This window comes from Parabacteroides sp. APC149_11_2_Y6 (genome assembly GCF_054506995.1).
In genome coordinates, this window is record NZ_CP173709.1 from 2,479,873 (window position 1) to 2,537,543 (window position 57,671).

Genomic DNA, 57,671 nt, shown 5'->3' on the forward strand with positions numbered 1-57,671 from the left:
GCAGAAATTCACTTCTCTCTAAAAATAAGTAAATTCACAAACTTTTCTATTCCATCGTTGTTCTTTTTTAAAAAGGCTACTTATATTTGCATCATGAAAAAAGTCTTGTCCATATTATTTTTACTTGTACTATTTTGTGTAGGTGAAAAAGTTACATCTAATATGGATAGACATGATATCTCTAATAATCAAGAAGTTTTAGCCATTGCAAATCAGTTTCCCGGCAAACAAAAGGATATCAAGACTTTTGAACTGAACAAAAGTTCCAATTCGTCTTTATTCATATCTGCCCGTACTGTACAAAGTATGGAAATAGGAGGACGGATGTTTAAAACAACAACCCGTCAATTTGAAATATTTCTCCTGAAAGAACAAAATATCCTTCATAAAATTTCTGAAACGTTATCTATTACTTACACCTTAAAATGTTCTTCTCTTCGCATACGTGCCGGACATTGGGTCTACGTATTGCGAAAAATTATTATTTGATCGGTATATATTGTCGGTTGTTTAGTAGCTGATAGTAATTGAATCCCCTCTGCACTAGAGGGGAACTGGAAAAAGTATGTCCTTATACATGCGCAAACTGGTTATACTTTATTTCCCTTTCATGGAGAGGGGAGCAGTTGTCTACGGCTCTAAACCATACTTATTATCTATTATTTTTCAACAATTTATACTATTATCAAATAATATCAATTTAAAAGAACATGAAAACAAATAATTCTGTAAAAAAGACTTCCAATGGCATATCTGCCGGTATCGTAATTTTAGCATGCTTCGTAATTGCCGTTTGCTTTTTTGAATTCGTACTAGGCAACCCATCCAACTTTATGGATAACAATCCTGCCAATCATCCCCTACCCGGTAATTACTTCGGTACGATATATAAAGGAGGATATATCGTTCCTGTTGTTATCACATTACTGCTTACAGTTGTTACTTTAAGTATCGAACGTTCCATTGCCATCAGCAGATCTAAAGGGAAAAAGAGCCTGCTCAATTTCGTACAAACTATTAAGAAAAACCTTGAAGACGGTAATCTGGAAGCTGCACATAAAACATGCAACGAACAGAAAGGTTCAGTAGCCAGTGTTGTTAATGCAGCCTTAATCCGCTACGCCGACGTTGAAAACAACCCTAACCAAACAAAAGAACAAAAGATGGTGATTATCCAAAAAGAAATCGAAGAAAGTACCGCACTCGAGCTCCCGTCAATGGAACAGAACTTACCTGTTATCGCTACAATCTCCACCCTCGGAACATTATTCGGATTGTTGGGAACCGTATTAGGTATGATCCGTTCATTTGCAGCATTAGCCAATGCGGGAGCACCTGACTCCGTTGCCCTTTCTACAGGTATCTCGGAAGCCCTTGTTAACACGGCCTTGGGTATCGCAACCGGTGCTTTGGCTATTATCTCATACAACTATTTCACAGGAAAAATAGACAATATTACCTATGCTATCGATGAAATAGGTTTCTCTATTGTACAGACTTTTGCAGCTAAACATTAAGAAATATGCCTAAACTGTCAGTAAAACGAAAAAGTACATTCATCGACATGACGGCGATGAGTGACGTGACTGTACTGTTGCTCACTTTCTTCATGCTGACGTCTACCTTTATACAGAAAGAACCGGTAGTTGTTTCGACACCTGCCTCTGTTTCCGAAATCAAAATACCGGAAACCAACATTCTGTCTATTCTGGTAGACCCGGACGGGAAAGTATTCATGAGCCTGGATAAACAGGAAGACAAGGCAAAAGTCTTACAAATGCTGGGAAAAGATTACAACATCAACTTCACAGATAAAGAAATATACGACTTCAGCCTGCAACCTTCCTTCGGTGTTCCTATCCAGAATATGCAGGAGTTTCTGAATCTTTCTTCCGGCGAACAAGACCGTTTGCTGAAAGATTACGGTATCCCGACCGATAGCATCGACAACCAGTTTAAGCTCTGGGTGCAACATGCACGCGAAATTAACAGGGATCTTGTAATAGCCATCAAAGCAGACCAGAATACTCCCTACCCGAAGATTAAGAACATTATGAATTCATTGCAGGACCTTCGTGAGAACCGGTATAATTTAATTACCACCCTCAAGAACATGCCTGACAACACTTAAAGCAAAAAGTCATGGCAGAAGTTAATACAGATAAAGGTAAAAAAGACGGAAAGAAAGGCAAACAGAAAAAGATGACCGTCCGCGTAGACTTTACGCCTATGGTGGACATGAATATGTTGCTGATTACTTTCTTCATGCTTTGTACCTCCTTGAGCAAACCACAGACCATGGAGATCAGCATGCCGTCGAAAGACCATATCACAGAAGCCGAGCAAACCAAAGTGAAAGCCTCCAAAGCTATCACTCTCATTCTCGGTGAAGATAATAAAGTGTACTATTATTTCGGTGAACCGGATTACGAACATGTCGAGTCTTTAAAAGAGACAGACTTCTCTCCTACCGGATTACGTGATGTTTTACTCGAACGTAATTTTGATGTTGTCCAGCAAGTTAAAGAGCTTAAATTGAAAAAGCTGAACAATGAAATTTCCGAAGATGAGTTCAAAAAGCAGTCTACTGAAATAAAAGGCTCAAAAGAGGCTCCCGTTGTCCTGATAAAAGCAACAGACGATGCATCATACAGAAATCTTGTGGATGCACTGGATGAGATGCAGATATGTAATATCGGCAAATATGCAATCGTAGACATCACGGACGGCGACCAATTCCTGGTCGACAATTTGAAAAGTGGCGGAGAATTGTCCAAGCAAATTGCCGAACCCGGTAGCCAGCCCAAAAAGAAATGATCAGTATCACTATAAAAAAGAACGGTTATGATTAAAAATATAAATCTGAATTCACCGGAGTGGTGCGATCTGATCTTTGTCGGTAAAAACAAAGAATACGGAGCCTATGTATTACGTAAAAATTCCAGCAAAAGGCATATACGCGCTTTGCTGATCGTAATAGCCGGTGCAAGTCTTATTATGGTACTACCTTATATTATTAATTCGGTAGTACCAAAAACAGAAAAGGAACAAGTATTGGAAGTTACAACACTTTCAAACCTGAAAATGGAAGTCCCGGAAGAGAACGTTGTCCGCAATATAGAGGCACCTCCTCCACCTGTCCTGAAAAGTACCATCAAGTTCACTCCGCCTGTTATTAAAGCAGACAAAGAAGTGAATGATAACGACGAAATCAAAACACAAGAAGAACTGACTACTTCGAAAATGTCCATTTCCGTTGCCGATGTAAAAGGTTCAGACAGTGACGATGCCGTAGATATTGCCGACCTGAAAGATAATAAAGAGGTTATACAGGAAGAAACAAAACCCTATACCGCAGTTGAACAGATGCCGGAATACCCCGGTGGAAATGTTGCTCTACTGAAATTCATCAGTGCTAACCTGAAATATCCGGTTATTGCTGCCGAAAACGGTATACAAGGAACTGTTGCCATCCGGTTCGTAGTAAGTGCGACCGGTGAAGTGACAGACGTAGAAATCCTGCGCTCATTAGATCCTTCATGCGACAGGGAGGCTGTACGTGTGATAAAATCTTTACCGAAATGGATGCCGGGGAAACAAAATGGCAGGGCGGTACCGGTATACTTTACTGTACCCGTCCGTTTCAGATTAGAATAAGATAGAAATGAAAGGTATAAATATAAAGCTTGTCTGGGGTATATCCATGATTGTGGTATACCTCGGCATGTCCTTCCTTCTGATTTTCACAAATTTATTTGAAGGGAACATGTCATTTACAACCAGAGTAATATGTGGAGTGTTATTTTTCTGTTATACCTTATTCAGAGGATACAGATTAATAAAATACGGTAAATAAAAACAAACACATGAGACAGTTTACTTTTATATATCTGTTTGCAGTTGTATTTCTGACATCATGCAGCCAGAAAAAAACAGCCGGGGCAGAGGATACTCCAACCAGTGGAGTTATCGCCATTGCATCCGACGACTGCCTGGCTCCTATCATACAGGAGGAGATCAGTGTATTCGAAAGTATCTATAAAGAAGCTGGAATTGTACCTTATTTTAGCGGAGAAACAGAAACAATCAGCCGTTTACTACATGACAGTACGCGGCTGGCTGTTACTACCCGTCGACTAAATAAGGAAGAAGTAGCGTTCATGAATGCCAAGAAATTGTATCCGAAAGCAATTCAAATAGCGACCGACGCAATCGCTTTAATTGTAAATAAACAAAATACAGACTCATTGATTGGTATTCCGGTCATAAAGGATATACTGACAGGAAAAATAAAAAACTGGAATGAAATTTCCGAAAAGAACAAATCCGGCAAAATAGAAGTAGTATTTGACAACCCCAACTCAAGTACCATACGTTATGCCATTGACTCCATTTGCGGAGGCGAACAACTAAACGGGAACCTTCAAGCTGCACAGAATAATTATGCAGTATTGGATTATGTGGCAAAGCGGCCGGGAGCATTAGGCATCATCGGTGCAAATTGGGTAAGTAATCCGATAGATTCGACCGGCCTTAGTTTCAATGATAGCATAAGGGTTATGGCTGTAAGCAAGTACCGCAATGCTACCATTAAAAACAGCTTTAAGCCTTACCAGGCTTATATGGCATTAAAAGACTACCCGATGACAAGGCCTGTATATATCATTCTGTCTGATCCAAGAACAGGGCTTGCTTCGGGATTTACCTCTTTTGTATCAAGTGACCGAGGACAACGGATCATCCTGAAGTCAGGTATATTGCCCGCAACACAAGTAATCCGTCTTGTAAATGTAAGAGATCAATTATAAATCATTTAAACTAAAAGTCATGATCAGAAATTTATTAATTATCATAGCCTGTTTATTTGCATTGCCGGCGTTTGCTGATAATAAAACAGCTATCGCTTTCTATAAAACAGGCGAATCAGACATCGCCAAACAATTATTTAAAAAGCAGCTGAATAGTTCCGCTACGGAAAAGGCAGAAGCTCTCTATTATTTAGGAGAAATTGCTTTTAACGCCGGTAATACATCAAAAGCTCTCGACTATTACAAACAAGGATGGGAGACTTCTCCCCAATATGCATATAACCAGGTCGGACAAGGTAAAATATTACTGAAAACCGATACGAAAGCTGCTGAAAAAGCTTTCGGTACAGCTACCAAAATAAATAAAAAGGATGCTGCCGTCTATGTTGCCATTGCAGCTGCTTATGCCGCCAATAATATGCCCGATGACACAAAGGAATCTTTAGAAGACGCAAGGAAGTTCAATACAAACGAACCTGCAATTTATTTATTTGAAGGCGACCAACTGCTCGCTCAGGATAAACCCGGAGATGCTGCCGGTAAATATGAACTGGCACTTCACTTCAATCCGGACTGTTTGGAAGCATATATCAAATATGCAGATGTCTATAAAGGAGTAAGCCCTGCCCTATCCATTGAAATGCTTCAAAAAGCATTAACAAGAGATCCGAATTATCTACCGGCCTATCGTAGCCTGGGTGATATTTATTCTTTACAAGGAATGTATGCCAAAGCGATCGATGCATACAAAAAATATATGAACGGAGGACTGTACACCACAGATAATTTAATTCACTACGCTTCCGCGCTTTTCTTCAATGGCCAATATGCCGAAGCATCCCAAATTATAGAACAAGGTAAAGCCAAAGAACCCAATAATTTTTTATTGAAGCGTCTTAGCTTTTACAACCAATATGAAACAAAAGATTATCAGCATGGCGTAAAAGAAGCCATAGAATTTTTCAATACGCCTGATGCAAAAATCATCTGGCAGGATTATCTATATTACGGCAGATTGTTAGGAGAGACAGAACAATACGACCAAGCACTGGAAGCCTTACAAAAAGCATTGGATTTATGCGAGCCGAATTCCCATCCAGAAATTTATAAAGACATAGCAGACGTGTCTACCGATAAAGGCGATTATGACAATGCAATCAAAGCATATTCCAAATATATGGAAATCACCGGGACATCAGTAGAGACTTCCGATTTCTACCAATTAGGTAAATATTATTATACGGCTGCTACAAAAGACAGCATTGTCGATACCGGATACCTCGATAAAGCCGACAGCCTTTTCAATATTGTAAAAGAACGTGTACCCAACAGCCATTTAGGAACATTATGGCAAGCACGCACCCAAGCATTAATGGACCCGGAAACCGAACAGGGACTTGCTAAACCTTATTACGAAGCATGTATCCGGATTCTTGAAAAAACTCCGGGAAAATATACAAAAGACCTAAGTGAATGTTATCGCTATTTAGGGTACTATTATTATCTGAAAGAAGATATGGATAACTCCAAATTGTACTGGAACAAAATCCTTGAAATAGACCCGGCCAACCAAACTGCACTGGAGGCTTTGAAAAATATCAAGTAAGTTTTTCATAACTTTTCTTCCAATTAAAATGTTTAAAAGGAAAAAGCATATATGGAAACAAACTTATCAGAAGCATTACAATGGCGATATGCCGTTAAGAAATTTGATTCAAACAAAGCAGTAGACCAGAAACTGGTCGATAAAATAATAGAAGCAGCATGGTTGGCACCAACATCGTCGGGATTACAGCCCTTTCAGGTAATCGATATAACAAATCAAGCCCTGAAAGATAAAATAGTCTCCATTGCTTATAATCAGCACCAGGTTGCAGATTGTTCGCATTTATTGGTGTTTGCAGCATGGGATAACTATACTTCAGAACGAATCGACCATATTTATCATTATATTACTTCGGAAAGGGGACAAGAGGAAGACCGCTATAAACCTTATACGGACAGGTTAAAAGAAGTATATCTGAACCGGGATGCCGAATTAAACTTTGAACATGCTGCAAGACAAGCGTACATCGCATTTGCCTTTTCAATGGCTATGGCTGCCGAGCTTAAAGTGGATTGTACCCCGATGGAAGGATTCGACAATGAAGCTCTGGATAAACTTTTAAAGCTAAAAGAACAGGGATTACGTAGTGTTACCATGTTACCTTTAGGCTATCGGGATGCTACAAACGACTGGTTAGCGAATCTGAAAAAGGTACGTCATCCTATATCTGAATTTTTGATTGAGATTAAATAAGAAAACTGTAAATAAAAATAAAAGGGCAGCCTTCATAATGAAAGCTGCCCTTTCTTCTCCAAAACCTCTTATTATTTCTTTAGCAAGAAATTATCAATCTGTTCTACAAACTGTTCCTTTGATAGTGCTCCCTGTGCAATCTGAGGTTTTCCATCTTTCGGAACAAACAATATAGTCGGGATACTTTGTATGCCAAAGGCTGCTGCCAACTCTTTCTCATTATCTACATTTATTTTGTAAATAACAATATCATCCTTATATTGACCGGCAAGTTCTTTCAATATAGGAGCAACTTTCTTACAAGGCCCGCACCAATCTGCATAAAAGTCAATAATACAAGGCTTATTTCCTTCATATATCCATTGTGTCGGATTCTTTTCATAGTTGAAAACCTTAGTAAGAAAATCTGCTTTATTCAAAACAACTACTTCCCCTGCAGCTACAGTTGCTTCTTCAGTTTCATTTTTATCAGGTTTGGCAGACATCGAGCAGCTGAATAAAAATAGCACAGCTACCAACATAAATAAATTTTTTAAACTTCTCATATAATTCTTCTTACTGTTTAATTATTAGCATTTACAAAGGTAACAATAAAAAGCCACCAAACGTTCCATATCAGCTGTTAAAAGAAAAATATTACATCAAAAAGAAAAAATATGGGCGTACATATTTGCACAATTAAAAATATTATCTACCTTTGCACTCGCAATTGAGCAATAAACTTGATTGGACAAAACGTATTGGAGAGATGGCAGAGTGGTCGATTGCGGCGGTCTTGAAAACCGTTGAACCGAGAGGTTCCTGGGGTTCGAATCCCTATCTCTCCGCAAATAAACATTAGAAATCAATGTTTTAATGAAAAAATACCCGATTTTACAGCTTAGAATGTAAAGTCGGGTATTTTTATTTCATTTAAGTATCTAATCATAATAAAAAAGTAGGCTAACTTTGGGCTCATACCGAAAATCTGAGGGATTAAAATAATAAATCGTATCTTAGCCTGAGTAAAAAAAGAAAAGCAATGAGTTACGATGAATTTCTTCGTTTTATCTTTCCAGATGGAATGTTCGATTATTTTGAGTTGTCAGATTTCCAAGAAAAGCCAGATCAGGTAGAAATATACTTTGAAGAGAAGAATATACATCCCACGGAATATACAACAGACAAATTAGAGAGCAAGGGTTTTTATGAACAAGTCAGGATGCACGATTATCCGATGCGTAGTCGTACTTGTTTATTGTTTATCAAGAAACGTCGCTGGTTCAATCACCGTACAGGTAAATATGTAAGCCGCAATTGGAAATTAGTGGCAGAAGGAACGCAAATAACGACAGAGTTTGCGTCTTTTTTAAAAGCATTGGATCGACTCTCGAGCTCTAAGCATTAGTCTTTTGGCGGATCATTACGGGATGGATGCTAAACAGTTGGAGTCGCAATACAAAAATCATCTGAGTCATTTTAAGAATTGGGAACAGCGTTCCCATGCCCAAGAGTGGATTCTCTTCGAGAAAAACATAGGGCCCTATGTCGGGCTGGACGAAACAGCTCTTTCTTCAGGAGAGTTGTATACAATCCTGATAAACAAAGATGCGAAAGGTAAAAAAGGTACCATCATCGCCATGGTTAAAGGTACATCCGCAGAAAAGGTTTCTCAAGTATTGCTCAAACTTTCCCGTCGCAGGCGTTTTCAGGTTCGTGAAATCACCTTGGACATGGCTCCCAATATGGCTCAGATAACCCGTGTTTGTTTTCCTGCCGCCAAACAGGTTATCGACCGTTTTCATGTTCAGAAGCTCGCTTTTGAAGCTGTACAGGAAATGCGTATAAAGGCACGATGGGAGGCATTGGATAAAGAAATGGTCGAGCTTACCTATGCAAAACATCCGGTCAGCCCTTTGTCCCTGAAACATTTGAGAATGGGGACAGCCGCAAACAACTGTTGGCAAGAAGCCGGTACCTTTTATTCAAGAAAGATGAACTTTGGTCTGAGAGCCAAAGAAAAAGGGCCAGGATTCTTTTCCGGGAATATCCCGATATTAAGAAAGCCTATTACTTAAGCATGAGGCTGGGCTTGATATATCACCAGGTAAAATCGGCAGATATTGCCTTGACACGCCTGGCACATTGGTATGACGAGGTAGACAGATCCGGTTTTCTTTCTTTTGGAACTGTAGCCAGGACTATACAAGCACATTACTTAAATATTGTTGCCTTTTTTAGAAGACGACCAACCAATGCTGCAAGTGAATCCTTCAATGCTAAAATAAAAGCTTTCAGGGCACAACTCAGAGGGGTGAGGGATGTCACTTTTTTCTTATTCAGGCTTGCTAATATTTATGCTTAAAATTTAATCCCCTCAGGATTTCAGTATGAGCCTAACTTTGTAACACTTTCTTAGGCTTTGTATCTAAAGGAGAAAAAGATAGAAGTTATGAGAATGATGTTCTTTAAATTAGGGTTGCTGTGGATATTGTTATTTCCTCTATTAGTTTCAATTAATGCACAGTCCTTTTCTGTGCGACGTATTGGTAATGGGGAACAAGCCGTTGTTCTGATTCCGGGATTTGCCTGTTCTGGCCAGGTATGGAACCAGACCGTTGATACCCTGCAAAGTGATTATTGTTGTTATGTTTTAACTATGCCTGGATTTTCCGGTGTTCCTCCCGAAGAAAATCCTTCCTTTAAGAATTGGGCAAAGAATATTATTGATTTTATTCATAAAGAAAACATTGAGAAACCTATACTGATAGGTCATAGTATGGGTGGTGGTTTAGCACTTTATATAGCATCGACTAATACAGATTTAGTGAAAAGCATTGTAGTTGTAGATGCACTTCCCTGTCTGGCAGCTATCTATAACCCCAATTTTCAAACTAAAAAGGTAACGGCTGACGAGTTTGCGGAAGCTGAAACCCGATTGCTTGAAATGGGCGATGAGCTGTTTAATAGGCAAGCCTATATTAGCGCAACATCCCTTACGACCGATTCGCTTCGATACGATGACCTTGTCAAATGGAGTCTATTGTCTGACAGGAAGACTTATGCAAAAATGTATTGTGACTATTCTAATGTGGATTTAAGGTCTGCCATTACGCACATTTCTGTCCCAACATTAGTCTTATTGGAACATCCTTTTAAGAGAATAGCTCCTATGGTAGAGCTGCAGTTTGGTAATTTGCCGACTTTGAGAATTGAATATGCGGAAAAAGGTTTACATTTCATCATGTTCGACGATTGGGAATGGTATATACACCAGTTAATTGACTTTTTAGATAAACAATCGTGAATTTCGAGCAGCTATATAAAATATATTGGGATAAAATCTTTAGACTATGTCTGGGCTATTTTAACGACTATGCTTTGGCTCAAGACTTGACACAAGATGTTTTTGTCCGTATTTGGCAATACCTTCCAACTTTTAAAGGCGAATCTTCTGTGGGAACATGGATTTTCCGTATTGCAACAAACATTTGTTTACGCCAAAGTGAGCGTCAAAAAAGCATTTCTCAAACTACTATCCCTTTTGGGACATTGGAAGAAGAATCCGTTGATAACTTCGTACAGATTCAAGCTTTATATAAAACCATAGCTGAGCTTCCTGAGATTGACCGTTTGATAATTTCGCTTTATCTTGAAGAAATGAAGCAATCAGAAATTTCACAAATTATTGGTATTTCAGAAACGAATGTACGTGTACGGATACATCGAATCAAATCAACGTTAGCAAAAAAAATAAAGAAAAATGAAGAATGACATAGATATAAAGTCCTTATGGGATGGTCAACAAATACCTGCTGCCAATTTATCTTCTATCCAGAAAAAAGTTAAATGCTTCAAGCTACGCAGGATAGGAGAAGCATTGACAATAGTTATCCTTATGATGTTGGTTATTGCCTTGGGACTGATTATTTGGATATGTTGGACTCCACAATTGGTTACTACCCAAATAGGCATTATTCTATTGACCATCGGCTTTGCACTGCCAATCCTATCATATAGCAGGCTGCTATATCTTTACTGTGGATTAAAAGATGATTGTCCCAGTACAGATTATATCAATAACCTTTTTGCTATAAAAAGACAAGAAAAAAGACAGCAACATATCGTTTTGACCCTGTACTTTTTACTCTTATCACTTGGATTCAGTCTTTATATTTATGAATATACCTTCTATTGCTCGTTTAATCTCGGAGTGATTTCATATGCGATTTTATTAGCATGGATTGCTTTGAACTGGTTTATATTCCGACCATATATGATAAAAAAGCGTAATCGTCAGTTAGCAGATTTTATGAAATATATTGAAAGGCAGAAAGAACTATTATAATAAATATAATGTCGAATAAGGTCTTTGCTATTACAAGATAATGTACAAATAACAAAGTACAACCAAATATAAGAAGCGGACAGTGTCATAAAATAATCTTTCTATAATCCCCATCCTTTTTCTTGTTGAATCCATTGCTCAACAGCGCCTTTACAGAGAAAATGTTTTCTTCGGAAGGGTCTGCCGAGATTTCACGTCCGCCCAATGCAACGACTTTTTCTTCTAATAGCCGGATAATGATTTTACCGACACCCTTATTCAGATACTCTGCTTCGCCAATTAGGTAGCCTATTTCAAAGGTGTGGTTCTTCTCCGCTATATTGCCATATAAACTTTCAAAATCGTGTCCCTCTTCCTCCAAATCTTTCAGGAAAAAGCAATCGGCATAAAGGCAATATCCGATTTTTCTATCATTATAGTAAACAATGAAGTGCGTCAAGAAATCGTACTTACCGTCTTTGTTTGAAACTTCATCCAACCAAGCCTTCCGCTGTCCTTCTCCATCAGGACACAAACGTTTGTAAATATATTCTTTGTCTAGCCACTGCTCGAACAGGGGCATATCTTCGGGAAGCAAGGGTTTTAATTCTATGTCGCTTTTGTTTATTGGCATGAATTCCTTTCTATTCTTTTCTATCCTTTTATTCCATTGCCAGAGGAGTAAACAACTCAATCAGATTCTCTTCCGGGTCACGCAGATGCACGGTGCGCATCCCCCAGCCGGGCATGTCTGTTGGTTCGTTAATAAATTCGATACCATTGGATTTCAAAACCTTATAAGTCTCATCGACATTAGACACTTCAAATGATACCATCATTTTTTCTCTACAATTGGTCGGCTGACTTTTATCCACATTACCAACAACAGGCGCCATAAGGTCAGACGTAAATATCGCCAAACCTTCGATACCTTCGGCTACTTTAAAACTTCCATAGCAGCCTTCAATATTGAAAACAGCTTCTAAACCAAGTTTTTCGGTATAAAACTTGAAACACTTTTCATAGTCTTTGACTAATAATCTTACATTGCTTAATTTCATGATTGTATGTATTGTGGGTAATTGAGTATATCTATAGTATTACTTTGGCGAAAGCCCATTTTTGTAATACAGGTAACTCTCTTCTATTATTTCAGGGGTATCTGCTTCTAAAACATAGAGCACTTCACGACAAAACTCTAATGGAGAAGTGCCGTTAGCGGTAACAACATTGCCATCTCTTACAACTTGCTCGTTGATGTAATTAGCTTCGCCCGTATATTTCTCTCCTGCATATTGTTTCAGATAATCCAGTCCATTGCTTGTATGCTTCACATTATTAAGAATGCCATGCGCTCCGAGAAATACCGAAGCGTTACATATTCCGGCAACCAATTTATTGTCCTCAATTGCTTTCTCAACAAGCGGAACAATTTGTGCTGCTTCGGGCGAGAACCAATGCATACCGCCAATCAATACCAGTCCGGCATGGTCTGTCGGCATATCATTCAAATCGTAGTCGGGCAATACTTTGAATCCTCCTATCGACATGATAGGGTCTTTCGTTACAGACATCGTCTTTACTGTGTAGTTGACCGGGCTTCCCGGCTTTACTCCTATATTCAGACAGGTAGCGATATAAGCACCTTCCCAATCGGCAAACTCGTTTAAGAGTATGAAAATTACTTCTTTCTTGCTCATATTATCTCTGCTCTTGTTTTTAGATGTGCCCGCAAAGTTAATAATTAAATTTTCAATTGTTCGATTGATTTTGGAGGAGTTATTCTTGTGTGGATAGTCGTCGGGCAAGTTTTCTCTAACGTAATTTGCACATAAACAAATGCATATTATCAGACTATTTATATATCTTCGTATTATAAAAACTGCCATTTAGGAAACAGTGGTTTTGGAATTTGGTGTTTCTTAATCGTTTTAGGATACCGGAGCCACCACCTATAAAAAGAAGCTACCAAACATAGCGACAAATTAACATGAAGCATAAGTTAGCAAACAAATAACTTAGCAGAATAACAAACAATAGGATGAAAATAAAACCTTTGAAATTGCTTCCATCAACAATGATATTCATTTCAGCAGCCGTACTTTTATGGATAATGACTCATCTGTGCATCCCATTCCTTTCTGAAATTACAGGATTGGAACCGATTCTCTTTTGGTTTATCTGCGGAGGATTTGGGGTATTCATTCCTCTCATCATTGCAGGTGCTATAATGCTTCGCAAAGAGGGATGCAAGTTCACGAAAGATACTTTTGTGGAACGGTTACGATGCAAACTCTTATTCCAGATTTCAGCCATACCCCGTCATTTATGTCCTTGGCACCACTGTCATCGGGAAGATATTGGCTGTTACTCGTATGGTTGCCATATTGGTTGCTCAATATCGGAGGTGAAGAGTTCTTTTGGCGTGGAGTGCTGTTGCCCCGTCAAGAGATCGCTTTCGGAAACAAAGCGTGGGTTTTGCATGGAACCTGTTGGGCTATTTTTCATCTCGCGTTTGGCAGGCAACTGCTCATGATGTTGTTGCCATTATTATATATAGAGTCTTATGTAGTTCAAAAAACACAGAACACTTGGACTGGAGTGTTTTTGCACGGAGTAATCAACGGACCGAGTTTTATCGCAATAGCATTGGGAGTAATCCCGTAGTTTTCTATTTACACAATCTATTGAAAACTCCCCTCGGCTATTCACTTAGCCAAAGGGAGCTTATAGTGTTTAAATGAAAACAGGTTGTGATATAAGCAAGCCACTCATTGCTCTCGAAAAATATATTGTATTATCAATACATTTATACACTTTACTTTTTAACATAAATAGAGTGTGCCTGTGCAACATTTTCTCCATTGGTTAAAGAATACAACTCAGATCCATTTTTCCACACTTTGGCAACATTAGATTCATATCCTGCTACATACACATTGCTGCCGGAAATTGAAACAGACAGTGCTTCCGCATTTTGCTCCCCATTGGTCAAAGCATATAGTTCTTTCCCGTTTTTCCACACTTTAGCAATATTTTTTGAAGAAGAGCTCCGTTCATATCCAGTAACATATACATCACTACCGGAAAGATAGACAGACTTGGCTTGTGCATGTTGATCTCCATTCGTTAAAGCATATAACTCAACCTCGTTTTTCCACACTTTAGCTACACTTTTGGAACCATTATATTCATACCCTGCCACATACACATCACTACCGGAGACTGAAATAGACAGAGCTTCTGCTTCTTGTTCTCCATTGGTTAGAGCATATAACTCTTTATCGTTTTTCCATACTTTGGCAACTGTTTTCCAAGAAGGAGTATTTTCATACCCTGCTACATATACATCACCACCGGAGACTGAAACAGACATAGCTTTTGAAATATGTTCTCCATCGGTCAAAGGATATAACTCTTCCCCGTTTTTCCATACTTTGGCTATACTTCTAGCGCCACTTAACTCCTCTCCTACTGCATACACATCACTACCAGAGACTGAAACAGACCTGGCTTGTGCTTCTCTTGCTCCACTGGTTAAGTCTTGTGCTACTTCGTTTTTCCACACTTTGGCTACATAAGAGAAAGAAGAACCCCGTTCAGACCCTGCAACATACACATCACTACCCGAAACTAAAAGACAATATGCATTTCCCACTCGTTCTCCATTGGTTAAAGTATACAGCACTTTATCGTTTTTCCACACTTTAGCAACATTTATACCAGAAGAGTTCTGTTCACTTCCAGCAACATAAATGGTTTCAGTTTCCGGCTCCGGCAGTTCAATTTCAAGTATTTCGTTATGTCTTTTATCTGCTTTCAGTAATGGCATTGTCCTCTCAAAAGAAAAGGTTTGTTCTACTCCATTATTATCAAGAACAACAGATATTTTCACATCGCCTGCGGCTTCTGTAGGAAATGCCGACATGGCAACAGTTAAGCTATCTGATGAAAAAATTAGTTCATTATTAGCAAAAGACAATGCCATACTATTCCCGGCATCTGCCTGGTCTGTCAAGATGTTGTCGTAGATATTATACGATTTTTTATTTATTAAGCTGGCCCCTGAAATCTGGATACTTTTGAGTTTAATTCCTTCTTTATATTCTTTAAGTTTTAAATTAAACTGCAAAAGTGCACAAAGGCGAGACATGGAAAAATCAATATTTTCGGCACCAGCGGCTTTTTGTCCAACCGCTCTCATAAACATAGAGTTACTAAGATAAGAAAAACCGTTGATTGTTCCTGTTTGACTTGCCAGGTTTAATGGTAGAACAGTGCCTGTTGTGGCATTGAAAGTATAGTCTGAACGATTAGGGTATAGAACATAATACATTTCATCAACACTTTCTGTTATGTTTCCTGAGAATATTGCTTTATTTGCAGGTTTTGTCGTTTCGTTTCCTAACTTTCCCAGATATCCTTGTGTAGCGGATTCGTATTTACCAAACACAGCCACGCTGTCTCCGGGAGTCCATACTACAGATATAAGCGCCCCATCAACTGGATTTATATCCACTTTCGTTACTTCACCTTGTGATATATTGGCTGTAACAGATATTTTTTCCCTATCGTCATTGTTTTTATCTGCATCATCTTTATGACAAGAGTTAGTTAGCAGCATTCCTAATAATACTGCCATAGATAGAAATAATTTCTTCATTTTGTTTTTCTGTTTTTTTAATTGATTCTTATAAGTAATATCCCTGCAATCAAGGTTTTTTCATAGGCAACCTTAGCCTTCTGGTCTTTTTCCATTGGTCTCATAAAAACACTATTTAGTAATTTAGTTATATAATAATCAACTCAAATCTCTGAACGAGTAAGAAAATCATAGATATTAAGAGCACAAAAGTAATTCTATATTTCAATATAAAAGATTTATTCTGCTTTATTAATAAATAAGTTATCAGCTTAATTTTCTGTTTATAGAACACATTATATCACTTTATATTTTGATTTTTAAATCTTGTAGATTGATTATATATTCTTCTTTCATATTATTTATGCATAACACAAAGTACATTAATTAACACATTAAGTAATCTGAAATACTATGATTTTTAATTCGTTCCTTATATATCCATCGAGATTATATACGTTGATAATCAATATGAATAATCTAATTCGTAATTGGGTAAGTTTAGATTAAGAATAATATACAAATAAAAGAACAAAACCACTCCATCTTCACAGGTTAAGCGGAACAATTGAATAGTAAGTTCCATAAGGCCCATTTATAAAGCTTTTTCCATTTACCCATTGATTTACGTTCTATTAGGCTTCCTCTTAATCAACAAAAGCCGCTCCATATCATTAAATAAACTTGTATCTTTCAATTCAAACATTATCCACTTGCCATCATGGTAAGTCGTCGCATTATCATATACAGTCCGTACTTCTTCTGAAAAAGACTCCCGTTCACTCTCAAACTTTGCACGTTCATCTTTTCCCAATATAACCATAAATCCAAAAACATTTTCTTTTGCATACAAGGCACAAAGTGTTTTCCCGCCTCTACGGTATTTGTATTCATAAGTCCATGCTTTTCCTCCGGGATTCCAGAGCTGCTCCATTTCATATTTTTGCTCGATAAGTTGGCAGAGCGACATCCATACCTCAAAAAGCGTTGTACCGATTAAGCTCTCCAAGACTTCAGGAGTTGGTAGTTGAAATGATTGTTTCATATTCTCTTTGTTATTCTTATTCATAAAACTTTCCTCATCCAATAATTTGTCAGGCATAATTTATTTGCTCTCCGTTTTTGTTCTTTTTCCACGCTGTAGCCTTTTCTCTCAAAAAAAGGCTTTGCAGTGATACTGACTTCGGATGTGATTACTTCCATATGATGTTCAATGGCATATTTTTCTACTTTAGACAAGAGAAAACCGGCAACGCCTTTCCGTTGATAATCCTTGTGCACAAACATAGAGTGCAAATATCCATCTTTCCGAATAGAGCTAAAACCTATTATTTCGTTGCCATTATTTAATGCTACAATAAAATATAAATTGGTTATCAAATCCGTCAAATGGGAGATATCGTCGCCACATGAAGCCCAATCTTCTATTTCTTCCGGTGTATAATCTGCTATATTGACCGTACGTAAAGTGGCCTTATACATTTCTTTCAATTCAGAGATATCATCCAAAGTAGCCTCCCTGAATTTATAATCTCTATCCACTGATAGTTTACGAATCACCCTACATGGATTCCCAACTGCCACACTATTGGCAGGTACGGACTTTGTAACAACGCTCCCCGCTCCTATCACGCAGTTATCTCCTATGGTAACACCCGGTAAGACAATCGCGCCTCCGCCTATCCACACATTATCTCCTATGGTTATTGGCAATGCTTTTGTACGGAAGAAAAGGTCGCCGGACTGTTCATCCCAATCTTCAACAAACCGTTCGGCAGCATCTATCGGATGAGTGGCAGTATATAGCTGTACATTGGGCGCAATCAATACATTGTTTCCGATTGTAATATGGTTATCATCCAAAAATGTACAGTTCATGTTGATGATCACTTTATCTCCCATAAAAATATGCTTGCCACATCCACAATGGAAATTTGCACCAACACTCACATATTTACCTACCCGACCAAATATCTGATGCAGCAGCGCCGTTCTCGATTCCCCATCCGGAGTATCAACCGCATTAAGTTTTGCAAGCAGTTGCCTGTTGCGTACAATTATTTCCTGAACCTCCTCATCAAGACGGTTGCAGTATTCGCCGGAAAGGAATCTTTGATAGTTTGTCTTCATATAAATCTTTTTACTCTTTCACAAATATACAAAAGTTCGCTTATATTTGTGAGAAAATATAGACAGGCGAACTATCTATAAATCAAAAATAAAGATACATGGAAGAAATGATTCAGATACAATATTACCAATCCCCCTGTGGAGAGTTGATTCTTGGTTCCTATAAAGGAAAACTTTGTCTATGCGACTGGCAGAATGAAGAACGTAGAAGGCTGATAGACGAAAGGATCCAAAAAGGATTGCAAGCACAGTATATCGAGAAAGAATCCGAAACAATAGCAGATACCATTACTCAACTGGACGAATATTTCAACCACAAAAGAAAGACATTCGATATACCCCTGCTTTTTATCGGAACAGATTTCCAGAAATCAGTATGGGATGAGTTATTACACATTCCTTATGGCACAACCGTTTCATATGCCGGGCTCTCAGAACGGTTAGGCAATCCCAAAGCCATACGGGCTGTAGCTGCGGCTAACGGGGCAAATGCTATTTCCATCATTGTTCCATGCCATCGGGTGATTGGAAGCAATCAGAAACTAACCGGATATGCAGGCGGACTTCCAGCCAAGAAGCTCTTACTCGAACTGGAGTCGCCTATGCAATCACTCCTATAAACACATCTCCTTTTTTATCAAAGTGTCAAAATGACAAAGTTCCCTCTTCCTGCGTTGTCTGTATGCACGATATCCGGGAATGATTACAAATACGCTGCTCTCACGAAGTTTAGCTTTGTCAGTTTGTTGACACAGATGGCATAATGTTTACTAATAGATAAAGAGGCGGATATTATTTATCAGACGCGAATGACGCGGACAAACGCGGATTAAGAAACAAATAATATGTATTAATCCGCGTTTTCCGCGTCATTCGCGTCTAATCATATTTACACATTATACAGGTAATAATAATCCTTTTGACATTTGCATTTGATCTAATATTAGTACTATTACAGAACTGAATCTCCACCCAAGAGTATCAAAAACAAAGCATATATGGTTTAAATTCGAAACATATATGCTTTGAAATCAAAACATACATGTTTTATACGCGCGGATAGTTATATTTTAGTGCGCGGACAGTTGGATTTAGTTGCAGAGATGGTTGGAAATATCCGCGAAATAAGTGGAAATAGGTGCCGGATTGTATGGAAAAAGCTCCTTTTTAGAGCTAAAAAGGAGCCAGATTCCTCCAGAAAGGCCTTTTCTAAAATATACCGAGTTAGCATAAAAAGGATTATTTCATAAATATGTCATTATATAAAGCAAATGGGTAACTTTTTGTAAAAAGCAAAAAAGACTGCCTAAATAGTAGGCAGTCTCATATTCTTATCTTTCTTTTTTAATCTGCTAAAGAGAATGAGTAAGGAGCATCTTGTTCCGTAATACCACGATTTACATTCGGAGTATTGCTCATCTGATATTGGATTTTAGCTCCATTCATCAGTTGTTCGTGTGTCAGATAGTTGCGGGTATAATTCTTTCCGTTTACCTTCATTGTATTTACATAACGGTTTTCAAAGCTATTGTTCGGAGCTTGGATTGTAACCACCTTTCCATTTTCCATATGTAGCTTCATAGACTTAAAGAGCGGAGTACCCAATACATACTGGTCTGTTCCCGGACATACCGTATAAAAACCTAAAGCAGAGAATACATACCAAGCAGAAGTCTGTCCGTTATCTTCATCGCCACAATAGCCGTCCGGCTCTGCCGTATACAGCTTGTTCATAATCTCACGAGTCCAGTATTGCGCTTTCCAGGGCTGACCTGAGTAGTTATACAGATAGACCATATGCTGGATAGGCTGGTTTCCATGAGCATACTGCCCCATGTTCATAACCTGCATTTCACGCATTTCGTGAATCATACCACGGCTTTCCATTCCTAAGCGGCTCGGCATAATAAATACAGAATCCATCATCGTATTGAATCCGGACTTTCCTCCCATCAAATCGATTAAGCCCTGCGGATCATGGAATACACAGAAACTCCAATGCCAGCTGTTGCCTTCACAGAAATCGCGGCTCCAATCGGTTCCTTTGAAATCAGGATTGAATACGCCTTTGTCACTCTTGCCTACCATCAACTTGCGTGCCGGGTCATATACGTTCTTATAGTTGGATGCACGCTGTTTATAGATGCCAATCTCACTTTCCGGCTTGCCTAACAGTTTGCCTAATGTATAAATAGTCCAGTCATTATAGGCATATTCCAGTGTGCGGGCTACGTTCTGACCGATACCGATATTGTTCGGCACGTATCCGAAACGATTATATTCTTCGAAAGCCACACGGCCGGAAGCTGTTCTCGGCAGATGTGCATTGGCATCATGTTTCAAGGCATCCCAAAGCGCTTCGATATCATAACCTCTCAGTCCTTTTACATAAGCATCGGCAACAACAGAAGCAGAGTTATTTCCAACCATACAATCCCGGTGTCCCGGACTTGCCCATTCCGGTAAGAATCCGCTTTCCTTATAGGCATTCACCAAACCTTCCTGCATCTTCTGGTTCATGGACGGATACATTAGGTTCAGGAATGGGAACAGACAACGGAATGTATCCCAGAAACCAGTATCGGTAAACATATATCCGGGTAAAACTTCACCGTTATACGGGCTATAGTGCATCACCTGTCCCTGTGCATCGATTTCATAAAAACTTCTGGGGAATAACAGTGAGCGATAAAGGCAAGAGTAGAATGTACGTATGTTATCGATGTTGTCATCTTCCACTTCAATCTTTCCTAATTCGCGGTTCCAGACTTCACGGCCTTTTTCTTTTAACTGGTCGAAACTGTTATCTCCTATTTCACGTAAATTCAGTTCCGCCTGTCCCTGGCTGATAAAAGAGGAAGCAACTTGTGCATGCACTACCTCTCCCGCTTTCGTACTGAAGCCGATGATAGCACCGGCATGGTTGGTCTGGATTTCTTTCTCATCCAATACGATTGCGTTGTTTTTTACGATGGAAGTAAAAGTAAACGGCTTATCGAACTTGATTACGAAATAGTTTTTGAAATTTCTCGGCACACCTCCAGAGTTTCGGGTGGAGTAACCGATAATCTTGTTTTCTTCCGGGATTACCTTTACATACGAACCTCTGTCGAATGCGTCGACAACAATGTAAGCCTTGTTTGTTTCCGGGAAAGTAAACCGGAACATGGCAGCACGTTCGGTAGGCACCAGCTCTGTCGTTACATCATGATCGGCCAAATAAACTTTATAATAATAAGGCTGTGCCACTTCCGATTTATGAGAGAACCAGCTGGCACGTTTGTTCTCGTCGAAAACCAGCCCTTCGGTAACCGGCATAATTGAAAACTGACCGTAGTCGTTCATCCACGGACTCGGTTGGTGAGTCTGCTTAAATCCTCTGATTTTGTCTGCATCATAACGGTATGTCCAACCATTTCCCATTTCTCCGGTCTGGGGAGTCCAGAAGTTCATACCCCAGGGCAAAGCGGTTGCCGGATAGGTATTACCGGTTGAAAGTTCATACTTGGACTGGGTTCCCACCAAGGTACTTACATAGTCTACCGGATTCTTTACCGCATAACTTTGCAGGCTAATGACAGCCGCACCTAATAAAGCAATTAGTTTTTTCTTCTTTAAGAATGTTCTCATGATAATTATAGAATGTTATTGTATAATATTCCAATTTGTAGCAGCAGAGTCCCCCAATCATGATTGGCATCACTTGGCATATAACACGTTATCAAAAGAAAAGAGAATTCCACATACTTTTACAGCTGCAAATGTAGTACTTTCACAGGAAACTGCAAGACAAATTTTCGTCCACTCCCCATAAATAGGTATCCCGGTACAACATAATCCCTATTCATGGTGATTTTACAGGTTCAGAATGCTTTATACATTTGCAACAATTTAAATAACAAACAAATGAAAATAGAAAAGATTATAGGACGTGAAATCCTTGACTCAAGGGGTAATCCGACAGTAGAAGTAGACGTATTATTGGAATCCGGCGTAATGGGAAGAGCATCTGTTCCGTCAGGCGCTTCAACAGGAGAACATGAAGCTCTGGAATTGCGTGATGGCGATAAGAATCGCTACGGAGGAAAAGGTGTACAAAAAGCTGTTGAAAATATCAATACGGTAATAGCTCCGGCTCTTACCGGTATGTCATCCCTTGAACAGCGCCGTATCGACCATACCATGCTGAAACTGGATGAAACAAAGACCAAATCCAATCTTGGAGCCAATGCCATTTTGGGAGTTTCACTTGCAGTTGCAAAGGCTGCGGCAAATTATCTGGATATCCCTTTATATCGCTATATCGGCGGCACAAATACGTATGTGATGCCTGTTCCTATGATGAATATCATTAATGGAGGCTCACACAGCGATGCTCCGATTGCTTTTCAGGAATTTATGATTCGCCCGGTTGGTGCATCTTCTTTCCGTGAAGGATTACGTATGGGAGCTGAAGTATTCCATGCATTGAAAAAAGTATTGAAAGACCGTGGACTGAGTACTGCCGTTGGTGATGAAGGAGGTTTCGCTCCGAATCTGGAAGGGACGGAAGATGCTTTAAATTCCATTATTGCTGCAATTAAAGCTGCAGGTTACACACCGGGAAAGGATGTTATGATCGGTATGGACTGCGCTTCTTCCGAATTTTATGTGGATGGCATTTACGACTATACCAAATTTGAAGGGGCAAAAGGCGTTAAACGAACTGCCGACGAACAAATCGATTATCTGGAAAAACTAATCAACGAATATCCTATTGATTCTATTGAAGATGGTATGAGTGAGAACGATTGGGAAGGCTGGAAGAAGTTGACAGCACGTATCGGCAAACGTTGCCAATTGGTAGGCGACGATTTGTTTGTTACCAATGTTGAATTCCTGTCCAAAGGGATTAGAGAAGATTGTGCAAACTCCATCCTGATTAAGGTAAACCAAATCGGTTCATTAACAGAAACACTGGATGCTATCGAAATGGCACATCGCCATGGTTATACCAGCGTTACATCCCATCGCTCAGGTGAAACGGAAGATGCTACAATCGCAGACATTGCCGTTGCAACCAACAGCGGACAGATAAAGACCGGTTCATTGAGCCGCTCCGACCGTATGGCCAAATATAACCAACTGCTTCGTATTGAAGAAGAACTTGGCGAATTGGCAGTGTACGGATACAAACGAATTAAATAATCTGATATCAATCATAATCGCTAATTTTTAAGGTACAACGAAAAAGGCTTCTCTGTGAAGAGAGGCCTTTTATTTATATTATATAGTCGTATTTAGTACCAATCTTTCCAAGAGAATAAATAAAAAAATCCGGATGAAGTTCTCCTCCCAAGTCTGGATGAAACTATCATCCAACTCTGGAGAAGAGGCATCTACAGCGTGGATAAACTATTCATCCTCTATTGTAGATACCCTTCACCCGGATCCCCCTTTCTCCCTACCTTTTCTTAATAACCTTCAATTAACTTTTTAATCGTAACAACATCTAACACTTCGTAGGTTAAAGGTTTCCTTCTTTCTTCAATGTATCAATCCACGAATCTATACGGGCGGGAGTCTGGTCATCTTCATTCATCTCATCCAGAGGCAGACCTACAAATTTACCATCTATACAAGCGGTCGAATCATCAAATGTATATCCGGACAGATCGACCGAACCTATAAATTTAGCATCCGTTCCTTGTAAATCAGTATAGATAGTACCAAGGGCATTACAGAACGTATCGCTAAAAGAGGAAGAGTCGCCACAGCCAAAAAGGGCTATTGTTTTATCCGACAAATCCAGCTTTTTCATTTTAGGAAGAAAATCATCCCAATCATCCTGAAGGTCTCCCGCTCCCCAGGTTGAACTACCTAATAACAGGACTTCATAAGGAGCTAAATCTGTCAAGGATGATTGTGCCACATCATGCACTGCTGTTGCATCAAGCCCCAGTTTTTCCGCAATTTGCTTTGCAATACTTTCAGTTGTCCCGTTGGACGAACCATAAAAGATTCCTATCGTTTTCATTCTTAATTTGTTTTTAGTTTAATAACGGGAGCAAATGTCATATAATCCGCCTCACAAGGCAATACCTACAATAGTGTATTTTATCTGTTACCAATACCTGTTTGAAGGGATACCCTGAATTTCAAAGCAGAGCTGAAGGATGGCTTTATATTCTAAAAGATGTTATATTTATAACATTTCCATATCTCAAAACTGTTACTAAAATGAATAGCATATAACTCTACACACAAATTTAAATTCAAGGGATATGACAACACTTAAAGAACAAAATCAATTAAACGCCTATACTTTCGCTGGCATCTTTACATTAGCATTACGACTTGTTGTTGGTTGGACTTATTTTTCCGCATTCTGGCGGAGACTGATTCTTGAAAACAAATTAATACCGGATACTGCCGGTTACATAGGGGAAAAGTTCAATCATTTTCTTCCTAATTCAATCGGTATCCGTCCGCTTATTGAATATCTGGTTTCAACACCGGATGTATTATGGTGGGCAATGGTTGTTTTCACTCTTATTGAAGGTATCGTCGGGTTACTCTTTATATTAGGATTCTTCACCCGCTTAATGAGCCTCGGAGTTTTAGGACTGGCTACCGGCATCCTGTTGGGTTCGGGATGGCTTGGGACAACCTGTCTCGACGAATGGCAAATCGGGATTTTGGGTATTGCGGCAGGATTTACGATTTTCCTTTCCGGAGGAGGTAAATACTCGCTCGATTATGTCTTTGAGAAAAAGTATGCTTTGAACCGGAAAATAAAATGGTTAAGTTGGTTTACTTCCGGTACATTGCCCGCCACTACCCAACTGATAAGCCGGATAGCTATAGCGGGAGCCATTGTGATTTCAGTATTGACTTTATACACGAATCAGGAATTTCATAATGGTGTATGGGGACCTCTTCATAACAAATCGGTGAAACCTAAAATTGAAATCTCCAATGCTCGGTTGAATAACCAGGCATTGTCGTTCGATGTATTCAGGGTCGAAGGTGCCGATGTCTACGGTTCATTCCTTATCGGTATCACACTAAAAGACTCTTCCGGCAAGACTATCCTTGAAAAGAATGCGGAAGAATTGGCAAACTTCCCGGTACAGGACATTCATAATTATTACGTAGCAAAAGTCGCTCCCGGCAAACACAGCTTAATAATACCTTTGGGAAGCAAAGCAACCCTTACATTAAATGATACGATTATAGCTAATTTGCCAAAAGGCAAGTACGAAGTCGTGCTAACCGATATCAGCGGATTGACCTGGAATAAAGAAATTGCTTATTAAGACAGATAATTTCGATTTCTATAAACAAATAAGTCCCTGCTTGCATGATACGGGCAGGGACTTATTTATTAAAAACGGCTATTCAAACAACAGCCTGCTTATATATTTACCATCTTGGAATTTCCAAATCATCTTTGCTTGGCAATGCAGGAAACTTTGCATGTGGCTCTGTCTGATACCAGAACGATGTAGACGAAATATCCGATTTCTGATTATTATATCGTCCGTCATGACGCCAACCTAAATCCTGAATCGTCACTTTCAAATCTTTATCAAAGCGAACCGGGTCCAATACATGCCAGCGATACAGACCAAAGGCCGTTACTGCCCGATATAAACCGTCCGGACGGATTACCTGATGCATACCTGCGTATGGAGTAGTAAACTCCTGATATTGGTGAGTCTTCTGATTCTCAAAGTTATAAGAACCGCAGAAATAATCTTCCGTACCTGTTCCACAGATTGTAGGATATTCTTTATCTCCATCCATAAAGAATTTGATTTCACCTTCACCCCACCAGCAATTGTCATTCACACGCCAAGCCAGATAAGTTCCCACATATTGTCCTTTTCCTTTAATACCATCTACCAAAGTATGTTCCGAACCGACTGTCGGATTTGAACGACGGAATTGTGCATGGAAATATCCTTCATCCTCCGGCACTTCTGTCAACGTATAGTTGATTTGATAATAAAGGCGCATCTCTTCATTCGTATTTATATTCTCTAACGTAATCCGTGCTTTCTTGCGGAATGGCATTTTCCAATAGCAGTTAAACGCGCTTCCGGGGTTTACACATACGGCAAGAGATGAAAGTTGTACATATTCATTATAAGCACTGGCAAAAAAATCTCCTACCGGACATTCAACGGACGGTTCTTTCTCGTCATCCCAATACATACGCAGGATAGAAAAACGCCAGTTACCGGTCGGGGTCATCCAGATTTGCTGAATAGCACCGGGACCTTCTATTTCCGCAATCGTAATTGTCTCGCCCGGCTTCACGATGATGAAAGGATTTACCTTCCAACCTTTTCCTAAATCTTTAGCAGCTCCCCAAGAGTTTGCTTTGTTACGGACATCTTTATCCTTTACCGGATCGGCCATTCCTCCTTTTCCTTTTTCTCCTGTATAATTCTCCGGACTGATTGAACGGGTTTTCGCATTGGATAAACGGGAAAGCGTTCCCATATTCATATCCAGCCCGTTGAAAGGATAATTTTGCGCACTAGTCCAACTACTTAAACAAAGAAAAGAAATTAATAAAACACTTAGTTTTTTCATATTTACTACATTTTTAAAGATAGATATTACAAATATCATATTTTATACCATCTTTTCCTATAAAATAGAGTCTTTTTGCAAAACATATATGCTTTGAAGATAAAAAACAAAAACTGTATGGAAGCAATAAAAAAGACGAATGATGTTAAATCCACCATTCGTCTTTTCTACAGATTCAGAAATATATAATATCTTTTATTTCATGTACCGCAATCCAACCACTTTATTATACTGGGCCATTGATGCCTTCTGCTGATACCAAGTTTGTATCAGGCTACTGTAAGACTGTATCCATGATAACTGAGCTGACAGAACATCCAGAATAGGCAGTTTACCTTCGTTGTAGCTGAATGTATTCAGTTCAAGGTTTTCTTCTGCTATCTTGCAAGCCTCTTCTGCTACATTAATTTGCTTAGTATTTTCTGTGAGGCTTGTCCAGGCATTGGCAACTTCCTTTGAAATCTGATCGCGGGTATCATCCAACGCATATTCCTTACTGCGAAGAAGGGCTTTTTGGGAATTTACTTCCTTGAAACGAGCTCCCCAATGGAACAAAGGTATTTTCAGAGAGGCAAAGACTGCCGGAGTCCATAATTGGTCGGAACCTTTCATATTCAACATAGGCGTACCCCATGAGCCCTGAAAACCTACTGCCAGAGATGGATTGTATTTCGCCTTGGAAAGATTAATCTGACGTTTTTGATATTCAATATTCAACTGGGAAATCATGAAATCCGGACGGTTTTGTACTGCAGCCTCTTCACCAATACGGGCAGGCAGAGGTTGTACCTTTGTAATGTTTTCAGAAAGTTCTACCGGAGTCATCGGAGGAATTCCCATTAAAACATTCAGGTTTTGCAGAGCAATTTGATAGTCTTTGTAAGCTGAACTCTTATTCAGCTCCGCCTCTTTTAAACGGGATTCCACCTGTAGCAAGTCAGTTTTACTGATCTGCCCGTCGTTGAAACGGATAGTCAGGACATCGGCTAGTTGCTTTACAATATCCACATATTGGCACATCACATCATACATACCTTTACGGGCTGCGGCAGACCAGTAATTCATATCTGCGGCGTAGATTATATTATCGGTAGTCAGCTCTTCCGCCTTATTGGCGATCTGTCCCTGTATCTGGGCGGCTTTATAGTTATTATAAATCTGTCCGCCGGCATAGATAGGCTGATTCAATGTAGCTCCCAGGCTATAGGTATTATGATCCATTTCATAGCCCGGCATCAATTCATACTTATTAATACGGTACTGGTAACTGCCGGAAAAGTCGATAGCCGGGAAGAAAGCGGTCTTTGCAGCTTTAATAGCCTCCTGCATGGCAACACGTTCTTCCGCACTCTGTTTTATCTGGCGACTATATTCAAGTACCTTTTGTTTGTAGTCGGCAGCCGTAAGAGGTCCTTCCTGCGCATTCGCAGAAAGGGCAGCAAACAACATACAACCTATAATGATTTTATTTCTCATATTATTCGGATTTAATCTTAAAGAATATACAATAAGTAACCGGAAGAACGAAAATGGTCAGAATGGTGGAAACCAGCAAACCTCCCATAATCGTGGCTGCCATACCGGCAAACATCGCATCTCCCAACAACGGCAACATACCAAGAATTGTAGTTCCGGACGCCATCGTAACCGGTACAATACGTGTCTTTGTCGCTTCAATAACAGCAGCTATCGGAGCAAGGCCGCTGTCCATCTGCAAACCGATTTCATCCACCAGCACAATCGCATTCTTGATATTCATACCGATCAGACCTAACAGGCCTAACATGGCAAAGAAGTCGAGAGACTTGCCGAATACCAACAAACCGAGTACCACACCGATAAATATCAACGGAAGCATTGCCATAATCAACACCGGTTTCCGGTAATATTTCGGGAAGAGGAATAACAAGGTGACATAAATCAAACCGAACATCAGAGGGATGTTGGCTGCAATTGCACTGTTACCTTTATCCTGTTCGGACTGCTCACCAAAATATTTCAACTTGTATCCTTCCGGAACATCCACCTGATTCTGAACATCAGTCCATAAAGTACTGAAGGCAGCCATCGTGTTGGCTCCACGCTTCGGTTCACACTGCATCATCATATAACGCTGGCGGTTGAAACGCTTTATCACGCTATATTCATAACCCAGAGAGAAATCGTCGATTACCTGTTCCACTTTCACAGAACGTCCTTTTGCACTATAAACAGGCAAGGTCTTAATATCGTTCAGGTTGATGGAATCCTTATCGGCATCCTTCATCAAAATAGGCATAAAGACATCACCTTCACGGTATTCACCCAAAGGAACACCGTTTGTAGCAGAGCGGAGGGAGTAAGCAACCTGCTGGCGGGTAATACCTAAGCGTAAACCTTTTTCCTGTGAATATAAAGGTTTCCATACCGGAACCTTATTTCCCCAGCTACCACGCACCTCCATCACATTTTCATAATCACGGGCTATTTGCTTTGCTTTTTCGGTAAGTATCGCCAATGTATCTATATTATCACCAACAAATCCGATTTCTATTGCTGCATCAGGTACAGGAGACAGAGCGAACAAAGCCGAACGGGTTAATATATCCGGATAGTTTGCCACCATGTAATTATAGAATTTCTCCTCTTCTGCCTTTGCATCTTCCGCATTGACTGTCTCGATCAGGACATTTGCAAAGTTCGGCTTCGGTCCAACGGATGAACTTGCCAGATAATAACGGACAGGAGATCCTCCCAAAGTGAATGAGAAAGATTTGATATTCTTATTTGATTTCAGATAATCTTCTTCAATCTTTACAACATTCCGTTCCACATCATCTATACCGTATCCTTCCGGGAATATCAGGTCGGCACGGAAATAAGGCTTGTTCATAATCGGGAAGAAACTCTGTGGCATGATACCCATAATAAACAAGGATAAGAATAATGTAGCCACAACAGACATAAGCGTTACATACCTGCGCTTAATCAAACGCGCCAGTACACTTTCAAACTTATGATAAAGTTTCGTATCATACGGGTCTTTCGATTCGCCCGGTTTTGCTTCTTTCAGAATAAAATTACCAAATGTGGTAGTCTGGGTTAATGCCAATATCCAGCTTAATCCCAAAGATACAGCAAGCACGATAAACAGAGGTTTCACAATCTCCGCTACAGATGCCGGTGCCAGATACATAGGCAGGAATGAACATACGGCGATAAATGTCGCCCCTAGCAAAGCCCATTGAGGCTTGATTGCACCGTCTATCAAGGCCTGATAACGGGGTAACCCGCGCTTGATTCCCACCTGGGCATTATCAGTCACCACAATCGCATTATCTACCAACATACCCATTGCAATAATGAAGGCTGCCAGAGAAGTTCGGTTCAATCCGACTCCCCAGATTAGCATAATGAGCAACGTACCACCTACCGAGAACAACAGGGAACTACCAACCAGCATACCGGCACGTGAGCCCATCACCAGGAAGATAATAACAATTACAATCAATAGAGACTCTATCAGGTTCAGGATAAATCCGTTGTTAGCTTCATCCGCAATCTGGTTTTCCGGATAGATGGTTTTCAAATCCATGCCAACCGGGAAGAGTTGTTCCATCTCTTTCAGATGGTCGGCAACAGCATTACCTACAGCAACTACGTCATCTTTAGCCCCCGTAGCGACACCGATGCCGATAGCCCGTTTCCCATCCACACGCATCAGGTTAGACGGAGGATCCATATAGCCTCTTTCTATGGTTGCAATATCTCCCAAACGAACCTCACCGCCACTCTTTGTAACGATTAGCTGGTCGCGGATATCATCGATGCTTTTATAGGTTCCTTCAGCATTTATTCTTAATTGGTATGTTCCGGTCATTAATTCCCCAGTATTTACCAATAGGTTCTGTGTTTGCAATACCTGCTGAATAGCATTCGGGTCTACCCCCAGATTAGCCAGTTTAGGCACTGAAATAAAGACATTGACCACCTGGGTTTGTTCTCCGAAGAGATAAACTTTCTGTACACCAGGCACAGGAGACAGCTCTGTCTTAATCTTCTGTGCCCAATCGCGCATATCATCGTAAGTGAAACCTTCATCGGCTGTCAGGGCGTAATAAATACCAAACACGTCACCGAAGTCGTCACTCACATTAATAGCAGAAGCTCCACTCGGGAGGCGAGGTTGTATATTGGCCACCTTACGACGAAGTTCATCCCACTTAACCGGCATATAATCCGGTGCCAGAGTCGGTTGCAACTCGATTGATATCTTAGACATACCGAAATACGATTCCGACTTGATCTGATAAACATCAGACATGGATTGTATTTCGCGTTCAATCGGTTCCGTAATCAGTTTCTCTACCTCCAAAGGAGTTGCTCCCGGGTACTGCGTAACCAATACTGCCTGTTTGATTACAAAGGGAGAGTCTTCCTTTTTAGGCAATTTGAAGAAAGAATATATACCTCCTATCAGCAGCACTGCGAGGAAGAAATATATCACCTTCTTATTCTCTAAGGAATATTTTGGAATATTCATTACTTATCGGCTTAATCGGTTAATACTTTTACTTGCTGACCGTCTTCCATACGGGTAGCTCCGGCAGAAACAACCTGATCACCCACTTGCACACCGCTGGTAATTACCACGCTGTTTTTACCAAGCAATTCATCTACCGCAACCTGGCGACGTTCCACCTTCTGTGTCTGTTTATTATATACGAATACATATTTTGCATTGTCCGTATCACTGGCTACAATCGCTGAAATCGGAGCTAATACAGCACCTTCATTAAAACTTTTCGTTTCTATGTTCAAGTAGATGCGACAAGAGAAACCGACTGCCACTTTATATTTATTCAAGTTGAACTCAGGATCGTCTATATACAAAAATACAGGAACACCCGAACCATCAGGAGAAGCTTCTACATAATCCTTAACTTTTGCTTTGAACTTCTTTCCTTTATAGGTATCAAACTCTATATAAATGGAATAAGGAGAGTTAAAATAAGTAAGGTTTGTTTCAGGCATTGTAAACTGTACCTGCAGTTTATTCGGGTTTATCAAACATACGATACCTTGACCAGCCTGTACTTTCTGATAGTTTTCCACATATTTCTTTTGAATGAAACCATCAAACGGAGCACGCAGTTTAGTCTGTTCCAATTGGTTTTGGGCATATTCAAATGCAGCCTTTGCATTGGAAAAAGAGGCTTCGGTCGATTCATATTCCTGTTTGGAAATAGCCTGCTTAGATAAAAGCTTCGTCGCACGTTGCAAAGCGGCATCCGCCGACTGGTAAGACGCTTTCTTTGCCTCATACTCCCATTTAAAATCCTGGGGATCTATTTCAGCTACCACTTGTCCTGTACGAACTTTTTGTCCCTCGTCTACCAACAGTGAAATCAGAGGTCCGGACATCTTAAACGCCAGGTCACTGAACTGGTCCGGCGATACAACGCCGCTAAACGACTTTTCCACAACATTCAAAGCAGTGACTTCTGCCAACTTTACCGGACGGGGACCTTGTTCCTTCACCGGTGGCTGACCACAAGAAACTAATGCTGCCAATACAAAAACGGGGATTAATTTACCACTCATGATAACTTGCATTTAGTTATTTAATTATTATTGTTTGTTTGCAAAAATATTATATAGTTCTATTAGGAATACAACATTTTTTTAAAAACTATTGTTCGGATTTGTTTTATTCCTTTCAATTTTCAAAATAATCCGGAAAACACGATTCAAAAAGACCAGGCATTTAAGTCTACCGTGGCTTCCATCTCCTTTTCCTGTTCGGAAGGTAAAGAGGGGAAAAAGTTTATACCTGTCACTTTTTCTACGCTATCGATAGGTATAACCATCTTCTTCAAAGACGTATTTTTATAATCTTTATTATCAAAGAGAAATCCCGCACCCTTATATTTTCCATTGGAATAATAACAAAGAACTTTATAAAAAGATTTGGGTATCCCTACCCTGTTTTTCCCCAGACGTTTCATATCATCGGAGATAACCGGGCCAGTCACAATCCACAAAGGGCTATAATCAATTGCCCACAAACGGCTTTGTTCTTCCAAATCTTTCCAGATACCGCGGTTTAACCCTGGACTCTGAGGACAGATATTGCTGAAATAAAAAGACTCGCGCATCGCCTTTGCCGACCATTTCATATCACCAGCCGGTGCCAGATGACCGCGATCATAGCCCGTACGGGTATAATCTTCATTCGTTGCAGTCGCCCCTTTTACCATCGGATCCGGTACGAATTTATTTGAACGTGCGTTCTTTTTACTTTTAGCCTCTTGTGCCGTCAGTTCATAAGCGACCCAGTTTGCAATGCAATAATCCGAATTATAAGATACGGTATAGCCTTCATGCTTAATAACCTGTTCCCTGCGCTTCACGATCAATTCAGGTATCTCTGCATTAGCGGGAACCTTAAATGTTTTTGTCGAACTTGAAACGGGAGATTTGGATTGCACAGCTTTCTTTTCAAAAGCCTTTGGAGCCACTTTGGTACGTTCTGCTTTCTGTACCGTTTGCTCTTTCTTTTCCTTCTGAACATGCTCTCCGGATTGCTTACCTGCAACCGGATAAAAATAATTGTATACAAATAGTAATCCGATAAAACATAAAACCACGAAAAAGGCACCGATAAATATCTTCTTTACTGTCGAGAGAAAAGAGGATGAATTCTTAGTCCTTTTTCGTGATTTACCCCTACCTTTTCTTTTTGCCATATTTTAAACTAATTCCAATGGCGCAAAAGTAGGCATTGTTACTATTTTTTACAATATCCTAAAAGTTAATGTATTGGTTCGTATCGCTACAAAAGATGTTCTTTTTTACTTTACACCCTTCAAATTATACGTTCCCGGTGTCAATTTGCTTACTTTCCCGCTTGGAGAAACAAGCTCTGCGGTTGTATTCTCAGGCACCGTAATGTCACAAGCCAGGCTTTTACCGGACTTGCGGACATTTACCTCTATATTGCCATAATGAGTAGGAACTACAGCCGAAGCTTCCGTAAGATTACCCAGGCAAGGTTGTATCCTGAATGACTTGAAACCGGGAGATGTCGGTTCCACACCGCAAACTTTCTGGCTCAATAAGGTAAGCGGACCACCACTCCAAGCATGGTTGATGGTACCGCCCCCAAAACCATCCACTCCTATTCCCCAACCTTCAAACAAGGTTGTATATTCTTTGTAAGCCATCATTTTGGCATACCGTTGTTTCATTCTTTCCAGAGCAAAGACAGGCTCTCCCATTTGGAAAAGAGCTTCCAATACATATTTCTCCATATACGGACTGGCATGATATTCCTTTTTCAAAACTTTTACCAAAGCCGGATACTTACTTGCCGGAGCCAAACCGGATAGAACCGCCATTGCCTGCGAACGGTCGTCGGTTTCCCCTTTATAACCCGGCGAACGATAAGCCGTCCCTGTCCAGAACTTCGTATCGAAGCATTTCTCTATGCTATACATCATGCGGCTGATTTCTTCGGCATCCGCTTGCTTGCCCAATTGGAGGGCAAAAGCCTTTTCCGCTTTCAATGCCAGATAATACCAGCAGTTCGTCAGGACACCCATATCGATATGCTCGCCCCAGTCTCCCCAGGTCCAATCGCCGGGACGTTCGATAGCCAAGCCGCTTTTATCGACTTGCCATACTTCATGTAAATAACGGTGCACCGGTTCATAGATACTTGCTACAAAACTGCTGTCTCCACTATAATAATATTGTGTATAGAAACCGTACCAACCTACCGAAGCAAGTATCTGGAGCGGTAATTCCTTCGCCCAGTTACCGGCAGGTACAGGCGCATAGAATGTACCGTCTCTTCTTTGCCAGTTCACTAATTCATAAATGCCTTTTGTTGCCAGCAGTTGTGCCGAAGGAGAAAGCGCATAAAACGTCTCTCCCAACTCGTTCACTTCATCCCCCCACCATTGGGCACGTTCACGGTCCGGGCAATCCATATAATTATCGCGCATCGTAACGTATAAGGTACGTGCCGAACGTTTCCACAATTCATTTAAATAAGGGTCATTACATTGGAATGAACCTGCAAACTCCGCATCATACCCCGTCTCACGGAACTTCACGTCCAGTACGTTTACCCCTTTGGGAACCACATACTGTATTTCGTGCCCGTTCATCCAGCCATAACTTTCATATTCCTGTATACCGTCGCGGGTGATATATTCGGCACGGACACCGTTTTCTCCACCTCCCCTGTAATTATCGGTCTGCATCCGGATAGTCAGACCGGCAGGCGCATCCACTTTCAGATAAGGAGTCGCCTGGCAATTGTAAGGCAGACGGCAATAAATGGTATCACCTGCCTCCGATTTACGAACCGACGGGTAAGCCTGCAATCCATAATCTTTGAATAAAGGAATCGGACGTTCCACCAATTCGCCTAAAGCCGCTTCTCCTACATTTGTAATGATATCCACATTGGGAAGCGAACCCTGGAAACCGGGCTGATTCCATCCTTGCATTTCTTTGCGGGCATCAAAGCGGATATTACTTTCCGGCAAACGATAATTGGGGAATGGCGCCTCCGTATCCTGATAGGCACCATATAATGCACATTTCCAGCTTTTGTCGGATAAAATCTCAATACCGGGAGCTATCGCCTCAAATAACAAAGCTGCCACTCCGCTATTCATATGACTGAAACCGTTTTTACCGAAATGCCAGACCAGAACGGCAATGGTATTCTCGCCGGACTTCAGATAAGGAGCAATCTCCACCACGTCATAATAGGTCGACGACGGAGAAGGTCCCCGTTTCAGCCCGCCTTCGAACACAACCATTTGCCCGTTTATCCAAAGCCAGTATTTACTATCGGCAGCAATGCGGGCTTTCAGGGTTTGGGGCACGGATGCAATATCCACGGTTTTCCGGTAAGCCAACCAGGTATTAGGGGTACTCTGGTTCCATTCATGACTGATCCAATCGGCTTTCCAATCCGATTTAGCCTCTGCGAATGTTACAGAGGCTAAAAATAAAAGGGTTAATAAAAACAGTTTCTTCATATCTATCTGTATTAAATTATTTATTCACCGGACTTCTCCGGAGACTCTGCCGGTTTTATTCAGGAAGGATTACCTGTACCTCATCCGGTGCTTTGACAGTGCTGATTATCTTGCCGTCCACCCCTACTTCATGGCGGATAGTTATCACGCCGTACGGAGTCGGGAATGTACCTTCCACCCACTTCAAATCGCCTAAATGCGGAGTAATGCGTACCACCTTGCAACCCGGTTCCACTACCTGGACACCCAGTACATATTCGCTCAGCCAGGATGTCGGACCCGAAGCCCAACCGTGGCAAAGGCTATGGCGGAAGCCTTTATAACAATAAGCTCCGAAATCCCCATGTATATCTTTCTTTCCGGCAGGAACCAACGCATCGATAGGCGCTGCATCCGGCAACCACTCCATATTGAAGTCTTCCCAGAAAGTCGTTGCACCCAAATCAATCATCGCCCCCCAATATTCGCGGATAATATCGAGCGCTCCTTTATAATTTCCGGCAGAAGCCATTGCACGCAACATATAATATCCGTAGAAAGTAGAGAAGCCATTAGCACCATTCACAGAAAGATATTCCTTATCGGCTTTATTCGGGTCCATTAATCCGGCAAGAGCCAGTAAAGAAGCCGCCTGTTTTGAACCCGGTGCATCCGGAGCGACTTTCGATTTCAATAAGGCTTTCGTTACGGCAGAGGATGCCTTTACCATCTTCTCTCCCGTCGTGCGGCATTCTTTTGCCAATGCCTCGTCACCGAGTACACTGCATAATTCGTCACCCGCTTTCATTGCCTGTACCATCAAGGCTTGCAGGCCGGCATCGATTGCCACAGGGTTTGCATTGGAAGGCCAGTCGAGGAACCGGTTGCCATCCAATTTCTCACGCCCGTTTTCCACCTTCGATATCAGATGGCGGAGCAATGCAGTCAGATAAGGTTGCTGGGCTTTCAGGTAAGCCTGGTCACCTTGGTAATAGTACCAGTCCCGGTGAATCAACAGCCACCAGATAGAATACGAGCTAATGCCATTCATCCATTGGGGAAGCGGGGTTATGTCGCGGATAAGGTCCAGGCTCTTCGGTACCACTTCGTTATAGCCGAACACGGTATTTACAGTCATCACTTCCGGATGCAGGTCGCCCACCCAGACAAGGCGGTCGCGCTTCACGCCATCCCACAAGTATTCCTGCATATTCAGGTGTACGGTATAAGCGCCCGTCTGCCAGATGCGGTTCAACCGTTCATCGTTGCAACGGAAAGAGCCTTTATAAGGGATATCGCGGAACGTAGAAATGGCGCGGACCTCTTTCAATTGAAGTTCGGTATTTTCATCCAGCAGGTCGATACGAACGAAGCGGAAACCTGAGTTCCCTACTTCCATCACCCCCAGCCAAGGCAGGCTGATGGTAAAGTCGCGCATGGCATGGTCGTTGCTTGCGCCGTTCTTGCCATCTATTTCGCACATGGCTTCACTTACCGACTCGCCGAAACGTACACGGATGTTTATCGGTTTCTGCGAACCGGGCATACCGGTTACAATCTGTAGACCGCCCTGCAACTCCTTCCCGAAATCGAGCAGGATTGCCGGATGCAGTTCATCCGTACTAACTATTTTACAAATGTTTTGATTGGCCAAATCGGACTGCCCGTTACCCGGAAGGAGCAGATTATCCGCGCCGCTAATCTGTCCCCCGTCCTGTTGCCAGACAATACGGACGGGAGACAGGTATTCACGCACACGGCTGTCGCGCTGCCCTGCAAACGCAACCGATGTGATAAAGAAAAGAGATAAAAAAATAAGTGTTTTATTCATGGTATATATGTGTATTTTACAATCCGAACGCCGGAACCAGGTCGTCCAACTGCTGGTCTGTCATACCGGCAGGTTCATAGCCTGCCATACGGGCGCTGAAATAGATTTGTGCAGATTTGCTCAATGTATCGATTGCATCGAAACACTCGATAAGGTCTTCACCAACGGCAAGGATACCGTGCTTTTCCCAGAATACCACATCATGCTTTTCAAGTTGTTTGATGGTAGCACGTGCCAGGTCGATTGTTCCGGGAATTTCATAAGGGACAATGCCCACTCCTTTCGGCACGATGATACGGCATTCCGGTATCATGCCCCACAAGGTACGGGTGATGACTTCCGAATTCAGGAAAGGTGCGCAATGCGTCATTCCTATCAGGTCGGTAGGATGCGTATGCAATACCACTTTGTTATCGCGTCCTTCGGAACGGAGGTAGTTGTGCATCATCAGGTGGGATGGCAGTTCGGAGGTCGGTCTGACCGGTTGCTCGGCTATGATATCGTAGCTTTTGCCATCCTGTGCGATGCGAATCAGGGAACCGTTGGCAAACGGGTCCTGTGCCACATAACGCATACGTTTGCCTGTACCCGTTACATAGAAAATATGTCCGCCCAGAGCAGTCATTGCTTCTTCCAAAGGAATGGAAGGGCAAAGAGCCGGTAATGTTTTCAATGCTTCATTTGCCAAATCAGTCAGGTTGACAGAGATATTCCCTCCGTTACGCTCAGCCCATCCTTTGGTCCAGAGATAGCCTGCCACTTCGGCTATGCGGTCGATTTCAGCCATCAACAGCGGCTGTTCACGAACAATCTTTGAAAGATTGATAGTAGTTGTCGTCATTTCTTTATTGTTTTAAAATACGTTCTTTTTTAGTTATCACTCATTTTTAAGTCTTCGCTCGAGAGCGAAACGGGTACATAGCACTATTTCACCTCTCCGCTTGCGAGCGAAAGTAGTTTTTAGTACTATTTTACACCTTCGCTCGTAAGCGAAACCATTCCTTAGCACTATTTTATACCTTCGCTCACGTGCGAAAGCCTTTCTTAGTGCTATTTTGCACCTTCGGAGGCGAGCGAAACCATTTCTTAGCGCTATTTCCTGTCATCGAAGGCCTCCGAAACCGTTTTTTAGTGCTATGACCTGCTTTCGGACGCCTCCGAAAGGCTTCTTATAAGATATTAGGTAATAGCAGAGAGATAATCAGGATGCCCATACCACATACCAGCACCACGATTGTCTGACGGCTCACGCCTTTCCACTCCTTTAAAGCAATCCCCCAGAAATTACTGAAAATCACATTCAGCGACATCAGTATGCTCCACGAGAAAGCAAGCATTACCGGAGAGTCTGAAAAATAGCTCTTTCCCATACCCAGACCGAAGAACTGCGAATACCACAGTACTCCTGCCAAGGCGCAAAATAAGACATTATTCAACAACGCAGGACCTCCTACGGAGAAATAATCCTTTCCGGTATTATTTTTAATGTTCTGGAAAATGCAATAAGCGGCATTTGTAAGGAAACCACCGACAGTCACCAACAGAATGACAGGATTCAAAGCAAACAGTTCGCTGGCCCCGGACTGCTTCGCCTTCTCCAGAATAGGCGTTCCGGCTTCCAGCCCAAGGTTAAAGCAAGCACTCATCACACCTGCCAGCAAAGCAACAATAAGCCCTTTCGTCAAAGCGAAATCCTTTACAGCCGCTTTCTTCTCTTCTTCCGTCATATTCCTGGCGCGCAGGCTTCCGGCATAACCGATAACGGCAATACCCGCCAAGGTCACACAAACGCCTATCAGCAGAACCAGCCCGTCGCCATGGAACAAGTCCGTCCCACCAAACACGGCAGGGAACAGTGTGCCGAAGCCGGCACATGTTCCCAACGCTATACTCTGTCCTAACGCAATTCCCAGATAACGCATACTAAGCCCGAACGTGAGTCCTCCGACTCCCCACAGCATACCATAAACAATAGCTCCGGTACTTCCACCGGCGCTCCACAGCTCGGTAAGGCTGCTACCTTCCGGTATGGCAAGTTGCGCCCCGAGGAAAGGGAACACCAACCAGGCAAAGATACCCTGCACCAGCCAGAATGATTCCCAACTCCATCCCTTCACCTTGTTTATCGGGACATACGAACTGCTCTGCCCGAAACTGCCTATGGCAATAATCAGTAAGCCTATCAGTATTTCCATGACACTATCGTTTACTTGTCACTTCCCGTTCGTACTTTTCTATTTCTGTGATGTAGTCCTCTCCTACCGGCACATCGTTCTGCAAACAGAACATATCCCATACGGCAGTCCAGGGCAAGCTCTTCATTTCTTCCTGCAAGGCAAGGCGCTGGAAGAATTTACCGTCCGCTTCATACTGCTGCAAGGTAGCAGACGGTTCCAGCAATGCCTGCATAAAGGCTTTCTGTGTAGCGCGGCAACCGATTACATAAGCACCGATACGGTTGATGGTCGCATCGAAATAATCCAGACCGATATGTACACGGTCCAACGCATTGCAACGGATAATTTCGCGCGACAAATCCAGCAAATCATCACTCAGGATGACCACATGGTCGCTATCCCAACGAATCGGGCGGCTCACGTGCAACATGATTTCCGGAGTAAAGAGCAACAGGGCCGAAACCTTGTCGGCAATGCTTTCCGTCAGGTGGAAGTGTCCGGTATCCAGTGTCACAATCTTGTTCTTTTTCGCTCCGTAGCCCAGATAGAAATCATAAGAACCTACCGTGTAGCTTTCCAAGCCGATACCGAACAGTTTCGCTTCGATACAATCCTTCATATTCTTATATTCGGTGGAGAAGATATCATCCAGCGACTGTTCCAGAAGCTGGCGGTATTTCAGGCGGCTGGCGGGAACTTCCTTGCTTCCGTCGTGTATCCAAAGGTTCATGATACAAGGGTCGTCCTGGAATTTACCCATTTCTTCACTAATCCAACGGCAACGTTTGGTATGTTCAATCCAGAAGTTGCGGATATCGTTGTCCGGATTAGCAAGTGTCAGGTCGCCGCTCTTCGGGTGCGAGAAAGAAGTGCTGTTGAAGTCCAGCTTCATGTCATTTTCTTTCGCCCATTGCATCCAGCTCTGGAAATGAGCAGGCTCCACTTCGTTGCGATCTACTTTCTTACCCTGGAAGTCGCCATATATTTCATGCAGGTTCAAACGATGCTTGCCGGCAATCAGCGAATTGGCTTTCAGTACATCCGCACGCAGTTCGTCGATGGTACGGGCGCGTCCGGGATAGTTACCCGTCACCTGGATACCTCCGGTCAAAGAGCCTCCCTGATTTTCAAAACCCGTTACATCATCCGCCTGCCAGCAATGCAGGGAAAGAGATATTTTCTGCAATTTGTCCATTGCCTGTTTTACGTCGACACCTACGGCTGCATAGCGTTCTGCTGCTACGTCATAAGCCTGCTTGATACTGTTTTCTTTTGTCATGGTATTATTTTTTAGATGTTACTGATTGATACTTTTTGAAAGCGTCCTCCCATTCGCCGCACTCCATAGGCTGGAAAATGTGCGGCGAAGTGAAAGAACTGATAAGACGGCGCATCTCCCAGCGGTCGGATACGAGCCCCGCTGCTCTTGCCTGCACCATACAATTACCGATAGCCGTAGCCTCGGACGGGCCGGCTACTACCGGCATACAGATTACATTAGTGGTTAATTGATTGAGAAAATTATTCATCGAGCCCCCTCCTATCACATGCAAACGGCGGATAGGGAAAGGAGCCATTTCTTTCAGCAAGTCGAGCACTTCCTTATACCGGCAGGCAAGGCTCTCGAAAATACACCGGATATACTCTCCGTCGGTCGACGGGACCGGCTGTCCGCTCTCACGGCAATAAGAAGCAATTGCCTCCGTCATGCTGGCGGGATTAGCGAAACAGGGATCATCCGGATAAACAAAGCTGCGGAACGGGGTTGCTGCCTGCGCCATCTTCACGATGGTAGGGTAATCATAGGTACGTCCGGCACGCTCCCACTCCTTGCGGCACTGTTCCAACAACCACATACCGGTGATATTTTTCAGGAAACGGGTGGTTCCTTCTATGCCGCCTTCGTTGGTGAAATTGTTTTGGAAAGAAGCATCTGTTATAATAGGTTCCTCCGTTTCTATCCCCATCAGGCTCCATGTCCCACTGCTCAGGTAAGCAAACTCCTTGCTTAACGCCGGGATTGCAGCTACCGCCGATGCCGTATCGTGTCCGGCAACAGCCACTACAGGCACTTTCCCCACACCAGTCTCGGCAGCCAGCGCATCGGTCAGGTTGCCAATCACTGTCCCCGGCATCGATACCGGACGTAAAAGCGAAGGCGATACTCCCGCCGCTTCCAGCAAAGAGGCTTCGAATTGCTTCGTGACAGGATTCAATAGCTGTGATGTGGAAGCGTCCGTATATTCGCATATCCTTTCGCCTGTCAGCAGATAAGAAAGCAAATCGGGCATAAACAATATCTCTGAAGCACTTTCCAGCGGCCCGAAATTTTCTTCCTTCGCGCGGTACAACTGGTAAAGGCTGTTGAAGTTCATTATCTGTATACCGGTCAGGCGGTACACTTCTTCACGGGATACCCGTGTAAAATAGGCTTCGGGAGCTCCCTCCGTATACGGGTCGCGGTAAGCACGCGGCAAACCCAACAGCGTACCGTCCTTTGCCAGATAGCCGAAATCCACGCCCCAGGTATCTATACCAATCGAATCAATTGCATAGTTTTCCCGTCCGCATATCGTCAGAGCTTCTTTCAATGCTCCGTATAACTGATAAATATTCCAGTAATATTTACCATGCAATTCCATGATGGCATTCGGGAAGCGGTATATCTCCCGCATTTCAAATTTGTCACCTGTCAGGGTCCCCAAGACAGCACGTCCGCTGGTTGCCCCTATATCAAAAGCTAAAAATGTATGTTTCTTCATGGCAAAAACAAAGTTGTTTGATTTACGGTAGCAAAACTATAGGGATTATTACTATCTTTGCTTACGAAAATGATTTTAAACCTTTCAAATCTGACATCATGGAGAAACAATTGAGCGACCAACTGAAATACCTCACTATCGGAGCGACGGATGAAGAATGGGGAATCGTGGTAACCACCGTCGGCTACCAGTTTATCCAACCCAAAAGCCGCTATCCGTTATCCAGGCATCCGGACAGTTACAACTTCAAACCACAGACCGGACGCATCCTCAACGAATACCAGTTAGTCTATATAACAAAGGGAAGCGGCTACTTCTCTTCCCAATCCTGCAAACTGCAAAAGATTAGCGCGGGAACGATGATTCTGCTCTTCCCCGGCGAATGGCACAGCTATTATCCCGACCATGAAACCGGATGGGACGAATACTGGGTGGGCTTCCGGGGCATCCATATCGACAAACGGGTGGAAAAACGCTTCTTTACAAAGGAGGAACCGCTCCACCATATCCGGCTGAGCGCTACCATCATCAACCTGTATGAAGACATACTGAAATTCGCCTCGGAAGAAAAATCCGGTTACCAGCAAATGATTTCAAGCATTGTACTGCATATCCTCGGGACGGTTTACTACAAAAGAAAAAACAATTCCTTCACCAACACATATGTAGTCGATAAAATCAATGAAGCCCGTATCCTGATGAAAGAGCAGGTGGAGAACCCGCTCTCGCCGGAAGAGATAGCCTCCCGCTTGGGACTGGGATATTCGTGGTTCCGCCGTATGTTCAAAGAATATACCGGAGTATCGCCCGCCCAATACCAGTTACAACAAAAACTACTGAGAGCCAAGGAACTGCTGACCGGCAGCAACCTCAATATCTCGGAAATAGCCTATAGCCTGAAATTCGAGAATGCCGGGCAATTCTCCACCTTCTTCAAGAAGAAAGAAGGCGTCACCCCTTCCGAGTTCAGGGAAAGGGCACACTGAAATCAATACGGTTTGTAAGGCGAATGCATCACATTCAATGTCTTCGGCAGCCATACGCGGTAACGCTGGGATTTATCCCACGTGTTGCCGGCGGAGGCAAAATCACAGAAATGAACCTGGCGGGATGCGCCGTTCCCTTCCAAATCCGTGCCCAACACCACCGGAGCGGTAAACGCCATCCAGGCAAAAGCCGGAGCCGCAACCGGGGTCAGTTCCACATAACCGTCTTTGCTTACGATAACAGAAGCCTCATCCACAAAACCGTCGTTAAAGCGGCTGTCGCGAGCCAGTACCAACGGACCACGGACAATCGCCTGCGCTTCATTCTTCTCCAGCACACGGGCACGAAGGTCCAGCTGAAGGGTAATCCTGTCTCCCTTTTTCCATTTACGTGTAAGCGGGAAATAAGCACCTTGCAGGATACCCGCTTCAGGAGCTCCGTTCACCGCCACTGTTGTATTCCCGCTCCATGCCGGAATACGTAAGGCAATGGTAAATTCAGACTCTTTTACCGGGGTTACCTCGATTTCGATTTTATCAGTCACGGGGTAATCTGTATTTAGTTTTAACACAACTTCTTTTTTACCGGGAAGTAACAAATTTGACACTAAAGGCGTATAAAAATTGACACGTACACAATCGTCCTTTACCTGGCAGGCAAACTGGGGTATCATAGCGAATGCCCGCGGGCCGTTTGCATTGCAACAGTTAATGTGCATGCCGCATTGCTCCTCCCCTTCGTGGCGCCATCCTTCCAGCGGGCTGTATTTGGCTATTTGCGAAGCATCCGCCTTAAGCGAAGCCATCAGAGCATTATAGATTGCCGTTTCCATATAATCCGCGTACAGGGAGTTCCCGGTCAGTTGCAACAGGCGGTTGCACAACTGCATCCAAGTGAAAGTAACACAGGTTTCCATCGTATGGTAAGTCGGCTGCGTCTGCCGTCCGTTTCCTCCGTACCAACATTCAAAAGCACTGCCCGAACCGGCTACGTTTATTTCCTCACGGACGATATGCCCGACTGTTTTTTCCACAACGGAAAGGTAGAGCGGATTGCCTGTCACTTTATAAAGCTCCAACAGTCCTTCATAGCATGACATCATCTCATAAGCCTTCTGCCCGTTCTCTTGCGAAAACCAGGTCTTGGGATGCGGGAAGCGGTTTGCCACAGGGATTTCGGCGATTGCTTTGCTGATGAGCTGCGGGCCTTGGGGCGTTTCCCACTGGGCTACGATATAATTGGCAAATTCCAGAAAACGTTCCTCTTTTGTGCGGTTATATAGATACATGACCGGTTCCAGGATAGAAGAACTCGGCATTCCCACATAATTGCCCGTTTTCACAATATTCACCTTACCGGGGCCAACCTGTGTCATCAGATGGTCTATCAGGCGGCAGGCGGCATCCAGAGCCTTCTTATCGCCCGACAAGTCATACCAGGCAATCAACCCCAGCGAAGTATATTTGCGTCCCCATATATCCCATTGCTGCAACTGGTATCCGGGAGCATAGTTCCCGATGTATCCGTTTGGCTGTTGGGTAGCCATCAACTTTCCTGCGGCATCCTCGATGATAGCATATAGCTCCGGGTCCCGGTTGTAACGGTAAGACGCTATCGCTCCCTGTATCCACTTTCCCCAGAACTCGCTCTGCCAACGGGATGTTTCTTCATGGTGGCGAAAAGGTTCCACCAAATGGTCCACATCTTGCGCTTTGACACGATGCGTTATGCAATCGTCGATACGTTGCCCTATATAACCTGCTATTTTAATTTGCTTGACGGGTGAATCAGCTATCGACTGTGCACTTCCCGCTACCGTACCGAGACAAAACAGGAATGCAAAACAACTTTTTACCACCCAACGAACTCTCATAATTTATCGATTTAAATGCTAACGTTTTCTATCCTCCCCAAACATCCGAAGAACTTGATTCTCCAGGTATTTAGACAAATATACAACACAAACGGACGATTACGGGTTGTAAATTTGATAGAATAGGTTTCAATTCTGACAGTGCCTGCAAAATAAGGGATTCAAAGAATAGCCACAAATAATAAAAGCACAAACAATCCTTTTCGAGAGAAAAGTTGCTCAACTAATAAACTTTGTATATCTTTGTTTTATGAAAAGACAAATAATAGCATACGAAAATTATTACAAGGATTTTTTCGATACATTAGACAAGAGTACACAAGAAAAAGTATTGTATGGCTTGCTATTATTGAAAACTCAAGATAGATTACCTGCCAAATATGTGAAGTTCCTTAAAGAGGGTTTATATGAGTTAAGGATAGAATGGCAAGGCAATATTTATCGGATTTTCTTTTGTTACGACGAAGGGCAGATTGTTATATTATTCAATGGCTTTCAAAAGAAGACACAAAAAACACCCGATAGGGAAATAAGCAAAGCATTAAAACTGAAGAAAGAATATTATGAGCGAAAAAGAACTAAAAATGTTTGATGTCGATGCGCAATTAGATGCTGTATTCGGCAAAGAAGGAACTCCAGAGCGAAGAGCTGCCGAGGAGAGAGCGAACGCTTTCTTTACTGGACAGATTATAGAAGAAGCAAGGAAGAAAGCGAATATGACACAGGCAGAACTTGCTGAAAAGATAGGAACTAATAAATCTTATATTTCCCGTGTAGAAACAGGGAAAACAGAACCGAAAGTTTCTACCTTTTATCGTATCGCTTCAGCCTTGGGATTGAACGTAGAGTTAATTCCAATCATGCGATAGCACCCGTTGAGAATAACATACCTGCATTTTCAACATAAAGCAAGCCACAACGCATAAACAGTACAAAAGTTATAATATGAAACTTTTTCTATCGTTTTTATAACAATTATCGAGTGAAACGCTAAGTGAAACAGACATGAAAGGCTAAAGATAGCTAAGCTACAGGGAATTAGGACATCATGTGAAACCTACACGAATTTGTTAATGAAACTTCTTTATAATATAGAAGTAATATATTATATAATTATTTATAATACGGGATTTTTCCTTTTTTTTAAAAAACATCACTTTCAAAACATAGGTGTTTTGCATTCAAAGCATATATGTTTTGCATTTAAAACACCTATGTTTTGAAAGCGCCTCTCCTATTTCTCCTGAAAAGCCCGGTAAATTACGAATCAAATTAATGGTGCCTAATCGACTCTAATCGACTCAATGTCCGGGAGAGCTATTATCTTTGTAAGCGAAATAAATTTTATACAGACAGTTATGGCAACAACATCTCCCGGAAAAATAATTATCGTAGGTGCAACCTCAGGCATAGGCAACGAAGTAGCGAAGATATACCAAGAGGCTGGCTGGAAAGTAGGCGTGGCAGGACGCAGGACCGACAAGCTGGAATCGTTGAAAGCAAATGCACCGGAACGGACCGAAGTGCAGCAAATCGATGTTACCTCGGCAACCGCCCCCGAAGCTTTAGAGGAACTTGCCGATAAGCTGGGAGGCATGGATGTGTTCCTGCTTTGTTCCGGCATCGGCAGCCAGAACCGGGCACTGCAACCGGGTATCGAGCTTGCCACAGTCGAAACAAACGCCATGGGTTTCACCCGGATGGTGACTGCCGCTTTTGCTTATTTCCGGAAACAGGGAGGCGGACACCTCGCCGTTATCAGCTCCATCGCCGGAACCAAGGGACTGGGCGCCGCACCGGCCTATTCGGCTACCAAACGCTTCCAGAATACATACATGGATGCTATCGCCCAATTGGCACGTATGGAGAAGCTGCCTATTACCTTTACCGACATCCGTCCCGGCTTCGTCAGAACCGATTTATTGAAAAACGACAAGTATCCCTTATTGATGAAACCGGAAAAAGTTGCCCGGAAAATTGTAAAAGCGCTTCATAAAAAGCAACGCCGGATTATCATTGACTGGAGGTATGCTGTCCTTGTCTTTTTCTGGCGTATGATACCCGATATGGTCTGGGAACGGCTCTCCATCCACAACTAAAGGTTGTATATCTTTGCTGTAATACCTACCTTTGCAGCCAATTTTCAACAGAAAAACAGAAAAACAGAAAGATGGGATTATTCATTAAGAAACCTCTCACGGCATTGCAGGCGGAAGCCAACCAATCCGGAAGCAAATCACTAAAACGGGTGCTGGGGCCTTGGAGCCTGGTAGCCCTCGGCGTTGGCGTCATCATCGGAGCCGGACTATTTTCAATCACAGGAACCGTTGCCGCCGGATATACCGGACCGGCTATCACCCTCTCTTTTGCCATTGCTGCACTGGGATGTTGCTTTGCCGGACTCTGTTATGCCGAATTTGCTTCCATGATACCGGTTGCCGGCAGTGCCTACACCTACTCGTATGCAACGATGGGTGAACTGGTTGCCTGGATTATCGGTTGGGACCTGGTACTGGAATATACGGTAGCCGCTACGACGGTAAGTATCAGCTGGAGCCGCTATCTGGTTGTTTTTCTGGAAGGGCTGGGCATAAACCTGCCATTGGAATATACGGCATGCCCCTGGGACGGCGGTATTGTCAACATTCCCGCTTTCCTGATTGTAGTGGTAATGAGCCTTTTCCTGATACGGGGAACGGAAGGCAGTTCCATTTTCAACGGTATTATCGTATTCCTTAAAGTTTCCGTTGTACTGCTTTTCGTCGGATTGGGATGGAAATATATCAATACGGACAATTATGTACCCTATATTCCTCAAAATACAGGTTCTTTAGGTGAATTCGGCTTCTCCGGCGTACTACGCGGCGCAGCAATCGTTTTCTTCGCTTTCCTCGGTTTTGACGCGGTATCGACAGCGGCACAAGAAGCCAAAAACCCGAAGCGGGATATGCCTATCGGCATCTTGGTCTCGCTGTTGGTTTGTACGGTTTTATACATGCTTTTCGCCCATGTGATGACAGGGGTTGCCCATTACTCCATGTTCGGCGGCCAGCAAGGGATTGCACCGGTTGCCATAGCCATCGACCAAATGGGGCATGCCAATGAAGCCGGTATCATACAGCCTGCATATCCCTGGTTGAACAAAGCGATTATCCTTGCCATCCTGTTCGGCTATTGTTCGGTTATCATGGTGACATTGTTAGGACAGAGCCGCGTGTTCCTGAGCATGAGTCACGACGGGTTGTTGCCTCCTTTCTTCTCGCATATCAATGAGAAATTCCGGACTCCGGCCCGCAGCAACCTGCTGTTCATGTTGCTGGTCGGATTGCTTGCCGCCTTTGTCCCTGCCCGGGTAGCAGGAGAAATGACCAGTATCGGAACGCTGTTCGCCTTTACGTTGGTCTGTGCCGGGGTGCTGGTTGTACGTAAAACCATGCCGGATGTGAAACGTGCTTTCAAAACGCCCTTTGTACCATTCGTCCCGCTGGCAGGTATCGTGACTTGTCTCTGCATGATGTTGTTCCTTCCGCCCGATACATGGATACGGCTGATTGTATGGATGCTTATCGGTTTGGATATTTATGCGGTTTACGGGGTGAAACATAGCAAACTGGAACGTCATCTCCCCTACCGGAAAGGCTTATTCGGAATGAATATACTGGGTATCATGCTGTCGGTTTTATGCGTGATAACCGGATTGTGGCATCAGCAAACCGTAGGCTGGAATGAAGACCAGACCTTGCTGGTTATCTCGTTTGTCTTCGCCTTCACCCATCTGGCGTTCTATATGACACGCATCTGGAAGCAAAGCATAAAAACGGAAGTAAAATAAAGAGATAAGATTTTATTTATGCAGGAACGTCAATTTCTTGTTCATCATGAAATTGACGGCTCCGTATACAAAAAGTCCCAGGAATTGTGCCAGATATTCGTTCAGGTCGAATATCTCTACCATAAGCAACAGGGCAAGGAACTGTGCGGCATAAGCACACCCGAAAGCAATCAGGAAAAGAGGTATTTCACGTCTGAAACGCCCTTCACGGGATGCAAATATCCAATATTTGCTCCAAAAGAAATTATTTGTTTGGGCAATTACATAGGCTACCACATTGGATGCCAAATAATTGCAATCGAGTTTCACCATCATCAACCAGATAATGAAAGCCGTAATCAACGCATTCAGCGTACCTATCATCATAAAACGCAAAATGCGTTCTGTTTCTTTGACCTTCTTCATCCTCCCTTTGTTTATCCGGGGCTTGCTGCTTATTCACCCTCCCCTTACAGCCGACAAATATACGGGTTTATCCGCAATTTGCAACACCTGTAATTGCCGAAGCAACCACACGGCTGTCTTTTGAAAACCATCTATAGCTCATATTACAGAACACAGATGACGCAAAACGCGCAAGTTTATCAGTGCCCGTCTGCGTCATCCACGTTCCCGGAACGGTATATGCTTTATACCTTCCCTGTTTCTTAGAAATTATAACCTACACGTACGCCAACCATGGCACCGTCGAGGTCTTTTATAATGTTGTATTTAGCTTCTACACCGACAGTAACGTTATGAGTGGCATACAGTTCAGCACCCAAACCCAGGTTTCCACCAAAACGGGTGATGTTATCGCCACCACCGTGCCATACGGAAAGGCTCAAACCTGCCAGAGGATAGAATCCGAACATTTCACTCAGTTTCACTACATAATGCGCATTCACATCGAACATTACGGAACTTACGCCTTTATGTTTGATAAGGAAATTAACCGACGGGGCGATACGTACAGCATCGATAATGCTATAACGGTAATCGATGCCGATAGCGGTATTTCCGATGTCATTAAAACTATAGCCTAAATTCAAACCAACGGATGAACGCCCCTTTTCTGTCTGAGCATGAACTCCTATACTAAAAAGAGCCAGCATTAACACAACTACGAATTTTTTCATACTTTTCTTAATATTTAGTTCAACATATTTTGCAAATATATCATTTTACTTTTAATCTATCACCAGCACTTTTCACAATATTGCGATAATATTCTTCATCATAACCGGGGAAATCAGGATATTCAGAGAGTCCGTAGCCATTTTGCTTGAACTGTCCGTTTTCTTCTTTTTTTACATTTCCATCGATATATTTCACTAACAAGTATTCACCCAGCTTTTTCCAACGTGCTGTTGCCTGGTCGGCTGTAGTCGTACTGAACCAGGTAAGGAACTTAACGGCTTCGGCCGGATTTTTAGCATACAGTTCCAAAGCGGCTTTGTCGATGGCAGGGATTGTTTCTTTATATCCGTTTTCAAGTTCCTGCTGAACCGGACGAATGTCTTTTATCATAAAATTGTATTTATGGTAAGCCATATTCGCCACCCAGTTGTGTATCCAGAAAGCGGAAGTCCAGGAAAAGTTCATCATATCCCCGTTTCCTACACGGTAGCATTCCGGTGATGCGGTCACCGAACAATAAATCGGGGTAAATACAGCCATGTCCGCATCATCCACACCAAACCAAAGGATTCCGCCGATTGCATCCGGCAACCAGTTACGCATCTGCGGAACGATTACGAAACCGGTCTGCTGGGTTGCAATGGCACGCTCATTCGTATAGGTTTCCCCATCGACTTTGAATGTCATCGGACGCCAGCGGTAAGGCACTTTATAAGAACCGGCTCCGGCATCTTTTGTCATGTCCAGGTCTGTTCCTTCAAAATGGTCGCGCATGCCGTTCTGCACATCCTGTACGGAAAGCAGGCGGTTCGGTTTGATATATAAAGGCATCGGACCTTTGCCCGGGTCGCCTTTGGCAAAATCGGCATATTTGTCCATTGCCGGATCATATTTACGGAAGAAAGACCATACACGGGCTTCGCAACCGCGCAGGCTACCGAAGTCATACGGGCAGTAAGCAGCCTGAAAACTGAAATCCTTGTCTTTTCCTTTAAAATATCCTTTCTCGCGTGCAAAAGAGACAACATCCGGCGAATACATGCAGTTCTCTTTATCGTCAAACGGTATCTGCTGGATACGGGACTGGTTGGCATGAGCGGAGATACAATCGTCGGGGATACGGATAGCCACCCAGACAGCACCTTTATTCCCTACTCCTTTTCCTATCATTTCCATTACCCATGCTTCATTCTTATCGGCAATGGAGAAGGTTTCGCCACTGCTGTAATACCCGTGCTCCTTTACCAGGCCGGTCATCACCTTGATTGCTTCGCGTGCCGTTTTAGAACGCTGCAAGGCGATATATATCAGGCTTCCATAGTCCATGATACCGGTTGTATCCACCAGTTCGGAACGACCGCCGAAGGTACTTTCCGTGATGGCTACCTGATGCTCGTTCATGTTCCCTACCACGGAATAAGTCTGTTCCACCTGCGGAATCTGTCCCAACGGTTTATGGGTATCCCACTCGATTACATCCAACATTGCCCCTTTAGGCCAGGTAGCGGCAGGCCAGCGGTATAATTCGCCGTACAGCGTATGTGAGTCTGCGGCATAACTAATCATTACAGAGCCGTCGACAGAGGCCTTTTTTCCAACCAGCAGCCCTGTACATGCCATCGCTTCCATACCTGAGAGAAGGAATGCACAAGCCGTCATTACAATCCAATTTTTTTTCATCCAAATAAAGTTGTTTAAGCAAATAATAACATATAAACGCCGGCTCCGCTACAATAGCCTATCAGAGCTAACAGGGAGAAGCGCTTTGTATAATACATAAAGTCTATTTTTTCCAATCCCATTACGGTAACGCCTGTTGCCGAACCGATAATCAGGATACTGCCACCCGTTACGGCACAATAAGCAAGGAACGTCCAGAAGCCGCCATCGGCAACAAATGCCTGTGCATACGGGCTCAGGTTCGCTGTTTGTTCAACGATCGGATACATACCCATGGTAGCTGCCACCAAAGCAACGTTGTCCACACATGAAGACAAGGCTCCGATTACAAAGCTAATCAAATAAGGCTCATGTACGTGCTTGTCCAAAAAGTCAGACATCAACCCTAACTGGCCGGATGTTTCCAATGCACCTACCGCCATCAGGATACCAAGGAAAAAGAAGATGGTAGCCAAGTCTATATTCGGCAAAAGCTGGCTGATACGCAATTTGTTTGATTCGTGCATATGCAGCTTGCTGTACATAAGGTCTGTATAGAACCACAGGATAACCAGTCCGGAGAGAACACCTAAGAACGGAGGCAAATTTGTTACCATCTGGAACACCGGAACCAATGCCAGTGAAAGGACACCGATGACAAAAATGATACGGCGTGAACGGTTAGGTATCTCCGGTATATATTCGTCCGCTTTCTCTTCTTCACTCATCACACGCAAGGTGGCATCTTTCTTAAACAGCCAGAAGTTGGCTATCGTAAGGGGTACCAAGAGGTTGACCAGCGAGGAAATAAACACATGAGAGATTTGATGCGCGGCCGAAATATTCTTTCCTACCCATAACAAGATCGTCGTCACGTCACCGATAGGCGACCATGCACCTCCGGCATTCGCAGCGATAATCACCATACAGGCATATTTCAGGCGGTCTGTACGGTCGGGCACCAACTTACGGAGCACAGCCATAATAACAATAGCGGCTGCCAGGTTATCCAACAAGGCGGAGAAAAAGAAAGCGGCAAAGCTTATAGACCAAAGCAGTTTCCTCTTATTGGCAGTACGGATATATCCGGTTACCGACTGGAAACCACCATGCTTATCGACAATATCGACTATCAGCATGGAACACATCACAAAGAATAGTGTCTCCGCCACATTACCTAAATGATATACAATCGAACGGTTGGTTAAAAAATTGATGAATTGCTCTTTAATCGGCAGATTCGCCATCTCCGGATTTTGCGTAAGAAATTCCTGGAACACAGGGCTCGAACGCTCCACAAAGATGTAATAAGCATCAAACATCAAAATCATCCACAAAGAAATAGCCATAAACAAGGCTATCGCTGCTTTATTTATTTTTATCTTGTCTTCCAATGCTATGGCAAGAATTCCTCCGATAAAAATAATAGGCATCAATATAAACATAAAATAGAGTTTTAGAAGGTGTATTAAATAGAATACAAATATTTTATTTCATCCGCCCAAACGGATTCATCCGGAGTTTCCAGGATTAATGGTATGTCATCAAAACGGGGATCATCCATCAACATTTTGAAAGTGGTAAGCCCCATCACGCCTTTACCAATACTGTCGTGACGGTCTACTCTTGTTCCGAGGTCTTTCTTCGAATCGTTGATGTGCATACCGCGCAAATAGGAGAAACCGATCACTTCATCAAAACGGCGGAATGTTTCAGTAAACCCTTCCGGGGTTTTGATATCGTAACCGGCAGCCAATGTATGTGCGGTATCGATACAAACGCCTACGCGCGATTTATCGTTTACCTTGCCGATAATATAAGCCAGTTGTTCGAAGGTGTATCCTAAATTAGAGCCTTGCCCGGCTGTATTTTCAAGAACAGCACAAACGCCGGATGTTTGTTCCAGCGCCCAATTGATTGACCCGGCAATACGGTCCATACATGCTTCTTCACTTATTTTATTCAGGTGGCTGCCCGGATGGAAGTTCAGGCGGTCGAGTCCTAATTGTTCACAGCGTTGCATTTCATCCAGGAAAGCGTTACGGGACTTCTGTAATCCTTCTTCTTCCGGATGCCCCAGGTTTATCAGGTAACTGTCGTGGGGAAGGATCTGTTTGGCTTCATATCCGAACTCGGCACAACGCTCTTTAAAAAGGGTAATACTTTTCTTACTCAGCGGAGCTGCCACCCACTGACGCTGGTTCTTTGTAAATAAAGCAAAAGCTTTGGCTCCGATTGCATTTGCATTCACCGGGGCATTCTCTACTCCTCCGGATGCACTGACATGCGCTCCTACATACTTCATAATTTATATTTTTTATTCATCTTCAGCTTTGCATCCCTGGAAATGGTATTTCTCCGTAGCTTGCTCCTGCGTGACTACGAAATAAACCAAATCAGCCCGGGTACAAAGTTCGTTTTGAGAATTATATATCTCGGTTTCTATAAATATGGCATTCCGCTTACGGTCTTTGATGCGCCCCCGGACCGTCAGCCGGTCATCCTGTGTCGATACGCTTTTCAGGTAACGGACATCCATACGGGAAGTCATACCCGAAGTTTGGAGTTTACGCAAAACAACCCATCCCGCGAGTTCATCCATCAACGTACTCAGTATACCGCCGTGCATGGTGTTCAACCAGCCTTGATAATACTTTTTAGGTTCCCAAAAGGCAACCACATCATCACCGTCTTCATAAAATTCCAGATGAAGCCCCATCGGATTATCCGGAGCACAGCCGAAGCACATGTATCCGTCCAATCCTTTCCAAGGATTAATAATCTTCTTCATAAACACCAAGTTTAAATGAATTGTTTCTAATACCTAAAAAACTTTTTGCGCTGACAAATATAACAAAACAAAATGTTCTTTCGGATCTGTATAACAAAAAAAGCAGAAACAAGGTTAACTCCTTATTCCTGCTTTTTCATTGAAAACAAATATATTATCTTCTTTACTCTTCTGCATCAGGCATTAAAAAATCAACGAAGCAAAGGGCAGCCAATGCTGTACCATACCTCTTTTCAATGGTAATACCTTCTGTGATGAAGTTCAGTTCACCCAGATAATACTTGCCGTACGTCTTCTGGTGAAGATCGTTGATCACACGGATCAAACGGGACTCGAGTTCCTCGATTCGATAGCGACCGCTTACTTCACATACCAGACCGCCTACTTTCTCGTCGAAGTTCTCGTCTTTGTACATCCAAGCGTAAACCACACCAGCAGACACAAACTCATCCTGGTATCCATGCGACACCGCCATAATGGTTTTCATTTCCGAACCAAATGGAGGAAGGTCGATTTCATCCATAGTTACAAGATGTGCTGTTGCCGGAATAACAGACGAATACGTCATGATATTGAAATCCGAAATACCGGCATCATAAAGGGCCATGTGGTAAGAACCTGCATGTTTTTCCAAATCAGAGTCTCCACTACCCTTCGTAATAAAAAAGGTGTTTGGAATTAAATTCCCAACTTTCTTTACCATCTACAAAATATGTTTTACTAATTAATAATGATTGAGGGCACAAAATTAGAAACTTATTCGAGATTTCAGCTTATACAGACGATAAAAATCACTGGAAGCATACATTATTTATGTAAAAAGAAGCAGCCTGATAAATATAGACTTCTCCCTTTCCATTTTTCCAACGGAAATCGGACAATGGATAACATAAAAAAGTAATCCGGAAAGCTTGCCACAAGGGATGAATTTCATTTCACACACGCATCTATCCACCTTAGTACCAGCCTCTTCTTTTAACAATAATAGACTCTGTTTATCTTTCGATAGACTAATACTATAAAAAAAGCCTTCTTTATTGTAAACAAATATCAAATCCTCCGTGTTAGAATTACAGAACAACGATTAAAAAACACAAGCCATGCTTACATTATGTTTGAGTTTAATTTTATTGATATCAGGTAACAATAGTAATATAACAAATAAAAAAGAAGAAATTATGAAATTTGAATTAATCCAACTACCGTATGCAGCCAATGCGCTGGAACCGGTCATTTCCGAAGCTACAATTAATTTCCATCATGGTAAACACCTTTTGGCGTATGTAAACAATCTGAATAATCTGATTCCGGGAACAAAGTTTGAAAATGCTCCGCTCGAGAAAATCGTAGCCGAATCGGATGGTGCTATTTTCAATAACGCCGGACAGATATTGAACCATAATTTGTATTTCACCCAGTTCTCCCCTAAAGGCGGTGGCGAACCTAAAGGCAAATTAGCAGAAGCGATTAAGGCCACATGGGGTTCTTTTGATAACTTCAAGAAAGAATTTGTTACTGCCGGCACAGGTTTGTTCGGCTCAGGATGGGTTTGGCTGGCAAAAGACAAAGACGGCAAATTGTCTATTACAAAAGAAGCAAACGGAAGCAATCCGGTGGCTCATGGGTTAACCCCGGTTTTAGGATTTGACGTATGGGAACATTCTTACTATCTGGATTATCAGAATCGTCGTGCCGACCACCTGAATGAATTGTGGAAGATTATTGACTGGGATGTAGTTGGAAAAAGATATTAATACTCCGTATCTGCTCAGTATTAAATTGTTAGATTAGATAAACGGGAGGATTTCTATTTGGATTCCTCCCGTTTTTTATTTATTTTCAGATTATACAAGGTAATTCCAAGGAATCCTTCAATGCTAAAATTAAAGCTTTCAGGGCACAACTCAGAGGGGTGAGGGATGTCACTTTTTTCTTATTCAGGCTTGCTAATATTTATGCTTAAAATTTAATCCCCTCAGGATTTCGGTATGAGCCGGTATGAGGGATCACCCCGAAAAGTTGTGGAACTACGCATAAATATTTTTGAGTCTAAATAAGAAATAAGGGATATTGTTAACACCTCTAAGAACCGATCTAAAAGCTTTGATCTTAGCATTGAAGGATTCAGCCGAAGCATTTGTTGCTCTACGGTCAAAGAAGTTTAAGATAGTTCTATAATGTGCCTGTACAGAGCGCATAACTGTTCCAAAATGCTCAAATCCGGATTCTTCAATAGCATTATACCAGCGAGCTAAGCGCGTAAGAGCCATTTTTTTATCTTTGGTTGTTTGATAGATACTCTTTAACTGCATAGTCAGCTTATAGGCAACTTCTAAAGAAGGATGATAGTGAAATAATATTTCTGCTCTTTGTCTTTGCCTTGGTGTCCACTTATCTTCATTCTTGAACAACAAATAACGGCTTCTTATCAAGAGTTGACGGTGAGTGTCTCCATTTTCAAGAATCAATGCCACATAGGGCTCCTTACTTTCTTTGGCCAATGCGAACTCTTTATTTTCCTCTTCGATAGCTTGCCAACGAAGAGCTATCCTCATATCCTGCAGAGCATCACAGGCGAGTTTTTGCACATGAAAACGATCTGTTACCTGTGCTGCTTTCGGAAAACAGCGACGTACTGTTAAGCCCATATTGGCAGCCATATCTAAAGTGACTTCCTTTACTTTACAACGTAACCTGTCTTTTATTCTTAACAGTACCTCTATAACTTCTTCCGCTTTAGTTCCCTTGATTATTGCTACAATTGATCCTTTGCGTCCCTTGGCTTCTTTATTAGTCAGAATGGTATAAAGCTCATTGTCGCTCAAAGAGGTTTCATCTATACTTAGAAAAGAACC

General features: G+C 42.4%; 54 protein-coding genes, 1 tRNA gene and 2 pseudogenes (1 of these 57 running past the window's edge). 26 read left to right on the forward strand and 31 right to left on the reverse strand.

What is annotated here, in order from left to right:
- Window positions 1-93: 93 nt before the first annotated feature.
- The 8 genes from ACGE0T_RS10040 to ACGE0T_RS10075 all read left to right on the forward strand — a co-directional run bounded on the left by ACGE0T_RS10040 (window position 94) and on the right by ACGE0T_RS10075 (window position 7,107).
- The gene (locus ACGE0T_RS10040; protein ID WP_459190325.1) at window positions 94-489 is read left to right on the forward strand and encodes a hypothetical protein; all 396 of its coding nucleotides are present in this window, start codon (window positions 94-96) and stop codon (window positions 487-489) included.
- A 221-nt stretch (window positions 490-710) separates the two neighbouring features.
- A complete protein-coding gene (locus ACGE0T_RS10045; RefSeq protein WP_459190326.1) occupies window positions 711-1,517 on the forward strand; it encodes a MotA/TolQ/ExbB proton channel family protein in 807 nt (268 codons plus the stop codon).
- Between the two features lie 5 nt (window positions 1,518-1,522).
- Window positions 1,523-2,131 (forward strand): ExbD/TolR family protein, encoded by a 609-nt coding sequence (locus ACGE0T_RS10050; RefSeq protein WP_459190327.1) that lies wholly within the window; start codon window positions 1,523-1,525, stop codon window positions 2,129-2,131.
- Window positions 2,132-2,142: 11 nt separating this feature from the next.
- On the forward strand, window positions 2,143-2,817 hold the full coding sequence (locus tag ACGE0T_RS10055; RefSeq protein ID WP_459190328.1) for an ExbD/TolR family protein: 675 nt from the start codon (window positions 2,143-2,145) through the stop codon (window positions 2,815-2,817).
- A 30-nt stretch (window positions 2,818-2,847) separates the two neighbouring features.
- Complete coding sequence (locus ACGE0T_RS10060; protein ID WP_459190454.1) at window positions 2,848-3,657, forward strand: energy transducer TonB; 810 nt, start codon at window positions 2,848-2,850, stop codon at window positions 3,655-3,657.
- 209 nt (window positions 3,658-3,866) lie between these two features.
- On the forward strand, window positions 3,867-4,808 hold the full coding sequence (locus ACGE0T_RS10065) for a PstS family phosphate ABC transporter substrate-binding protein (RefSeq protein ID WP_459190329.1): 942 nt from the start codon (window positions 3,867-3,869) through the stop codon (window positions 4,806-4,808).
- Window positions 4,809-4,827: 19 nt separating this feature from the next.
- Window positions 4,828-6,414, forward strand: coding sequence for a tetratricopeptide repeat protein (locus ACGE0T_RS10070; RefSeq protein ID WP_459190330.1), 1,587 nt, complete (start codon window positions 4,828-4,830; stop codon window positions 6,412-6,414).
- A gap of 51 nt (window positions 6,415-6,465) precedes the next feature.
- Window positions 6,466-7,107 carry a nitroreductase family protein gene (locus tag ACGE0T_RS10075; RefSeq protein ID WP_459190331.1) on the forward strand — a complete coding sequence of 214 codons (642 nt, stop codon included), beginning with the start codon at window positions 6,466-6,468 and terminating at the stop codon, window positions 7,105-7,107.
- Window positions 7,108-7,178: 71 nt separating this feature from the next.
- Here ACGE0T_RS10075 and trxA read toward each other — a convergent pair whose 3' ends face one another.
- Window positions 7,179-7,652: a thioredoxin gene (gene trxA / locus ACGE0T_RS10080; RefSeq protein ID WP_459190332.1), complete on the reverse strand. Its 474-nt coding sequence runs from the start codon at window positions 7,650-7,652 to the stop codon at window positions 7,179-7,181.
- Window positions 7,653-7,849: 197 nt separating this feature from the next.
- On the opposite strand from trxA, the gene ACGE0T_RS10085 reads away from it, so the two are divergent.
- From ACGE0T_RS10085 to ACGE0T_RS10115, 7 genes are all read left to right on the forward strand, one after another.
- Window positions 7,850-7,934 (forward strand) — tRNA-Ser (locus tag ACGE0T_RS10085).
- A gap of 194 nt (window positions 7,935-8,128) precedes the next feature.
- On the forward strand, window positions 8,129-8,494 hold the full coding sequence (locus ACGE0T_RS10090) for an ISAon1 family transposase N-terminal region protein (protein ID WP_459187769.1): 366 nt from the start codon (window positions 8,129-8,131) through the stop codon (window positions 8,492-8,494).
- Window positions 8,495-8,516: 22 nt separating this feature from the next.
- A complete protein-coding gene (locus tag ACGE0T_RS10095; protein ID WP_459187770.1) occupies window positions 8,517-9,164 on the forward strand; it encodes an ISL3 family transposase in 648 nt (215 codons plus the stop codon).
- Complete coding sequence (locus ACGE0T_RS10100) at window positions 9,047-9,451, forward strand: ISL3 family transposase (protein WP_459187771.1); 405 nt, start codon at window positions 9,047-9,049, stop codon at window positions 9,449-9,451. Before ACGE0T_RS10095 ends, ACGE0T_RS10100 begins: the two co-directional genes overlap by 118 nt.
- An 87-nt stretch (window positions 9,452-9,538) precedes the next feature.
- The gene (locus tag ACGE0T_RS10105; protein ID WP_459190333.1) at window positions 9,539-10,393 is read left to right on the forward strand and encodes an alpha/beta fold hydrolase; all 855 of its coding nucleotides are present in this window, start codon (window positions 9,539-9,541) and stop codon (window positions 10,391-10,393) included.
- Window positions 10,390-10,860, forward strand: a complete 471-nt coding sequence (locus tag ACGE0T_RS10110) for an RNA polymerase sigma factor (protein WP_459190334.1) — start codon at window positions 10,390-10,392, stop codon at window positions 10,858-10,860. Before ACGE0T_RS10105 ends, ACGE0T_RS10110 begins: the two co-directional genes overlap by 4 nt.
- Entirely contained in the window at window positions 10,850-11,434 is a 585-nt protein-coding gene (locus tag ACGE0T_RS10115; protein ID WP_459190335.1) for a hypothetical protein, read from the forward strand. The genes ACGE0T_RS10110 and ACGE0T_RS10115 overlap by 11 nt, the downstream gene beginning before the upstream one ends.
- Window positions 11,435-11,519: 85 nt before the next feature.
- Here the strand turns inward: ACGE0T_RS10115 and ACGE0T_RS10120 are convergent, their stop codons facing one another.
- The 4 genes from ACGE0T_RS10120 to ACGE0T_RS10135 all read right to left on the reverse strand — a co-directional run bounded on the left by ACGE0T_RS10120 (window position 11,520) and on the right by ACGE0T_RS10135 (window position 13,729).
- A complete protein-coding gene (locus ACGE0T_RS10120) occupies window positions 11,520-12,047 on the reverse strand; it encodes a GNAT family N-acetyltransferase (RefSeq protein ID WP_459190336.1) in 528 nt (175 codons plus the stop codon).
- A 28-nt stretch (window positions 12,048-12,075) separates the two neighbouring features.
- On the reverse strand, window positions 12,076-12,474 hold the full coding sequence (locus tag ACGE0T_RS10125) for a VOC family protein (RefSeq protein ID WP_459190337.1): 399 nt from the start codon (window positions 12,472-12,474) through the stop codon (window positions 12,076-12,078).
- 39 nt (window positions 12,475-12,513) lie between these two features.
- Window positions 12,514-13,113 carry a type 1 glutamine amidotransferase family protein gene (locus ACGE0T_RS10130; RefSeq protein ID WP_459190338.1) on the reverse strand — a complete coding sequence of 200 codons (600 nt, stop codon included), beginning with the start codon at window positions 13,111-13,113 and terminating at the stop codon, window positions 12,514-12,516.
- A 418-nt stretch (window positions 13,114-13,531) separates the two neighbouring features.
- The gene (locus ACGE0T_RS10135) at window positions 13,532-13,729 is read right to left on the reverse strand and encodes a hypothetical protein (protein ID WP_459190339.1); all 198 of its coding nucleotides are present in this window, start codon (window positions 13,727-13,729) and stop codon (window positions 13,532-13,534) included.
- A gap of 12 nt (window positions 13,730-13,741) precedes the next feature.
- Here ACGE0T_RS10135 and ACGE0T_RS10140 point away from each other — a divergent pair, with 12 nt between their 5' ends.
- A complete protein-coding gene (locus tag ACGE0T_RS10140) occupies window positions 13,742-14,080 on the forward strand; it encodes a CPBP family intramembrane glutamic endopeptidase (RefSeq protein WP_459190340.1) in 339 nt (112 codons plus the stop codon).
- Window positions 14,081-14,231: 151 nt separating this feature from the next.
- Here the strand turns inward: ACGE0T_RS10140 and ACGE0T_RS10145 are convergent, their stop codons facing one another.
- From ACGE0T_RS10145 to ACGE0T_RS10160, 4 genes and pseudogenes are all read right to left on the reverse strand, one after another.
- Window positions 14,232-16,076, reverse strand: a complete 1,845-nt coding sequence (locus tag ACGE0T_RS10145) for a hypothetical protein (protein ID WP_459190341.1) — start codon at window positions 16,074-16,076, stop codon at window positions 14,232-14,234.
- 604 nt (window positions 16,077-16,680) lie between these two features.
- Window positions 16,681-17,100, reverse strand: a complete 420-nt coding sequence (locus ACGE0T_RS10150; protein WP_459190342.1) for a DUF3788 domain-containing protein — start codon at window positions 17,098-17,100, stop codon at window positions 16,681-16,683.
- 20 nt (window positions 17,101-17,120) lie between these two features.
- Window positions 17,121-17,537 carry a GNAT family N-acetyltransferase gene (locus ACGE0T_RS10155; RefSeq protein ID WP_459190455.1) on the reverse strand — a complete coding sequence of 139 codons (417 nt, stop codon included), beginning with the start codon at window positions 17,535-17,537 and terminating at the stop codon, window positions 17,121-17,123.
- A 63-nt stretch (window positions 17,538-17,600) separates the two neighbouring features.
- Window positions 17,601-18,185, reverse strand: a pseudogene (locus tag ACGE0T_RS10160) (sugar O-acetyltransferase); the annotation flags it as partial.
- A gap of 98 nt (window positions 18,186-18,283) precedes the next feature.
- On the opposite strand from ACGE0T_RS10160, the gene ACGE0T_RS10165 reads away from it, so the two are divergent.
- Entirely contained in the window at window positions 18,284-18,805 is a 522-nt protein-coding gene (locus ACGE0T_RS10165; protein WP_459190343.1) for a methylated-DNA--[protein]-cysteine S-methyltransferase, read from the forward strand.
- Window positions 18,806-19,529: 724 nt separating this feature from the next.
- Here the strand turns inward: ACGE0T_RS10165 and ACGE0T_RS10170 are convergent.
- Window positions 19,530-21,815 (reverse strand): GH92 family glycosyl hydrolase, encoded by a 2,286-nt coding sequence (locus ACGE0T_RS10170; RefSeq protein ID WP_459190344.1) that lies wholly within the window; start codon window positions 21,813-21,815, stop codon window positions 19,530-19,532.
- Window positions 21,816-22,091: 276 nt separating this feature from the next.
- Here ACGE0T_RS10170 and eno point away from each other — a divergent pair, with 276 nt between their 5' ends.
- Window positions 22,092-23,372, forward strand: coding sequence for a phosphopyruvate hydratase (gene eno, locus ACGE0T_RS10175; RefSeq protein WP_459190345.1), 1,281 nt, complete (start codon window positions 22,092-22,094; stop codon window positions 23,370-23,372).
- 319 nt (window positions 23,373-23,691) lie between these two features.
- On the opposite strand, the gene fldA is transcribed toward eno, so the two are convergent.
- Window positions 23,692-24,201, reverse strand: a complete 510-nt coding sequence (gene fldA / locus ACGE0T_RS10180; protein WP_459190346.1) for a flavodoxin FldA — start codon at window positions 24,199-24,201, stop codon at window positions 23,692-23,694.
- Between the two features lie 247 nt (window positions 24,202-24,448).
- Between fldA and ACGE0T_RS10185 the strand changes: the two genes are divergently transcribed.
- The gene (locus ACGE0T_RS10185; protein WP_459190347.1) at window positions 24,449-25,483 is read left to right on the forward strand and encodes a TQO small subunit DoxD; all 1,035 of its coding nucleotides are present in this window, start codon (window positions 24,449-24,451) and stop codon (window positions 25,481-25,483) included.
- Window positions 25,484-25,589: 106 nt separating this feature from the next.
- Here the strand turns inward: ACGE0T_RS10185 and ACGE0T_RS10190 are convergent, their stop codons facing one another.
- From ACGE0T_RS10190 to ACGE0T_RS10240, 11 genes are all read right to left on the reverse strand, one after another.
- The gene (locus ACGE0T_RS10190) at window positions 25,590-26,768 is read right to left on the reverse strand and encodes a glycoside hydrolase family 172 protein (protein ID WP_459190348.1); all 1,179 of its coding nucleotides are present in this window, start codon (window positions 26,766-26,768) and stop codon (window positions 25,590-25,592) included.
- A 195-nt stretch (window positions 26,769-26,963) separates the two neighbouring features.
- On the reverse strand, window positions 26,964-28,244 hold the full coding sequence (locus tag ACGE0T_RS10195; RefSeq protein WP_459190349.1) for a TolC family protein: 1,281 nt from the start codon (window positions 28,242-28,244) through the stop codon (window positions 26,964-26,966).
- A gap of 1 nt (window position 28,245) precedes the next feature.
- The gene (locus ACGE0T_RS10200) at window positions 28,246-31,290 is read right to left on the reverse strand and encodes an efflux RND transporter permease subunit (RefSeq protein ID WP_459190350.1); all 3,045 of its coding nucleotides are present in this window, start codon (window positions 31,288-31,290) and stop codon (window positions 28,246-28,248) included.
- An 11-nt stretch (window positions 31,291-31,301) separates the two neighbouring features.
- Window positions 31,302-32,351: an efflux RND transporter periplasmic adaptor subunit gene (locus tag ACGE0T_RS10205; RefSeq protein WP_459190351.1), complete on the reverse strand. Its 1,050-nt coding sequence runs from the start codon at window positions 32,349-32,351 to the stop codon at window positions 31,302-31,304.
- A gap of 146 nt (window positions 32,352-32,497) precedes the next feature.
- Window positions 32,498-33,496 carry a DNA/RNA non-specific endonuclease gene (locus ACGE0T_RS10210; RefSeq protein ID WP_459190352.1) on the reverse strand — a complete coding sequence of 333 codons (999 nt, stop codon included), beginning with the start codon at window positions 33,494-33,496 and terminating at the stop codon, window positions 32,498-32,500.
- 105 nt (window positions 33,497-33,601) lie between these two features.
- Window positions 33,602-35,806 (reverse strand): alpha-L-rhamnosidase-related protein, encoded by a 2,205-nt coding sequence (locus ACGE0T_RS10215; RefSeq protein ID WP_459190353.1) that lies wholly within the window; start codon window positions 35,804-35,806, stop codon window positions 33,602-33,604.
- A gap of 55 nt (window positions 35,807-35,861) precedes the next feature.
- Window positions 35,862-37,616: an alpha-L-rhamnosidase-related protein gene (locus ACGE0T_RS10220; RefSeq protein ID WP_459190354.1), complete on the reverse strand. Its 1,755-nt coding sequence runs from the start codon at window positions 37,614-37,616 to the stop codon at window positions 35,862-35,864.
- 16 nt (window positions 37,617-37,632) lie between these two features.
- A complete protein-coding gene (gene rhaD / locus ACGE0T_RS10225; protein WP_459190355.1) occupies window positions 37,633-38,457 on the reverse strand; it encodes a rhamnulose-1-phosphate aldolase in 825 nt (274 codons plus the stop codon).
- Window positions 38,458-38,785: 328 nt separating this feature from the next.
- The gene (rhaT, locus tag ACGE0T_RS10230) at window positions 38,786-39,811 is read right to left on the reverse strand and encodes an L-rhamnose/proton symporter RhaT (protein ID WP_459190356.1); all 1,026 of its coding nucleotides are present in this window, start codon (window positions 39,809-39,811) and stop codon (window positions 38,786-38,788) included.
- A gap of 4 nt (window positions 39,812-39,815) precedes the next feature.
- Window positions 39,816-41,072: an L-rhamnose isomerase gene (locus tag ACGE0T_RS10235; RefSeq protein WP_459190357.1), complete on the reverse strand. Its 1,257-nt coding sequence runs from the start codon at window positions 41,070-41,072 to the stop codon at window positions 39,816-39,818.
- Window positions 41,073-41,076: 4 nt separating this feature from the next.
- Window positions 41,077-42,555 carry a rhamnulokinase gene (locus ACGE0T_RS10240; protein ID WP_459190358.1) on the reverse strand — a complete coding sequence of 493 codons (1,479 nt, stop codon included), beginning with the start codon at window positions 42,553-42,555 and terminating at the stop codon, window positions 41,077-41,079.
- Window positions 42,556-42,653: 98 nt separating this feature from the next.
- Here ACGE0T_RS10240 and ACGE0T_RS10245 point away from each other — a divergent pair, with 98 nt between their 5' ends.
- Window positions 42,654-43,541 carry an AraC family transcriptional regulator gene (locus ACGE0T_RS10245; RefSeq protein ID WP_459190359.1) on the forward strand — a complete coding sequence of 296 codons (888 nt, stop codon included), beginning with the start codon at window positions 42,654-42,656 and terminating at the stop codon, window positions 43,539-43,541.
- A 2-nt stretch (window positions 43,542-43,543) separates the two neighbouring features.
- On the opposite strand, the gene ACGE0T_RS10250 is transcribed toward ACGE0T_RS10245, so the two are convergent.
- Window positions 43,544-45,415 carry a glycoside hydrolase family 127 protein gene (locus ACGE0T_RS10250; RefSeq protein WP_459190360.1) on the reverse strand — a complete coding sequence of 624 codons (1,872 nt, stop codon included), beginning with the start codon at window positions 45,413-45,415 and terminating at the stop codon, window positions 43,544-43,546.
- Between the two features lie 250 nt (window positions 45,416-45,665).
- Here ACGE0T_RS10250 and ACGE0T_RS10255 point away from each other — a divergent pair, with 250 nt between their 5' ends.
- The 4 genes from ACGE0T_RS10255 (at window position 45,666) to ACGE0T_RS10270 (ending at window position 49,247) form a co-directional block, all read left to right on the forward strand.
- A complete protein-coding gene (locus ACGE0T_RS10255) occupies window positions 45,666-46,007 on the forward strand; it encodes a type II toxin-antitoxin system RelE/ParE family toxin (protein ID WP_459190361.1) in 342 nt (113 codons plus the stop codon).
- Window positions 45,979-46,284, forward strand: coding sequence for a helix-turn-helix transcriptional regulator (locus tag ACGE0T_RS10260; RefSeq protein WP_459190362.1), 306 nt, complete (start codon window positions 45,979-45,981; stop codon window positions 46,282-46,284). Before ACGE0T_RS10255 ends, ACGE0T_RS10260 begins: the two co-directional genes overlap by 29 nt.
- A 489-nt stretch (window positions 46,285-46,773) precedes the next feature.
- A complete protein-coding gene (locus ACGE0T_RS10265) occupies window positions 46,774-47,514 on the forward strand; it encodes an SDR family NAD(P)-dependent oxidoreductase (RefSeq protein ID WP_459190363.1) in 741 nt (246 codons plus the stop codon).
- 71 nt (window positions 47,515-47,585) lie between these two features.
- Window positions 47,586-49,247 (forward strand): amino acid permease, encoded by a 1,662-nt coding sequence (locus ACGE0T_RS10270; protein ID WP_459190364.1) that lies wholly within the window; start codon window positions 47,586-47,588, stop codon window positions 49,245-49,247.
- 12 nt (window positions 49,248-49,259) lie between these two features.
- On the opposite strand, the gene ACGE0T_RS10275 is transcribed toward ACGE0T_RS10270, so the two are convergent.
- The 7 genes from ACGE0T_RS10275 to ACGE0T_RS10305 all read right to left on the reverse strand — a co-directional run bounded on the left by ACGE0T_RS10275 (window position 49,260) and on the right by ACGE0T_RS10305 (window position 55,519).
- Window positions 49,260-49,652 (reverse strand): GtrA family protein, encoded by a 393-nt coding sequence (locus ACGE0T_RS10275; RefSeq protein ID WP_459190365.1) that lies wholly within the window; start codon window positions 49,650-49,652, stop codon window positions 49,260-49,262.
- 242 nt (window positions 49,653-49,894) lie between these two features.
- Window positions 49,895-50,365 (reverse strand): outer membrane beta-barrel protein, encoded by a 471-nt coding sequence (locus ACGE0T_RS10280; RefSeq protein ID WP_459190366.1) that lies wholly within the window; start codon window positions 50,363-50,365, stop codon window positions 49,895-49,897.
- Window positions 50,366-50,405: 40 nt separating this feature from the next.
- Window positions 50,406-52,046: a dipeptidase gene (locus ACGE0T_RS10285; RefSeq protein ID WP_459190367.1), complete on the reverse strand. Its 1,641-nt coding sequence runs from the start codon at window positions 52,044-52,046 to the stop codon at window positions 50,406-50,408.
- Window positions 52,047-52,060: 14 nt separating this feature from the next.
- On the reverse strand, window positions 52,061-53,470 hold the full coding sequence (gene nhaD, locus ACGE0T_RS10290; protein ID WP_459190368.1) for a sodium:proton antiporter NhaD: 1,410 nt from the start codon (window positions 53,468-53,470) through the stop codon (window positions 52,061-52,063).
- 23 nt (window positions 53,471-53,493) lie between these two features.
- Window positions 53,494-54,330, reverse strand: a complete 837-nt coding sequence (nfo, locus tag ACGE0T_RS10295) for a deoxyribonuclease IV (RefSeq protein ID WP_459190369.1) — start codon at window positions 54,328-54,330, stop codon at window positions 53,494-53,496.
- 12 nt (window positions 54,331-54,342) lie between these two features.
- Window positions 54,343-54,816 (reverse strand): PaaI family thioesterase, encoded by a 474-nt coding sequence (locus tag ACGE0T_RS10300; RefSeq protein ID WP_459190370.1) that lies wholly within the window; start codon window positions 54,814-54,816, stop codon window positions 54,343-54,345.
- A 163-nt stretch (window positions 54,817-54,979) separates the two neighbouring features.
- Window positions 54,980-55,519 carry a pyruvoyl-dependent arginine decarboxylase gene (locus tag ACGE0T_RS10305; RefSeq protein ID WP_459190371.1) on the reverse strand — a complete coding sequence of 180 codons (540 nt, stop codon included), beginning with the start codon at window positions 55,517-55,519 and terminating at the stop codon, window positions 54,980-54,982.
- Between the two features lie 397 nt (window positions 55,520-55,916).
- Here ACGE0T_RS10305 and ACGE0T_RS10310 point away from each other — a divergent pair, with 397 nt between their 5' ends.
- Entirely contained in the window at window positions 55,917-56,570 is a 654-nt protein-coding gene (locus tag ACGE0T_RS10310) for a superoxide dismutase (RefSeq protein ID WP_459190372.1), read from the forward strand.
- Window positions 56,571-56,674: 104 nt separating this feature from the next.
- Window positions 56,675-56,779, forward strand: a pseudogene (locus tag ACGE0T_RS10315) (ISAon1 family transposase); the annotation flags it as partial.
- A gap of 64 nt (window positions 56,780-56,843) precedes the next feature.
- Here ACGE0T_RS10315 and ACGE0T_RS10320 read toward each other — a convergent pair.
- A protein-coding gene (locus tag ACGE0T_RS10320) for an ISAon1 family transposase (RefSeq protein ID WP_459186778.1) crosses the window boundary here: on the reverse strand, window positions 56,844-57,671 show its 3' portion. The gene runs 126 nt beyond the window's last position; 828 of the gene's 954 nt are visible here — the last part of the coding sequence; its start codon lies off the right edge, out of view; its stop codon occupies window positions 56,844-56,846.

Excerpts from the sequence above, each read along its gene's own strand:
- ACGE0T_RS10040 (WP_459190325.1), top strand. The coding sequence starts at position 94 with ATGAAAAAAGTCTTGTCCATATTATTTTTACTTGTACTATTTTGTGTA.
- ACGE0T_RS10045 (WP_459190326.1), top strand. The coding sequence starts at position 711 with ATGAAAACAAATAATTCTGTAAAAAAGACTTCCAATGGCATATCTGCC.
- ACGE0T_RS10050 (WP_459190327.1), top strand. The coding sequence starts at position 1,523 with ATGCCTAAACTGTCAGTAAAACGAAAAAGTACATTCATCGACATGACG.
- ACGE0T_RS10055 (WP_459190328.1), top strand. The coding sequence starts at position 2,143 with ATGGCAGAAGTTAATACAGATAAAGGTAAAAAAGACGGAAAGAAAGGC.
- ACGE0T_RS10065 (WP_459190329.1), top strand. The coding sequence starts at position 3,867 with ATGAGACAGTTTACTTTTATATATCTGTTTGCAGTTGTATTTCTGACA.
- ACGE0T_RS10070 (WP_459190330.1), top strand. The coding sequence starts at position 4,828 with ATGATCAGAAATTTATTAATTATCATAGCCTGTTTATTTGCATTGCCG.
- ACGE0T_RS10075 (WP_459190331.1), top strand. The coding sequence starts at position 6,466 with ATGGAAACAAACTTATCAGAAGCATTACAATGGCGATATGCCGTTAAG.
- trxA (WP_459190332.1), bottom strand. The coding sequence starts at position 7,652 with ATGAGAAGTTTAAAAAATTTATTTATGTTGGTAGCTGTGCTATTTTTA.
- ACGE0T_RS10090 (WP_459187769.1), top strand. The coding sequence starts at position 8,129 with ATGAGTTACGATGAATTTCTTCGTTTTATCTTTCCAGATGGAATGTTC.
- ACGE0T_RS10095 (WP_459187770.1), top strand. The coding sequence starts at position 8,517 with ATGGATGCTAAACAGTTGGAGTCGCAATACAAAAATCATCTGAGTCAT.
- ACGE0T_RS10105 (WP_459190333.1), top strand. The coding sequence starts at position 9,539 with ATGAGAATGATGTTCTTTAAATTAGGGTTGCTGTGGATATTGTTATTT.
- ACGE0T_RS10115 (WP_459190335.1), top strand. The coding sequence starts at position 10,850 with ATGAAGAATGACATAGATATAAAGTCCTTATGGGATGGTCAACAAATA.
- ACGE0T_RS10120 (WP_459190336.1), bottom strand. The coding sequence starts at position 12,047 with ATGCCAATAAACAAAAGCGACATAGAATTAAAACCCTTGCTTCCCGAA.
- ACGE0T_RS10125 (WP_459190337.1), bottom strand. The coding sequence starts at position 12,474 with ATGAAATTAAGCAATGTAAGATTATTAGTCAAAGACTATGAAAAGTGT.
- ACGE0T_RS10130 (WP_459190338.1), bottom strand. The coding sequence starts at position 13,113 with ATGAGCAAGAAAGAAGTAATTTTCATACTCTTAAACGAGTTTGCCGAT.
- ACGE0T_RS10135 (WP_459190339.1), bottom strand. The coding sequence starts at position 13,729 with ATGGCTGAAATCTGGAATAAGAGTTTGCATCGTAACCGTTCCACAAAA.
- ACGE0T_RS10140 (WP_459190340.1), top strand. The coding sequence starts at position 13,742 with ATGTCCTTGGCACCACTGTCATCGGGAAGATATTGGCTGTTACTCGTA.
- ACGE0T_RS10145 (WP_459190341.1), bottom strand. The coding sequence starts at position 16,076 with ATGAAGAAATTATTTCTATCTATGGCAGTATTATTAGGAATGCTGCTA.
- ACGE0T_RS10150 (WP_459190342.1), bottom strand. The coding sequence starts at position 17,100 with ATGAAACAATCATTTCAACTACCAACTCCTGAAGTCTTGGAGAGCTTA.
- ACGE0T_RS10155 (WP_459190455.1), bottom strand. The coding sequence starts at position 17,537 with ATGTATAAGGCCACTTTACGTACGGTCAATATAGCAGATTATACACCG.
- ACGE0T_RS10165 (WP_459190343.1), top strand. The coding sequence starts at position 18,284 with ATGGAAGAAATGATTCAGATACAATATTACCAATCCCCCTGTGGAGAG.
- ACGE0T_RS10170 (WP_459190344.1), bottom strand. The coding sequence starts at position 21,815 with ATGAGAACATTCTTAAAGAAGAAAAAACTAATTGCTTTATTAGGTGCG.
- eno (WP_459190345.1), top strand. The coding sequence starts at position 22,092 with ATGAAAATAGAAAAGATTATAGGACGTGAAATCCTTGACTCAAGGGGT.
- fldA (WP_459190346.1), bottom strand. The coding sequence starts at position 24,201 with ATGAAAACGATAGGAATCTTTTATGGTTCGTCCAACGGGACAACTGAA.
- ACGE0T_RS10185 (WP_459190347.1), top strand. The coding sequence starts at position 24,449 with ATGACAACACTTAAAGAACAAAATCAATTAAACGCCTATACTTTCGCT.
- ACGE0T_RS10190 (WP_459190348.1), bottom strand. The coding sequence starts at position 26,768 with ATGAAAAAACTAAGTGTTTTATTAATTTCTTTTCTTTGTTTAAGTAGT.
- ACGE0T_RS10195 (WP_459190349.1), bottom strand. The coding sequence starts at position 28,244 with ATGAGAAATAAAATCATTATAGGTTGTATGTTGTTTGCTGCCCTTTCT.
- ACGE0T_RS10200 (WP_459190350.1), bottom strand. The coding sequence starts at position 31,290 with ATGAATATTCCAAAATATTCCTTAGAGAATAAGAAGGTGATATATTTC.
- ACGE0T_RS10205 (WP_459190351.1), bottom strand. The coding sequence starts at position 32,351 with ATGAGTGGTAAATTAATCCCCGTTTTTGTATTGGCAGCATTAGTTTCT.
- ACGE0T_RS10210 (WP_459190352.1), bottom strand. The coding sequence starts at position 33,496 with ATGGCAAAAAGAAAAGGTAGGGGTAAATCACGAAAAAGGACTAAGAAT.
- ACGE0T_RS10215 (WP_459190353.1), bottom strand. The coding sequence starts at position 35,806 with ATGAAGAAACTGTTTTTATTAACCCTTTTATTTTTAGCCTCTGTAACA.
- ACGE0T_RS10220 (WP_459190354.1), bottom strand. The coding sequence starts at position 37,616 with ATGAATAAAACACTTATTTTTTTATCTCTTTTCTTTATCACATCGGTT.
- rhaD (WP_459190355.1), bottom strand. The coding sequence starts at position 38,457 with ATGACGACAACTACTATCAATCTTTCAAAGATTGTTCGTGAACAGCCG.
- rhaT (WP_459190356.1), bottom strand. The coding sequence starts at position 39,811 with ATGGAAATACTGATAGGCTTACTGATTATTGCCATAGGCAGTTTCGGG.
- ACGE0T_RS10235 (WP_459190357.1), bottom strand. The coding sequence starts at position 41,072 with ATGACAAAAGAAAACAGTATCAAGCAGGCTTATGACGTAGCAGCAGAA.
- ACGE0T_RS10240 (WP_459190358.1), bottom strand. The coding sequence starts at position 42,555 with ATGAAGAAACATACATTTTTAGCTTTTGATATAGGGGCAACCAGCGGA.
- ACGE0T_RS10245 (WP_459190359.1), top strand. The coding sequence starts at position 42,654 with ATGGAGAAACAATTGAGCGACCAACTGAAATACCTCACTATCGGAGCG.
- ACGE0T_RS10250 (WP_459190360.1), bottom strand. The coding sequence starts at position 45,415 with ATGAGAGTTCGTTGGGTGGTAAAAAGTTGTTTTGCATTCCTGTTTTGT.
- ACGE0T_RS10255 (WP_459190361.1), top strand. The coding sequence starts at position 45,666 with ATGAAAAGACAAATAATAGCATACGAAAATTATTACAAGGATTTTTTC.
- ACGE0T_RS10260 (WP_459190362.1), top strand. The coding sequence starts at position 45,979 with ATGAGCGAAAAAGAACTAAAAATGTTTGATGTCGATGCGCAATTAGAT.
- ACGE0T_RS10265 (WP_459190363.1), top strand. The coding sequence starts at position 46,774 with ATGGCAACAACATCTCCCGGAAAAATAATTATCGTAGGTGCAACCTCA.
- ACGE0T_RS10270 (WP_459190364.1), top strand. The coding sequence starts at position 47,586 with ATGGGATTATTCATTAAGAAACCTCTCACGGCATTGCAGGCGGAAGCC.
- ACGE0T_RS10275 (WP_459190365.1), bottom strand. The coding sequence starts at position 49,652 with ATGAAGAAGGTCAAAGAAACAGAACGCATTTTGCGTTTTATGATGATA.
- ACGE0T_RS10280 (WP_459190366.1), bottom strand. The coding sequence starts at position 50,365 with ATGAAAAAATTCGTAGTTGTGTTAATGCTGGCTCTTTTTAGTATAGGA.
- ACGE0T_RS10285 (WP_459190367.1), bottom strand. The coding sequence starts at position 52,046 with ATGAAAAAAAATTGGATTGTAATGACGGCTTGTGCATTCCTTCTCTCA.
- nhaD (WP_459190368.1), bottom strand. The coding sequence starts at position 53,470 with ATGTTTATATTGATGCCTATTATTTTTATCGGAGGAATTCTTGCCATA.
- nfo (WP_459190369.1), bottom strand. The coding sequence starts at position 54,330 with ATGAAGTATGTAGGAGCGCATGTCAGTGCATCCGGAGGAGTAGAGAAT.
- ACGE0T_RS10300 (WP_459190370.1), bottom strand. The coding sequence starts at position 54,816 with ATGAAGAAGATTATTAATCCTTGGAAAGGATTGGACGGATACATGTGC.
- ACGE0T_RS10305 (WP_459190371.1), bottom strand. The coding sequence starts at position 55,519 with ATGGTAAAGAAAGTTGGGAATTTAATTCCAAACACCTTTTTTATTACG.
- ACGE0T_RS10310 (WP_459190372.1), top strand. The coding sequence starts at position 55,917 with ATGCTTACATTATGTTTGAGTTTAATTTTATTGATATCAGGTAACAAT.